Annotated in this window: 41 protein-coding genes (1 of these 41 only partly in view); 16 read left to right on the forward strand and 25 right to left on the reverse strand. The window is 42.4% G+C overall.

Translation table 11 applies throughout. The features are described 5' to 3' along the window. Positions 1-389 carry the 5' portion of a GntR family transcriptional regulator gene (locus H5164_RS12990; RefSeq protein WP_371698450.1) on the reverse strand. 256 nt of this gene lie to the left of the window's left edge, so 389 of the gene's 645 nt are visible here — the first part of the coding sequence; its start codon is at positions 387-389; the stop codon falls past the left edge of the window. 301 nt (positions 390-690) lie between these two features. Here H5164_RS12990 and H5164_RS12995 point away from each other — a divergent pair, with 301 nt between their 5' ends. Continuing rightward, the gene (locus tag H5164_RS12995; RefSeq protein ID WP_124015012.1) at positions 691-1,590 is read left to right on the forward strand and encodes a LysR family transcriptional regulator; all 900 of its coding nucleotides are present in this window, start codon (positions 691-693) and stop codon (positions 1,588-1,590) included. Positions 1,591-1,820: 230 nt separating this feature from the next. Here H5164_RS12995 and H5164_RS13000 read toward each other — a convergent pair whose 3' ends face one another. From H5164_RS13000 to H5164_RS13025, 6 genes are all read right to left on the reverse strand, one after another. After that, the gene (locus tag H5164_RS13000) at positions 1,821-2,384 is read right to left on the reverse strand and encodes an LUD domain-containing protein (RefSeq protein WP_182697221.1); all 564 of its coding nucleotides are present in this window, start codon (positions 2,382-2,384) and stop codon (positions 1,821-1,823) included. Position 2,385: 1 nt separating this feature from the next. Further along, positions 2,386-3,774: a lactate utilization protein B gene (locus tag H5164_RS13005; protein WP_182756526.1), complete on the reverse strand. Its 1,389-nt coding sequence runs from the start codon at positions 3,772-3,774 to the stop codon at positions 2,386-2,388. A gap of 8 nt (positions 3,775-3,782) precedes the next feature. Beyond that, positions 3,783-4,529, reverse strand: coding sequence for a (Fe-S)-binding protein (locus H5164_RS13010; RefSeq protein ID WP_182756528.1), 747 nt, complete (start codon positions 4,527-4,529; stop codon positions 3,783-3,785). Between the two features lie 787 nt (positions 4,530-5,316). Further along, on the reverse strand, positions 5,317-7,080 hold the full coding sequence (locus H5164_RS13015; protein WP_182756530.1) for a YdiU family protein: 1,764 nt from the start codon (positions 7,078-7,080) through the stop codon (positions 5,317-5,319). 1,209 nt (positions 7,081-8,289) lie between these two features. Then, positions 8,290-9,708: a UvrD-helicase domain-containing protein gene (locus tag H5164_RS13020; RefSeq protein WP_182756532.1), complete on the reverse strand. Its 1,419-nt coding sequence runs from the start codon at positions 9,706-9,708 to the stop codon at positions 8,290-8,292. Continuing rightward, positions 9,705-11,429 carry an ATP-dependent endonuclease gene (locus H5164_RS13025; RefSeq protein ID WP_182756534.1) on the reverse strand — a complete coding sequence of 575 codons (1,725 nt, stop codon included), beginning with the start codon at positions 11,427-11,429 and terminating at the stop codon, positions 9,705-9,707. The genes H5164_RS13020 and H5164_RS13025 overlap by 4 nt, the downstream gene beginning before the upstream one ends. Positions 11,430-11,658: 229 nt before the next feature. Between H5164_RS13025 and H5164_RS13030 the strand changes: the two genes are divergently transcribed. Further along, the gene (locus H5164_RS13030) at positions 11,659-12,591 is read left to right on the forward strand and encodes a DUF4238 domain-containing protein (RefSeq protein WP_182756536.1); all 933 of its coding nucleotides are present in this window, start codon (positions 11,659-11,661) and stop codon (positions 12,589-12,591) included. Positions 12,592-13,072: 481 nt separating this feature from the next. On the opposite strand, the gene H5164_RS13035 is transcribed toward H5164_RS13030, so the two are convergent. From H5164_RS13035 to H5164_RS13045, 3 genes are all read right to left on the reverse strand, one after another. After that, complete coding sequence (locus H5164_RS13035) at positions 13,073-14,083, reverse strand: substrate-binding domain-containing protein (protein WP_124015019.1); 1,011 nt, start codon at positions 14,081-14,083, stop codon at positions 13,073-13,075. Between the two features lie 861 nt (positions 14,084-14,944). After that, positions 14,945-15,484 carry a response regulator transcription factor gene (locus H5164_RS13040; RefSeq protein WP_182756538.1) on the reverse strand — a complete coding sequence of 180 codons (540 nt, stop codon included), beginning with the start codon at positions 15,482-15,484 and terminating at the stop codon, positions 14,945-14,947. 73 nt (positions 15,485-15,557) lie between these two features. Further along, complete coding sequence (locus H5164_RS13045; RefSeq protein WP_182722822.1) at positions 15,558-16,892, reverse strand: sensor histidine kinase KdpD; 1,335 nt, start codon at positions 16,890-16,892, stop codon at positions 15,558-15,560. A 455-nt stretch (positions 16,893-17,347) separates the two neighbouring features. Here H5164_RS13045 and H5164_RS13050 point away from each other — a divergent pair, with 455 nt between their 5' ends. Next, positions 17,348-17,932: a TetR/AcrR family transcriptional regulator gene (locus H5164_RS13050; RefSeq protein WP_182697214.1), complete on the forward strand. Its 585-nt coding sequence runs from the start codon at positions 17,348-17,350 to the stop codon at positions 17,930-17,932. Positions 17,933-18,026: 94 nt separating this feature from the next. Here the strand turns inward: H5164_RS13050 and H5164_RS13055 are convergent, their stop codons facing one another. The 6 genes from H5164_RS13055 to H5164_RS13080 all read right to left on the reverse strand — a co-directional run bounded on the left by H5164_RS13055 (position 18,027) and on the right by H5164_RS13080 (position 23,867). Beyond that, a complete protein-coding gene (locus H5164_RS13055) occupies positions 18,027-18,809 on the reverse strand; it encodes a hypothetical protein (RefSeq protein WP_182756540.1) in 783 nt (260 codons plus the stop codon). Between the two features lie 187 nt (positions 18,810-18,996). Then, positions 18,997-19,467, reverse strand: a complete 471-nt coding sequence (locus H5164_RS13060; RefSeq protein WP_124015988.1) for a Dps family protein — start codon at positions 19,465-19,467, stop codon at positions 18,997-18,999. Positions 19,468-19,934: 467 nt separating this feature from the next. Further along, positions 19,935-20,393 carry a DUF2127 domain-containing protein gene (locus H5164_RS13065; RefSeq protein WP_182756542.1) on the reverse strand — a complete coding sequence of 153 codons (459 nt, stop codon included), beginning with the start codon at positions 20,391-20,393 and terminating at the stop codon, positions 19,935-19,937. Positions 20,394-20,516: 123 nt separating this feature from the next. Further along, positions 20,517-21,572: an acyl-CoA desaturase gene (locus tag H5164_RS13070; RefSeq protein WP_182722819.1), complete on the reverse strand. Its 1,056-nt coding sequence runs from the start codon at positions 21,570-21,572 to the stop codon at positions 20,517-20,519. 4 nt (positions 21,573-21,576) lie between these two features. Then, positions 21,577-22,680, reverse strand: coding sequence for a flavin reductase family protein (locus H5164_RS13075; RefSeq protein ID WP_182756544.1), 1,104 nt, complete (start codon positions 22,678-22,680; stop codon positions 21,577-21,579). A 761-nt stretch (positions 22,681-23,441) separates the two neighbouring features. Beyond that, on the reverse strand, positions 23,442-23,867 hold the full coding sequence (locus tag H5164_RS13080) for a PACE efflux transporter (protein ID WP_124015984.1): 426 nt from the start codon (positions 23,865-23,867) through the stop codon (positions 23,442-23,444). An 85-nt stretch (positions 23,868-23,952) separates the two neighbouring features. Between H5164_RS13080 and H5164_RS13085 the strand changes: the two genes are divergently transcribed. From H5164_RS13085 to H5164_RS13095, 3 genes are all read left to right on the forward strand, one after another. Beyond that, entirely contained in the window at positions 23,953-24,834 is an 882-nt protein-coding gene (locus tag H5164_RS13085; RefSeq protein WP_182697210.1) for a LysR family transcriptional regulator, read from the forward strand. Positions 24,835-25,393: 559 nt separating this feature from the next. Beyond that, positions 25,394-26,611, forward strand: coding sequence for an HD-GYP domain-containing protein (locus tag H5164_RS13090; protein WP_182756546.1), 1,218 nt, complete (start codon positions 25,394-25,396; stop codon positions 26,609-26,611). Between the two features lie 218 nt (positions 26,612-26,829). Next, entirely contained in the window at positions 26,830-27,924 is a 1,095-nt protein-coding gene (locus H5164_RS13095; RefSeq protein WP_182756548.1) for an NAD(P)H-hydrate dehydratase, read from the forward strand. Between the two features lie 103 nt (positions 27,925-28,027). On the opposite strand, the gene proX is transcribed toward H5164_RS13095, so the two are convergent. The 4 genes from proX to H5164_RS13115 form a co-directional block, all read right to left on the reverse strand. Beyond that, the gene (gene proX, locus H5164_RS13100) at positions 28,028-29,062 is read right to left on the reverse strand and encodes a glycine betaine/L-proline ABC transporter substrate-binding protein ProX (protein ID WP_182756550.1); all 1,035 of its coding nucleotides are present in this window, start codon (positions 29,060-29,062) and stop codon (positions 28,028-28,030) included. Beyond that, on the reverse strand, positions 29,059-29,910 hold the full coding sequence (locus H5164_RS13105; RefSeq protein WP_182756552.1) for a proline/glycine betaine ABC transporter permease: 852 nt from the start codon (positions 29,908-29,910) through the stop codon (positions 29,059-29,061). Before H5164_RS13105 ends, proX begins: the two co-directional genes overlap by 4 nt. Before the next feature lie 26 nt (positions 29,911-29,936). Beyond that, positions 29,937-31,163, reverse strand: coding sequence for a glycine betaine/L-proline ABC transporter ATP-binding protein ProV (gene proV / locus H5164_RS13110; protein WP_182756554.1), 1,227 nt, complete (start codon positions 31,161-31,163; stop codon positions 29,937-29,939). 754 nt (positions 31,164-31,917) lie between these two features. Beyond that, on the reverse strand, positions 31,918-33,651 hold the full coding sequence (locus H5164_RS13115; RefSeq protein ID WP_182756556.1) for a cyanophycinase: 1,734 nt from the start codon (positions 33,649-33,651) through the stop codon (positions 31,918-31,920). A gap of 344 nt (positions 33,652-33,995) precedes the next feature. Here H5164_RS13115 and H5164_RS13120 point away from each other — a divergent pair, with 344 nt between their 5' ends. The 5 genes from H5164_RS13120 (at position 33,996) to H5164_RS13140 (ending at position 42,410) form a co-directional block, all read left to right on the forward strand. Continuing rightward, positions 33,996-36,590, forward strand: a complete 2,595-nt coding sequence (locus H5164_RS13120) for a TonB-dependent receptor (protein ID WP_182756558.1) — start codon at positions 33,996-33,998, stop codon at positions 36,588-36,590. 70 nt (positions 36,591-36,660) lie between these two features. Then, positions 36,661-38,133 (forward strand): putative basic amino acid antiporter YfcC, encoded by a 1,473-nt coding sequence (gene yfcC / locus H5164_RS13125; protein ID WP_182756560.1) that lies wholly within the window; start codon positions 36,661-36,663, stop codon positions 38,131-38,133. A gap of 8 nt (positions 38,134-38,141) precedes the next feature. Next, positions 38,142-39,305 carry a beta-aspartyl-peptidase gene (iadA, locus tag H5164_RS13130; protein ID WP_182756562.1) on the forward strand — a complete coding sequence of 388 codons (1,164 nt, stop codon included), beginning with the start codon at positions 38,142-38,144 and terminating at the stop codon, positions 39,303-39,305. A 504-nt stretch (positions 39,306-39,809) separates the two neighbouring features. Beyond that, entirely contained in the window at positions 39,810-41,684 is a 1,875-nt protein-coding gene (locus H5164_RS13135) for a putative nucleotidyltransferase substrate binding domain-containing protein (protein ID WP_182756564.1), read from the forward strand. Between the two features lie 9 nt (positions 41,685-41,693). Beyond that, positions 41,694-42,410, forward strand: a complete 717-nt coding sequence (locus H5164_RS13140) for a 3'-5' exonuclease (protein WP_182697200.1) — start codon at positions 41,694-41,696, stop codon at positions 42,408-42,410. 70 nt (positions 42,411-42,480) lie between these two features. Here the strand turns inward: H5164_RS13140 and H5164_RS13145 are convergent, their stop codons facing one another. Further along, positions 42,481-44,061 carry a BCCT family transporter gene (locus H5164_RS13145; RefSeq protein WP_182697199.1) on the reverse strand — a complete coding sequence of 527 codons (1,581 nt, stop codon included), beginning with the start codon at positions 44,059-44,061 and terminating at the stop codon, positions 42,481-42,483. Between the two features lie 613 nt (positions 44,062-44,674). Between H5164_RS13145 and H5164_RS13150 the strand changes: the two genes are divergently transcribed. From H5164_RS13150 to H5164_RS13165, 4 genes are read left to right on the forward strand one after another with little or no spacing between them, the layout of a single operon-like run. Further along, positions 44,675-45,331 carry a TetR/AcrR family transcriptional regulator gene (locus tag H5164_RS13150; protein WP_124015970.1) on the forward strand — a complete coding sequence of 219 codons (657 nt, stop codon included), beginning with the start codon at positions 44,675-44,677 and terminating at the stop codon, positions 45,329-45,331. Continuing rightward, positions 45,328-46,269, forward strand: a complete 942-nt coding sequence (locus tag H5164_RS13155; RefSeq protein WP_182756566.1) for an HlyD family secretion protein — start codon at positions 45,328-45,330, stop codon at positions 46,267-46,269. The genes H5164_RS13150 and H5164_RS13155 overlap by 4 nt, the downstream gene beginning before the upstream one ends. Then, the gene (locus tag H5164_RS13160) at positions 46,266-47,183 is read left to right on the forward strand and encodes an ABC transporter ATP-binding protein (RefSeq protein ID WP_182756569.1); all 918 of its coding nucleotides are present in this window, start codon (positions 46,266-46,268) and stop codon (positions 47,181-47,183) included. The genes H5164_RS13155 and H5164_RS13160 overlap by 4 nt, the downstream gene beginning before the upstream one ends. Continuing rightward, entirely contained in the window at positions 47,173-48,300 is a 1,128-nt protein-coding gene (locus H5164_RS13165; protein WP_182756571.1) for an ABC transporter permease, read from the forward strand. Before H5164_RS13160 ends, H5164_RS13165 begins: the two co-directional genes overlap by 11 nt. 106 nt (positions 48,301-48,406) lie before the next feature. Here the strand turns inward: H5164_RS13165 and H5164_RS13170 are convergent, their stop codons facing one another. From H5164_RS13170 to H5164_RS13180, 3 genes are all read right to left on the reverse strand, one after another. Then, on the reverse strand, positions 48,407-48,724 hold the full coding sequence (locus tag H5164_RS13170) for a chaperone modulator CbpM (RefSeq protein ID WP_124015966.1): 318 nt from the start codon (positions 48,722-48,724) through the stop codon (positions 48,407-48,409). 2 nt (positions 48,725-48,726) lie between these two features. Further along, positions 48,727-49,689, reverse strand: a complete 963-nt coding sequence (locus tag H5164_RS13175; RefSeq protein WP_182756573.1) for a DnaJ C-terminal domain-containing protein — start codon at positions 49,687-49,689, stop codon at positions 48,727-48,729. A gap of 268 nt (positions 49,690-49,957) precedes the next feature. After that, a complete protein-coding gene (locus H5164_RS13180; RefSeq protein WP_182756575.1) occupies positions 49,958-52,111 on the reverse strand; it encodes a M3 family metallopeptidase in 2,154 nt (717 codons plus the stop codon). A gap of 506 nt (positions 52,112-52,617) precedes the next feature. Between H5164_RS13180 and H5164_RS13185 the strand changes: the two genes are divergently transcribed. Continuing rightward, positions 52,618-53,694, forward strand: a complete 1,077-nt coding sequence (locus H5164_RS13185) for a PotD/PotF family extracellular solute-binding protein (protein ID WP_182756577.1) — start codon at positions 52,618-52,620, stop codon at positions 53,692-53,694. Positions 53,695-54,196: 502 nt separating this feature from the next. Here the strand turns inward: H5164_RS13185 and H5164_RS13190 are convergent. Further along, on the reverse strand, positions 54,197-56,755 hold the full coding sequence (locus tag H5164_RS13190; protein WP_182756579.1) for an excinuclease ABC subunit UvrA: 2,559 nt from the start codon (positions 56,753-56,755) through the stop codon (positions 54,197-54,199). Between the last annotated feature and the right edge of the window lie 916 nt (positions 56,756-57,671).

Consider the following 57,671-nt stretch of genomic DNA (forward strand, 5'->3'; position numbering starts at 1 on the left):
TCGCCAGCTTCTTGATAATAAGACTCGCCACCTTTGACCTCGTCAAAGTGAGATTGCAATAACTGGTTTAAATCGGCTATTTCATCGTCGGTCATGTTCTTTGCCGCTAACCGTGCTGCCATTCCTTCAAGTGATTCACGCACTTGGTATAATTCGATAAGTCCCTGAGGTGACAAGGCTACGACTCTGGCACCGACGTTCGCTTTACGCTCAACAATATGGCACGACTCTAAGCGGTTAATGGCTTCACGGATCACCGCACGGCTGACGGCATACTTTGTCGACAATTCAGTTTCACTCAACTTAGAACCCGCTGCAATACGACCTTCGACGATATCGTCTCTTAGGGCTATAAAGGTCTTATCTGCTGAAGTAATCGGCTGGATCATGCTCATACCTTGAATATAAAATGGGATAACTCAAAACAAGTTGTCGACAATATAGCACCTTTAAGGCGTATAACAACCCCAAAATAGACTTTTTGTCGACAATAAATAAAATCCCTCCTAAAGTGTTACCTATCACTAATTTATGCAATCAGTCGGTAATGCCTTAAGTCAGCCCATGCTAATATTAGCCAAAATGGCATTACTGATATCAATATGATGCCCAGATGCTCACCCAACTGTCCGTTTTACTCAGTGCTGAGCAAACAATGGATAAGTCGAATAATAAAATAAGGGTTTCTTAATGAGCCAACATTTAGCCTGTCATCTTGAATTGATCCATCTATTTGTTCACGTGGTCAATGCCGGAGGGTTTTCGTCTGCTGCGCAAGAATTACAGTTACCTATTGCCACCGTTAGTCGCAAAATCAGTAAACTAGAACAGAGCCTCAATACTCAGTTAATTATGCGCAGCACACGTAAGCTGCGATTAACAGAAGAAGGCGGAGCGTTATTCGACCGTTATCATCATGTGGTGGCACAGTTCGATACGATTTGTGGCCAAGCGCTCAATGAACCCCAAAGCACTTTGCGGATATCAACACCCGTCTCTATTACCTCGATGATCTTAATTGAAGCGATTAATGACTTTTCAAAACAACATCCGCACATTCAACTGCATATCACCCAAAATAACAGCACCATTGATTTAATCGATGAAGGTGTCGACGTCGCGATAGTAGGTGGTGCGCAACCAGACTCATCTTGGGTGTCAACATCATTAGGGGTGTTGAACTACGGACTCTACGCATCGCCAACTTATGCCAAGCAACTGATTGAACTACAGCACCCGCAGCAGCTGGTTGATTACCAATTAATTAAAGTATGGCCACTGTTTAACTGGAGCTTAAAACATTGCGACGGTGAGCAATATTATTACGATGGACCAGCAAAGTTAACTTTAGGTGATTTACACGGCGCAGTGCGGGCAGCCGTCGGTGATGGCGGGATTTTATACGGACCTGAGTTATTCGTTAAACAACAGCTTTTACACGGTGAGCTTATAACAGTATTACCACAATGGGCCGGCGAGCATCGCCGTATCAGCATCTTGTATCATCAACGCCGACAACAACCATTAAAGGTAAAATTGTTTATTGAGTTTCTGCAGCAGCGAGCAGCGAGTATTTTCGACTATTTTTAAGCTGTACTTGGGTTTAACTACTTGGAATGATTGAACGCTTTTATAAAGGCAGTGGATGGCTATTTTTACTGATTTGAGTTGCTGTTTTTGCTGTTGCAATAGCTTGATGATATCGATTCAATCTGACAAACAGTTACAGTGATGCCACTGACTTAGTCAATGGCATCACGGCAAGCTAGTGTTAATGAGTCATGAGTTAAACATTACTCACGACTCTTGGCTCATTTAAATTAATACAAATACACATTTAAGCTACAGGCACCATGGGCGCCCACCACTAATGCTTGCTCAATATCAGCCGTTTTAGACGGACCCGATATAAATAATCCTAAATCACCTTGTTGCAGCGACACCTGTTTAACGGCTTGATGCATATTGGCGACAATATTGTCTTTGGATAATGCCAAGATCAGGTTTTCGCAAATAAACGGCGTCACTCTATGACTCGGTTGATTAACCCAAATCGCACCGTTTTCGGCCACACCGAGATCGCCTGGAATCACAGCATAATCAATATCCGCTAAAAGATGCGCAGTTGTTGGCACTGAACGATTACCTTTAATGCCCTCAATTAATGATATCACCTGCATATTTTGCTTTATCAGATCATCTACAGCTTGCTGGAGCGAGGCTAAACCGCCGTCAGTGTGAAGCGTAGCTGCAACAGACTGTAAACTGGCATTAAACTGGCCGACAAGATCATCATTATTTGCCACAACATCGATCTCAGGCATGGCATGATTATCCAATGCCGACTGTGATAATGCTGATAAAATAGTTTGTTTACTCGACATATTAACGTCTCCGATTCTTGTTATACCAGCTAGCAAAGCTTGATTCTGGTGCCACTGGTAATTCGCGATACTTACCCCATGCACCACTAAATGGCTTAAGTAAACTCCCCGGTAACACCCGTAAGGCTAACCTTGCTGCCGACATAGAGGTATTCATTAAGGTTTCACTGGCCATAAAGCGCCCCACTAACGGCATATAGCCACCTTTTCCGTAAGGCAAAGTCTTAGCCTCGGCTTTTAAACGACGATGATGAGCAATAATCTTATCTAATGGCACCATTGTTGGACACACATAGGTACAACTCCCGCACAAAGTACATGCCCAAGGGATAGAGTTGGTATCATCATGCTTAGCCCCCACAGCAATGCCAATAGGACCAGGAATCGTATAGTTATAGCTATACCCACCTGAACGGCGATATACCGGACAAGTATTTAAACAGCCGCCACAACGGATACACTTTAGCGATTCGGCTAAAATTTTATCCTTCATCATCTCAGTACGGCCATTATCAACAATAATCACATGCATCTCGCCGCCATCTTGCGGACCGCGATAAAATGAAGAATAAGTGGTGATCGGTTGCCCAGTTGCATTTCGGGCTAAGGTGCGCAATAACACCCCAGCAGAATCCATATCAGGCAGTACTTTATCAATGCCCATTGAGTGCAATTGCAGCTTAGGTAAGTTAGCGCCCATATCAGCGTTACCTTCGTTGGTGCACACCACAATAGCGCCTTGATCGGCAATCGCCATATTAACCCCCGTCATGGCCGCATCGGCACTGAGGAATTTCTCTCTCAAATGCGCACGAGCAGCACGGGTTAAATATAAGGGATCCGACTCACCAGCCTTAGTGCCTAATTGTTGGTGAAATAACTCACCCACTTCTTCTTTTTTCATGTGAATGGCCGGCACCACAATATGCGAAGGTGGCATATGTGCTAGCTGTATAATCCGTTCACCTAAATCGGTATCAACCACTTCAATGCCGTGACGTTCTAGATACGGATTCATATGGCATTCTTCAGTTAACATCGACTTAGACTTAACCAGCTTCTTAACCTGATGTTGAGCTAAAATACCGTGGACAATTTCATTATGTTGCTGGGCATCTATAGCCCAATGCACTTTAATGCCATTACTAATGCATTGTTGTTCAAATTGTTCAAGGTACTGCGCTAAATGGCTCAAGGTGTGCAGTTTAAGCTGTGAGCCTAGCAGCCTTAGTTGCTCCCATTCAGGTAAACTGCCCGCGGCACGATCACGTTTTTCACGTAATGCCCACAGGGCTTTAGAATGCCAATCAACTCTGGTTTCATCGCGACAGAAAATATCAGCTTTATGGGCATGCACCTTAGAACCCGATGCGGTATATAGTTCGGACATAGTGGCTCCTAAAGTGCGTCATTAATGATTTGGGCAATGTGACGGGTTTCTATCGGTAATTGTTGACGGCGGATCATGCCATCTAAATGCAATAAACATGAGGGATCAAACCCTACTGCATATTTAGCACCGGTTGCGGCGTGCGCTTGGGCTTTATCTTTACCCATTTTGGCTGACACAGCACCTTCATCAACCGCAAACGTACCACCAAAGCCGCAACACTCATCAATACGTGCTGGGTAGACAATTTCAAGCCCGGCAATGTTGCCCAGTACCGCTTCTACTTTGTTAAAGCGTTGTTTGCCCATTTCTTCCGTGGGCGTGGCTAAATTAAGCATACGGATACCATGACAGCTCATTTGCAGACTTATTTTAGCTGCCACTGGACGTTTAAAGGATTTAATCGGAGCAACGTCATGTAGAAATTCGGTCAACTCATAAAGCTTATTAATCACATCTTGAGCTTCTTTGCTGTCATCAAACTCATGGAAGTTTTCTTTCGCAGCGACTAAGCAACTGGCTGCAGGACAAACAATGGCGTCGCACTCAACCCCTTTGAAGGCATTGAGTAATTTAAGGGTAGTATTTTTAGCTTCGTCAAAACAACCTGAGTTTGTCATCGGTTGTCCACAACAGGTTTGTCCTGCAGGGAAAAAAACCTCATGACCCAATTTTTCTAATAATGTCAGGGTTGCGATGGCCACTTCTGGCATCATTTGGTTGACTAAACAAGGTATAAATAATGCTATTTTCATAAGCGATGTATCCCCAAAGCGTTATTAAACATGGCACTCAATCAACACTTATTGATTCAATGTCATGACTAACGACTCATAATCGTGCAACCAATGTATGCCAATATCCTTACAATATGTAGTGCTTATTTAGTAAATATCGCCGCAGACTTTTCCATTTTTGATAGCAAGATTATTTTGATGATTCTCAGAGGCATTGTTTCGATACTGAAGGATTAAATCGTGATGATAAATATCTTACATTTCATTGCATACACCAAGCTAATACCTATGCATAGGAGGATTAATAGGCAACGCCTGCGACAATGTGTCGCAGTTTGGACTTTATTGATTGCCACAATCGCAGCGATTAAGCACACTGAATTTACTGAATGACGTCAATGAGATCCCCTGTTAAGAATGAACCATTAACTCATGACGTTAATCCACTTTTGATACAACACGTTAGCATTGTTTGATTGCATACTTTGAGGTTTCAATCAAATGTCTACACAATGCATGTGTAACTTTACTCAGTGTTTATTTGCTATGGGAATGGGGATAAATACTGGGTAAAGGTATCACTTTTAATCTTATTAAGATTGTAGGGCCTCTATCAACAGAGGCCCTTTTTTTATGACCTGTGGCCACTAACCTAGTGACGCTTGATTTTGCCAGACAGAAATAGCCAACTGCCGAGCACCACCGAAAATGGGACCCACAACAAGCCCTGTTACTGCTCAAATCATTGCCAGCCAGCCTATGTAAACTGAATCATTTAGACAGGCGGTGACAATAGCCTAAAAAATCACGATGAACAGCTCAAATGCGAGCAACCACCAACACCAAAGAATTCAGATGCCTTGGTTCGATAGTATTTGTCGTCAACTTGCTGGGACTGCTCTGCGTAAGGCTGGGTCATAACAGCCTGCAATTCTCTAACCGGTGCATAATTACCGACGCTGGCTTGCTGATAAGCAGGCACTAGCAACCACTCGCGCAAGGTATATTTAGGGTTAACAGCCTTCATCTGTGCAGAAATCTCATCACGACTGCGCGCCTGCGTATTTGTGTCACCGGTACTGCCAACCTCAGAGCTGTCGACCACATTACTGTCGAGCAGAGATTGCCATTGTGTCAGCCAAGCAGACCAACGCTGCTCAAGTCCTGCGGGGGCTTGTGCTAAGTCTCGGTAGAAACTTTTTTTCAGTGGGCCAATATCATCCGGTAACGCCGAAAGCTCGCGGAAAAACAGAGTGTAATCCACAGGGGTTTGCAGCATGAGCGTTTCAAGTTCATCAAATAGCGCCGCGTTAAAAGTGCCAAGCCCAAGTTTGGCGGCCCACATCTGCTCCATTTTTGCTTGCATCTCGGCCGAAAAACCATTGACCAGCTGTTGCAGCTGGTCGACATAATCTGGCTCAGACGCCAGTAATGGGCTTAATGCGGTGCAAAACATCAAGAAATTGCGTTCCGCTGCCACACCTTGATTAAGAAATGCAAAGTGCTGTCCACCACCTGTCCAAGGCTGATATTGCGGGTTAAACACATCACAAAATCCGAACGGACCATAATCCAGTGTAAAGCCACCTGCGGCACAGTTATCGCTGTTGAAGTTGCCCTGACAGTAGCCGACACGGATCCAGTTCGCTATCAATGAAGTTAAACGACTTCGGAACTCGCCCGCCAGCACCAATACCTTTTCGGCATTGGTGAGTTGCGGGTCGATAACATCAGCGTATTCTCGATCAACTAAATGCAGCATCAGTTGTTCAAGCTCTGCCATCGCTTGTGGGTGTTCTTGCTTGCGAGCGCGGCGACCAAATAGCTCAAGCTGGCCGACCCGAATGAACGAGGGTGCCACACGAGTTGAAATAGCCACAGCCTCGGTGATCATTTGGTCAGGATCTTGTGAGTTAGAGCCCTCGGAATACCACGGCCGCTGGACCGTCTCAGTTTTAGACACATACAAACTTAGCGAACGTGACGTTGGCACACCAAGCGCGTGCATGTGTTCTTGTGCGAGGAACTCCCGCACACTGGATCGCAACACAGCACGGCCGTCAGCGCCGCGACAATATGGCGTACGACCTCCCCCTTTAAGCTGCATTTCCCAACGTTTACCTTTGATGACAGCCTCAAGCACCGAAACCGCACGACCATCGCCGTAGCCATTGCCAGTTCTGAACGGACATTGCTGGATGTATTCGGTGCCGAAGATTGACAGTGCATAGCCACACGCCCAACCGACCTTGCGCATCGGCTCTGGAACCTGCGAAATATCGCCAGAGAACAAGCTAATAAAATCGGCAGACTGCGCCATGCTGTCTGCAAAACCCAACTCACTAAAAAAGCGTTGGCTGTGTGCTACGTACTCAGGGTTTTCAATAGGCGTCGGCTTAACAGGGACATAGTGCCCCGAAAACACTTGTCGTGCTCTATGGTCGTCGCCATTTGTTGTTGCGTCAGGATCACTATTAAGCGTGTCCATCAAAGAGTAATTGGCCAATTTAGCAAGATCGTCAACTGTCTCGACAGTTGCGGATGTATGCTGGGACAGTTGCTTAGTCATAGGGATACCTTATTGATTAAGTAGAAGGGCTATTCCCCGCTGCGTGATATGTCGTATCGATGATTGTTCAATTTGTTCAATTTGTTCGATGTCTGGAGTCGAATCATTTCATCCTTTGATGTCGAAGGCCTGCGCAGGGTAATTTGAAAGATCCTGAGAGAAACGGAAACAACCCGCATCCATGGTAACTTCTGCTTATAATAATGGAAAGCTTAGCTTGCTGAATCTGTAAAATCGATAGCTTGTAATAGGTATCTATTCTGACTTATGGCCTGCGGCCACTAACGTCGGGCGCTTCGCCCATACCGAGTTATCAAACTTCGTTTGAATTAAGATCGCAAGGTTCCACCCTACGCCGACCAAAAGGGGATCAACAGCAATCCGCTCTTTGCTGTTTATAAAAGAATGGGCCCCTGCCGTTCCGGCAACATTTTAGCTATCTAAAAAACAACAGCTGCGAAAAAATTGCGACGGAAATAAGTTTGGCTTTTAACTTTGATTTGTAACCTTCTTAGGCCCATCTTGTCATAAAGAGTAAAAATGCTAACGCTTGCGATGGGAATCTGATGTGAATGGATTCACGAATGTCGTGGTGGCATGGAAGGCAAAGAACGACCTGTACAGCGAAAACTAGCCTGATGTCCTGTCAGGCTCACGCATTCTGTTATAAAGAGTCTTCAACGGCCTCAAGTTCAGAGTTGAATGTGTACTTTAAAAGCCAAAAATCTAACTCATCTTTGCCCCAAAATGATTTTGTAATATGGCCTGTGGCCACAAACGTCGTGGCGCTTCGCCCACACCAGACCAAGAGGAAATCAACGGCTATTCCCTCTTGGAACTCCCAGCCGCCCCGCAACATTTTCGCGATTTACAAAACAACAGCTGCGAAAAGGTCGCCATGGGGATTGATCCAGCTTTTAACTTCAAGTGTATGCAGCTTCGCACTTATTCGAAAATGCTAACGCTTCCGATAGGCCATCCCTGCCCAACGAAAGCTAGCCTGACATCCTGTCAGGCTCACGCTATTTTCTTCAACGTCCTCAAGTTCAGAGTTGAATCACGCCAATTGCAAGCAAGGTATGCAAATCATTTATGCCCCATTATCATTTAGAACAAAAAATTATTCACAATCTATAAACCAAATTTCGCCTCAAAATAACTTATTAATCAGGCACAGTTTCTGCGTTAAGTTACTCTGTACCTATCCCGTTATTTCTGGGCATCAGGCTGTGATATCACGGTAACACTTTGAGTGCCTCGCGTTAACGCGACATAAAACTCTTTTGCGCTCATCTTTGTGGGGTAAGCCACGATGCAGTGATTATACTCCAAGCCTTTGACCAGTAGTGTGGTTCCTATTTGATTACTCATACGAACAGGGCGCCCTAAATGTCTAAAATCTTGCCTATATCGTTTAATTGCTTCGTCTAAAGGTATTGTTTGGGCGTAACTCAAGACCGAAAGAAAACGGGAGAACAAATCTCGACGATACACCTTGGTTTCAGTGTGCTGGGCAAGCCCTTTAAGAAGCGCCATGAGATGAATTATTTGGCCGCTTTCCACATAACTATTGGCTGATTGAACCTCCAAGGGAAGCTTTGTCCGTACGTTTACTTTTGCTTTTCTACCATCGACTGTCGCATTGGGAAGTAAAGCACCAACAGAAGTCATGCATAACTTAGCGAAAGAGATTACTACTACTAGTTTTGCACTATTGCTCTTAGCTTTAACCAGCTTATCGACAGTACTTTTGAGAGCCTTGCCCTCAACTTCTTCGATGCTAGTGAATATTCCAGAAAGACTTTTAGCTAATAAATGCGTTTTGTTCTTATATTCCCCTGACCCTGGGTACACAACAATGCAACTCCCTTTTTCTTTTCCTTGTTTTCGAAACTCAGTAAGTCGTTTTTGGTCTTTCGCATTATCAAGGTCACAATGAATATGATTAAAACCCTGTAATTCTCGTGGTGCGTTAGGAAATTTGCCCTCTGCGATTTTATCCCTAATTTCGAATAACCATTTACCAAGGGCCTCAGCACCTGACAGTTTCCATCTCCATGGCACTGTCAATGTTCCCAACTTATCAAATCGTGGCTTGATACTTTTTTCCCAATCAACTACTCCATCGCCGAAATCGAAAATAGCTTGAAGCGGATCGCCAATTAATCTGGTCGGTTTCAATTCAAGTAGTTTGAGTACTAGTTCATGCTGAACTAATGAACAATCTTGATATTCATCCACGAACACACCTGTGTAAGTACTATTGAAAACCTTATGAACGAAGCTCTTAGTAAACAGCGATGTGCACTTCTGATAGAGAGACTCCCAATCTTGCGCTGTTTCGGGTTCATTTATAGCCCAGGCAGTACTTGCAGGATAAGCACGAACCCACTTAAGTGCAAACGAAGCTATCGTATCAATATGATATTGGCTTGATGGTACATTTTGATTCGCTAACTTAGTTTTAATAGAATCAATCCCAGCAAAGGTATGCGTTAAAATTAGCTGCCTACCTTCGCAGTATTTAATGCTTTCAGCAATGAGATATGTCTTACCAAAACCAGCGGGGGCGATGATATAGCCAGATTTTGGATTTTTCGCTAAAGATCTAGCCAATTGATCTGTCATCTTTCTATAAAACCTCTTAGTATTAAAAGCTTATTGTGAGTGTCTGTGTCATCCAAACCGCCATCAATGAAACATGCGGCAACTTTCTGGCCCAGTACCTCACCCAGCGACATATTCTTAAACCACCCCGACGATTTTGCAGCACTTCCGATCGCTTTTCGATACTCCGGAGTATCATTCCAATCACCAATTAATGGAGGTACTCGACCTTCATATTTGGAGTTAACATTCTGCACTACATCTACAGTAAGCTCTTCAACGGCATAAGTCAGAAAATCAACTACGAGTGACCATGGCAAATCCATAAACAGTCTTTGTTCAATTGCAATTCCACCTTTCCACATGACAACGTTGATGCCTTTTTTTTCTAACTCAGAGCTATCTTTATCACCAAATAGCTTTGGGGCATCGGAGTCGACGAATACTGCAACTTTATATCCTAATGCATGCATTGCTTCAGCTCGGCCTCGAACATTACCACCACCGGATGCGTTTAAATATGAGACGCCGAAATAACTCATAGATTCTTTGTGTTGGCTAACATAATAGTCATCAAGCCCTCGAATGAAGCCAACTTCTGTTGCACCTTCGCACACAATAACTTTGGGACAGAGAAATGAATCAGCATGCCCTCTAATTGTACCTTGAATATTGAATGCTCCCGCTGATTCTTCCGCAGTATTGCGAACGCTAACATGACCATCTGCGCTGTGGGTTACGTTTAGCTCACAAAAATCAAGTTCGCGCAAGACGGTAGGATTATGGGTTGTAAAAAGATAGGTTCCCTTGGTGTCTTCCTTAATGTGCTTTAGCAACCGAGATATGCGGTGGGGTTCTAATCCATGTTCAATTTCGTCTATTAATGTAATATGCTGACTTTCTAGGTTCTCGGTTTGAAGTCCGCAAGCCAACATTCTTCTAGATCCCAACCCTAATTGGCGTATAGGAATCTCACCATCGTGTAGTGCAATACCACCGGCTTTGACATTAACGGCACTTACATCAAGGTGACTACGAAATATCTCTCCAGTTTGCACACCGAGTTTTCTAGCGAGATCATGAACTTTTTTAGCTGCGTCATCCAAAGGTTTAAGCTCACCACGATTTGCATCGAACGAGGCTTTTGCCGCCCGCGTAACTTTAGCTAAACTGGATAGTAGATTGGTTTTGTCAGTAAGTTTAGACAAGGGACTGTGAGTATCCCAACTAAACAACTTATTACTATAAGCGCCGATGAACGTTGCATTAAGCCGTTTTCGATCTGATAGCGAGAAACTTGTACCATCGGGATTACGATCCGTTATGACATTCCAGTGGGGTTCGAGATCTGAATCAACTCTGAGCTCGACTGTAAGAACAGGTTCATCATCCACCAGAACACCATCGACTTCCTTCTGTTGTGGCTCATCTTGAAGACTAAGCTCCTTCTGGTTCCAACCCCGCAAATGAAGCCCATATTTACCAATATTTAGAAGCTCTTCAGGTAAGTCACCAATTGTAGCTCTGATAATAACTGGCTCATCGGTATTTGAGTTATAAAAGTCAGTATCACTAAGCTGTAACGACCAATGCGGATAGAATACAGATCTAACCGCTTCTAAAATGGTTGTTTTGCTTGAGTCCCCCTTTCCTATTAGGGCAATGACAGAGCTCTCAGGAAGGCTCCATGAAAGTGATTTTATTCCTTTGAAATTTGTGATTTTAAGATGGCGAATCTTCATTGCTGATACTCAACATGATGCTAATGACCATTATGAGCACCATGTATCGCCGATAGAGTCATTGCGAGATATCATGTACGAATAAATTATTCTGATGTTAGCTCTAAATTCTAGAGTGCTAGTTTTGCATACTCGGTTTAAGTATTTATGTCACAATGGTTTAGGTAGGCTGGTAGCGTTGCTCACCACTTAACTTAACGCGACGTTATGTCTCCGGAGGACGTTTGAAATGTTCGATCAAAAGAAAAAGAAACAACACTACGTATGGAGACGTTATCTCAAGTCTTGGTTGGTAGACAATAAGCTCGCATGCATGAGAAATAAGCAATATGTATTTTCTACAAGAGACTTAATGAATGTTGGCCAGAAAAGCTACTTTTACAAAGTAAATAGCCTTACTGAACAAGATTTTAGTTTTGTTCGAGATTTATTTTTAAGTGATGTAGGTGAATCGACAAATGCTATTTTTGACCGACTATTTTCTTTGTTCCGTCAGGTAGAGCAATTAGAAAGTTTTCAGTCTGATGGAAGCCATGCTGGAATAGAAAATCTAAAAAAGCATTATGCCACGAATCTTGAAGAAGAGATTCAATCTGAAATTGAGTCACAAGGTGACCCTTGTCTGGCACAACAACTGGTTGAAGATACAAGCTTTTTTGAAAATGATAAAAGTGCAGCACATTTTTTAAACTATATCTGCATGCAATACTTACGTACTAAAAAGCAACATGATGCATTGGTTTCATGTGTAACCGGGGAGAACCGTGATCAAATAATAAAGTGCGCAAACTTAATACGGGTTGTATTCTCATCGAAGCTAGCTGCCAACCTATATGCGAATAGAGCGGACTATAAATTAGTTGTTGCAAAAAACACTAGTGATGTTCCATTTATTACTTGTGATCAACCTGTGATAAATTACTTAGACACAAAAAGAGATCAAAGCGAGCAGACAGAAAATTTTGGTCTTTACTATCCACTATCCCCTAATTTGGCTGTGTTTTTAGTTGAAAATAAAATTTTTGGCTCTGTGACAGAAATGAGCTTTGACCAGTCATCTGTAGAAGAATTTAACCAAATTATACTCAATTCATCATATGAGCAGGTTTATTCTTCTTCCGAAAAACAATTAAGGGATCTGGCTTCACAAGCAGAGATATAACAAACGTTTAAAGTTCTAAGTTATTTTTTCTCATCTGAATGGAGAGTTTTAGAGTGATTTGTCTAACATGCTTTTGTCCATCTTCGTGTCGCGATACGGAGTATCTAGGCTGACACGAATCAGCCCCAAAGTAAGTCAGCTAATTAGATTTGAGCTTTTTCTATTTAGCTTTCATCTATAGACAACTATGCGGCTAAATCGAAGAGAGTTAAATTACAGGTGTAGATGAGTCAGCGAGTATCCAAAACAGGGATGTTTTGGTTAAGCCCACAGGGATGTGCTCGTGGCGTCTCGCTTAATCATCTGCACATTAGCATGCTGCAGGCAATAAGCTCAAATGAAGCTACATTATAAATCAAGCTAAACTAATACCAAGTAAGCTGAGTTAATTAATACCTTAAACAAAGTTTTGTTCAAAGATATTTGGGAAATATTATAAATAGTTATTCGTTAGCTTTTATACCATGCTGTTTAAATATGATTACAATCCCGTAATCTTGGTACATGTATCAACGTTCTCTGGTGTGCAAACTGTGATAGGTGTGTAAATTGTTTTCTCATATTTTTGTTCTGTTACAATTTTATACAGTGTCAAAATGGCTAGTCTTCCCATTTCATATGGGGCTTGACCAATATTGATATGAACAAGATTATCTTCCAACATAGCTAATTGTTCAGAGGATGTGTCAGTAATAACAATGATGACCTTGTTGTTATTAATTTTTGCCTGGTACGGGGCAATCATTTTACGATAAAGTGCTTGGTCATTTTGCGGCCAACCACCAACAGCAATAAAAGAGTCTGCTTTTACAGGCTTACCTTTCATTACAGACTCCATTTGATTAATAGATTGATCCAATTGATCAAAATTAAAGAAAGGTTCTCTAACTTCAGTCCATCCCGAATCGTTATTAAGCAATTCTCCAGGAGGTACATCGTATTTTTTTCCCGATAATGCGGAACGGACACCCATCAATCTTAAATTCAGATTGGGAGAATCTGGTCGCCCAGATTGCATTATTAGCGTTCCCCCATTGGGCCGAAGTTTTTTTAACTCTTCACCTAATGACTTACCCAATTCAAAATTGTCAGTGCCGATATAGGCTAGGCGTAAACTATTAGGATCTTCATTGATTGAAACATCAATATCAGAGTCATAGGTAATAACCGGAATACCTGCTTCTTTAGCTCTCTTAAGGCTATTTTTAACGAGATATTTAGATTGTGTAACGGCTACTGCGATACCGTCTATACCTTCATCAATAAGTTGATTTATTACCTGATCTTGCATCCTAACATTACTTATATCTGGTCCCCGATATATGCATTCCACGCCTTTTATTTGAGCCGCTGCATCTATACAGCCAGCTTTGCTTCGCTCAAAAAAAACACTATGAAATTTAGGTACCACGGCAAGTCTTAATTCTTTTCCATATACAGAAGATATGGGTATTAGACTAAAAGCAACAAACAATACAAGTGATCTCCCCATACTCCCTCCTTAAATAATCATATTGCGACTCAGCTTACAATAAAACATAGCAAAGAAACTCATTTAAAAATGTGAGCTGAAACGGTATTGCTGAACCTATCAGTGTGAGCTAATCGATATTGTTGTGTTTTGAACTCCCCCATGCGTCAGCATGGCAACACCATACAAGTAACCAATTGGTTCTAATTTTTGAATGCCTGTCATAATTTTATTGCTTGCTTGTTTTTGGCTCATTCCAAGCATCAAGCGCTTTCGCAGACATTCAAATGAAACTGGGTGGGGATATTAATAACTCAATCGAATCAGAGTAAACTTTTATAAAATTAAACTGAAACACTAGCTTCTCTAAAAATTCTGTCCAAAAATGAGTTAGTACCTGCAAATGGGTAAATTCAACTCTGAACTTGAGGCCATTGAAGACTCTTTATAAAAGAGTCAGTGAGCTGACCATAGCCTTTCACGTATTCCAAGGCATCCTGCCTATCAGATCCCCACTAGCTTTCGAGTTACAAGTCGTTCTTTGGCATACATGCCACCACGACATTCGTGAATCCATTCACCATAACAATCGTTAGCATTTTCACTCTTTATGACAAGATGGGCCAAAGCGGAATTCAAACGAAATTAAAAGCGGGATATCCTTCCGTCGCGACCTTGTAGATTTTTGAAAATGTTGCCGGAACGCTGAGGGTTTGCAAAGGCTGATTTATAAATAAGAATGCGCTTTACCCTTTTGCTCTGGTGTAAGCGAAGCGCCACGACGATAGCGGCCTTAGGCCATAAAGCACAAAACATAAAAGAACAACCCTAGATTCCGGCTCAAAAGCATTACCGGAATGACACTTGGTTTAGCCACCTTTCTTACCGATTATCAGCCGTAGGCTTTTTCAATAACTTCCGCTGTAAGGTTCTGCGGTGCATACCCAATTGTCGTGCGGTTTCTGATACATTGCCATTGTTGTTGGCGAGCACTTGTTGAATGTGTTCCCATTCAACGCGCTTGGGGTTAAGTGGCTGTTCTTCAATATCATCATAAGTGGTTGTGGTTTCAACCGAGACGGATAATGCATTTAATAACGTTTGGGTATCGACGGGTTTAGCGAGGTAATTGTCTGCTCCAAGGCGGATGGCTTCGACGGCGGTGGCGATGCTGGCAAAGCCAGTGAGCAATACCATGTGTACCTGGGGTAAAAGTTGTCTTAAGGGTTTAATTAACGACAAGCCATTATGTTCGGCTAATTTCATGTCTAACACGATATGGGTGGGCACAAATTGCCTTGCCATTAATAAGCTATCACTGGCGTGATGGCAGGTTTTACACTCAAACCCATGCTTGCCGAGGCGGCGGGCTAAAATGGCAGCTAGGGCCAAATCATCTTCAATAATCAATAGCTTGTTCATGGTGATCTCAATCCAGCTTATCTTTATTTCAACTTCTGTTTACTTCGATTCGCTTCTATTCGTTAAAATAGCTTCAACTCGCTTTTTGTACACTAAGCGGTAATGTCACTATGGCTTCGGTGCCACAGTCTGGGTGCGGTTTAAGGTATAACTTACCGCCTAAACGCTCAAAACTGGTGTGACTTAATAATACCGCGATGCCCATCCCTTTGGGGCTTTTTACCATATTATTACCTAAGGTATGAAGCAAATGAGTAGCAATGCCGACACCGTAATCGCGAATAGTGATGCTCAATTCTTGTGGCTGTGACAGGCTGATATTGATATCAACAACGGCTGAGTGCTGGTTATCTTGACTCGCCTGAGCGCCATTTTGGATCAGGGCCATTAACGCCGGTAATAAGCTCATGTCGGTATATAAGATCCCCTGCTCGACTTGTGGCGTTAAGGTGATGTTTAATTGAGTTTCTGGCATTAATAAATTCACTTGGTCAATCAACATATCAGCTAACTGATTAACCGGTTGGTGGGTTAATTTATGCTCGCGTATCGACTCTGTGGCGAGGCGTAAATCGCTTAAGGTAACTTCACATCGATTAAGCGCTTGTTGCATCTCACTAATCAATTCTGTTTGTTCAGCATCATTGGCCGATTCGAACAGTTCATCAACCAATAAGCGTAATGTTGCCAATGGTGTTGCCAGCTGATGAGCCATTTGTGCTGATGCGGTGCCTAACGCCAAAATCTTTTCTTGGCGTAACTGGGCTTCGCGTAAATAGCGTAGCTCTGCATTTTTTTGGCGTATCCGTTTGGCGATAAAACCTACGGTAACCGTTAACACCAATGCAGAAATCACAAAATTAAACCACATGCCTAAATAGTGCGAGCCCATATCCATACTGTGGCTTACAGGCATAGCCTGATTGGCTTGTATCGTATGGGTCATTGGCATTTGGCTCATGTCATGGGCCATAGCGGGATCGCGCATTTCATCTGAAATATCGACAATCATTAAGGTATAAAATGCGGTTGATACTATGGTTAAGTACCAAGGCGCCCAACGAGGCAAGGTAATGGCAGAAATAGCTATCGGTAATAATAGTAATGATACGAAAGCATTGGTCGCCCCGCCGGTAAAATATAACCAGGTTGCCCAAAACAAAGTGTCTAACAATAAGGTTAAAAACAACAAACCATTGTTGTTCATGCTCAGTCGATGAAAACGATAACTAAAGCCAACATAACAAGCTTCAATAATTAACACGTATGATAAAGCTATTGGAGGAGTTGTTAACCCAAATAAGTCTGTGGCAAACAAGATCAGCCCAATTTTTAAACCCCAATTAACCAGTCGTAGTAAGGCCAATTGTTGCTGACTTGCGTTAAAAGGCATGTTCACATTTGCCATACTATTGCGATCCTAATGTTGATGATATATTCAGCTCAATCCCCTGCTGCCACTACTCTGACGTTGCCATAATAGCAAATCACTTTATCAAACTATTTCACCATTGTGATGCCAATATTGACTATTTAATTCACAACAACACACTGACGTGATTATTGGCAAGCAGGTTTAACCTCACCTTTGAAATAAGTGAGCAGATAATGACGACAAAACATAATATTGAAGTCATTTATTATAAATGAATTACTGCTGTTTAACGTTAACTTGATCCATGCTAACGATAAAAACGCTAAATGATAACACGCATCAATGGCTGTATTGAGTCACTTATATGGTGTCTATTTTAGGGTTAACAATAGATAACTGTTACGCTTTATAATTAATATTTAGCACAATAGGCTGGCCTTAGGTTACCGGCTTGTCGTAAAATAGTGATCTAACTAAAAGAGGCACTAATGGCTAATATTTCCAAATTTAATCGTGAAGAAGTACTTGAAAAAGCAAAAAATCTATTTTGGCAAAAAGGTTTTTTGGCGACTTCGACCCGAGAAATTCAAACTACCATGGATATGCGGCCTGGCAGCATATATGCCGCATTCGGTAGTAAGGCCGATTTATTTCATCAAACGTTGATTCATTACGTGCAAACCTCCACGGGTGATTTAAATGAAAAAATAGCCCAAAGTGACAGTGCCTGGAATGGATTTAAGCAATATTTACGCAGTATTATCGTGCCTTGCTGTGCCGAAGTGCCAAGCGAATTATGCATGGTTGTGCGCACTTTAGCTGAACTCGATGAATCTCATCAAGAAACACTGAACATAGCTAAAGATCTGCTGACTCAAGTTGAGCATCGCTTTGCCAGTATCATAGAAAAAGCTCAGCATGATGGTGATTTACCAAGCAAATTAGATAAATCTCAAGTGGCGAAAAAGCTACAAGTGCACATTATTGGTTTACGATCTTATCTCAAAGCCACCGGCGATACAGACACAGTAAACAGAGAACTAGAAGAATTCTTTATTCAATTAGAAAGTTAAAAAAGCGCTTTGAGCGCTTTTTTAATTTTTAACAAATGATAACAAAAATATGTCGTATTATTTAACGACAGCTTTAAATCCGCCAGCAACTCCACTAGGTAAGTAAGTCATAAAACTTGATATTAAATTGACCGATACCTGTATATTCAATATTCACTTCTGTTGCCATGGGGACTTTGACAACACCGCAATATGAACCCGTGATAATGGCTTGACCAGCACTGAGCTTAATGCCCAATTTTGCTAAGTAATTAATTAACCAATACACAGGGTTTTGCGGTAATTCACAAGGGTGTACCCCAGAAAATTGCTGTAATCTTGCGGTGCGTTCACCGCCACTGACCACCACCTCAATATGGCTGGCTTGATAAGCAATAGAAGTGTCTATTTTTGGACCTATGTACAGACCTTGATTGCTCAAGCCATCGGCAAGTTTTTGATAAAAACTGGGTTGTATCTCACGACTAAAACGATTTTGAATCAATTCTAAAGCCATGTGTGTAGCACTAATAGCTTGGTCAATGTCATCATTACTGTAATGGCGATAAGGCTCAATGTCCTGACCTAAAATAAACGCAATTTCAGGCTCTATCAGCGCGGTTGGCTGCCCGTCTTTAATACTGGGTATAATGCCGCAATCAATAGTCTGGCTCACTGCTGTTGATAATATTGGCGCAACAATTAACTGACCATTAGCTTGCGGAACTAGGCATTTCCAACCTGCAATGGTGCCATGTTGAGTTATCATCAATTGTTGTACAGCAATAGCCTGTTCAATACTTTGGGGCACAAAGGCTAAATAGTTTGAGTCAGGATGAGGAATACCACGCTGAGCATATAAATGCTTAGCAAGTTTATTAAGGGCTTTATCGGTCACAATAGCATCATCAAAAAATCAAAACGCTAGATTATCGTTTTTGGCTATTGAGATCGATAAATTTCGTATCCGAAAGCCAAAAACAACAAACCGCTGTAGCAAAGACAGCGGTTTGATTTTACTGCAAGTTATTAGCCTTTATTAGCGATATAACGCCAATCAGAAGCGGTTGATCTCATACAGCAGCTTACTTGCGTGTAGCTCTTAACATCCATGCAGTTTTTTCATGTATGCGCATCCGATCTGACACTAATGCAGCGGTTGATTCATCATCAGCCGCTTGAGCTAATTTAAGCACTTGTCGCGATGTTTTAACCACTTGCTCATGGCCTTGGGTTAATAAATCAACCATATCTGCAGAACTTGGTACACCTTCAACTTCTTTTATTGAACTTAAACGAGCAAACTCTTTGTAAGTCCCCGGTGCTGCTACATCTAATGTACGAATGCGTTCAGCAATATCATCAACAGCCACCGCAAGCTCAGTATATTGCTCTTCAAACATCAGGTGTAACTCACGAAAGTGTACGCCTGTTACATTCCAGTGAAAATTATGAGTCTGTAAATAAAGTGTATATGAATCTGCTAATAAACTTTTTAAGCCTTCAGCAATTTTTAGTCGGTCGTCTTTTTTTATACCAATATCGATGTCTGTCATTTTATTCCTCTCAAAGTAGAATTAATTAGTCATAACATTACAGCATTTGTATAAATGGTGAATACACGTTATTCATAAGTCGCTTAATAAAATAAGCATAACATCGAATAACAATATATTGGCCTTAATGCATATACCAACTTAACTAATATAATATTACATCAGTGTATAGTATCAAACCTATGTGTTAAACCTATAAATAGAGTCTATATATTAACACTATTACTCAACTCATAGGTCTCTTTTAAAAGGTCTCATTTAAAAATAAACCAATAACATCTTAACAGATGCCTTAATAATATATTACACACCATATAGTTACTGTTGATGAATAGCGCTATGGCTAACTCATCGTTAACGTTACTAATGTATTTATACTAACATCATGATATAAAGGATCAACTCTCAACGATTAATTTATGTTAATAGTTCAACTTAATCGCTTTATAAAAAATTTGAAATACAGCTCATATTGAAACGCGACGAGGAAATAACACCAAATACATATATCCCACCACCAGTAGATTAATTATCAGCACCACCACACTCATTAAGTTAAAGTGATTAACCACTTCATAAAGCTCTAAAGGCAGATATATCGCGCCACTGACCAACGCGAACCATTGAGTCCAGCGTAAGTTATGCCATAAACCATAAGCTTCAATAAAACGAATTAAGGTATATGCTCCAGCACCTATTGCCATTAACGTTAAACTCGATGGTGATACTGCGCTAACGGCCGAAATAAAAATACCGGGATAGTGACTCGCAGGATTTAAGTGCAGATGAGTCATCCATTGTGTTGCCAGCGCCGACAGGTTTTGCCCAGCATATGCATGCAGGCCGATAGCAACCAATAAAGCCAACATTCCTTTACTGGCTTCTAATACCGCAACCGCACGTACACCTTTGCCTGACGCTATCATTTTCGCATATCCACTCTAAACCGATTAGCCTATATTAGCGGCTCACAACAATGACGCCAATGACTATTTTACTGATAAAAAAGCACTTCAGTTGAAGTGCTTAGCCGTTAACCTGAAGATAACTTAAGGTAGCGAATAACGCAGTATTCGTTTAACCACTTGACTATATTGACGTAAAAAAGGTCCCGTATGATAAGCAATACCGTGACGGGCAAAGATAGCTTGCACTTTTGGCGCCACTTGCTGATAGCGTGACGATGGCAGATCGGGAAACAAATGATGTTCAATTTGAAAGCTCAAATGACCAGTGAATATATGAAATAATTTGCCGCCGAGAATATTCGACGAACCTAATGCCTGGCGATAATACCACTGACCTTGAGTTTCATTTTCACACTCAGCTTGGCTAAAGGTATGAACATCTGAGGTAAAATGACCACAAAATATGATAGTCGATGTCCATAAATTACGAATTAAATTGGCGATTAAGTTACCACATAGCACCCACAAAAATAGCGGCCCCGCGAGCAAGGGAAATAGCAGATAATCTTTGAATAATTGTTTACCGCCTTTACTAAAAAAACGTCGTTTCAGTTCGCTTGGATCAATTTTTGATGGACGGTCTTGTTTCTTTTTGCCCATAAAAACACGTTCTGCAGCGAGTTCATGATAAGAAACACCCCACTGAAATAGCATGCTTAAATTTAGGTAAGTGAGAAATTGCCACAGGTTTTTAACCCGCCAGGAAAAGTCATTCGACAAACGCAACAAACCATAGCCAAAATCTCGGTCTTTACCAATCACATTGGTATAAGTGTGATGCTCATAATTGTGGATCCGTTGCCAACTTTTACCATCACAGGCTATGTCCCAATCAAACTGACGCGAGTTAATATGAGGATCGTTCATCCAATCGTATTGTCCATGCAACACATTATGACCGATTTCCATATTGTCGAGAATTTTGGCACTGGCTAAGCTCAACACACCCAAAATCCAACAGAGTGGATGAATAACCCCCAACATCAATAACACACGCCCGCCCCACTCTAAAGCTCGTTGCCACACAATGACGTTACGAATATAGGCCGCATCGGCTGTGCCAACTTCGGTTAACGTTTGACGTTTCAACTCATCTAACTCGTTAGCTAACAGATCAAAATTAATATTCTTATTCATCACTTTACAGTTCCAACTCAAGTGGCGTCACCGCCTGAGAAATACATAATTGAATTAATTGCTCACCTTGCTGTGATATCTCACCGGTACGCATATTCCTCACCACACCAGATTTTTTAATACACTGGCATTGATGGCACACACCAATACGGCAACCAAAATTAGCACTGATCCCCTGTTGCTCTAAGCCATTGAGTAAAGAGTTGTTAGTTGCTAATGTTAGCTGGGTTTGTTTACCACGCTGGGTTAACTGAATATGCTGCTCGCCGCTGTGTGTTTGCGACATAACCGGAGCTTGAAAATACTCCGCTTGCCGCTGCTTTAACGGGTGATTAATGGCATCTAATTGGCGATCAACATCCTGCTTAAACTGGCCTGGGCCACATACCAACACTTGGCTTTGCACGGTGCAGTCACTCAGAGCATCCGCTAAATTGTCGCCATTTTTACGAATAAGCAATTGCACTTTTAATTGGTTTAACTGCTGCTGTAACGCCATGAGTTCGTCAACATACAAATGCTCACCCGGCTTGGCAAAATAAACCAAATTAATGGGATTTTGTGGTTGTTGTGGTAGCAACGCCAGTTGGTTTAGCATCGCCATAAATGGCGTAATGCCACTGCCAGCCGCCACAAACCATAATGGTGTTGATGGTTGGACACGGTCACTTACTGCAAACTCACCTTGTGGCGCACTTAAATTGACATAAGTACCCGCGGTTATATTCGCCAATAATTTTGCCGTAAAAGCACCGTCAACATGGGTCTTAATGGTTAAACGAATCACGCGCTTTTTAGGGTATTGGCTATGGGACTGGTCGGGTGCAGACGAGATTGAAAAAGGTCGGGTCATTAAACGGCCATTAATTTCTACGGTCAATAACACGTGCTGGCCTGCTATGGCTTGCGGCCAGGCTTTATCTGCAGACAAGTCTAGTTGCACAACATCGGCACGAAGTAATTGATGCCCCAACACTTGGGCGCGAAACCAATGGGTGCGCCAAGCGGGCTTTATGCGCTGCATAATAGGTTCGAAATAACTGCCAAGAGAGTCAGTATGGAATAAGGTTTTTGCGGTGACTTGGTTAAGTCGGGTCAATAGATTCATTTTAGCGCACAAGTGTTAGCTCAATTTCAGCGCACAATTGTACTCTTAAATTATATTGTGGTGCAAGTAGTCATGTTAACGATATCGTTTAAGCCTAATATAGCGTGATGGATGGTACAACATCACTCATGACCGTGGATGAATTTAAGCGGACTTAGTTGATGATGATGGGTTTATAAAAGACATAGCATCAATTAAAAAACTGAAATAACCAGCTGAAAGTAATAAGCTGCAAAGCGTGAGTTAATCGGTCTGAAATGTTAACACTAGCCGATAAGTGATATTAAAAACCAGAGACATCTGAGTGGTTACGAAGAAAACAATCGCTCACTTTTTCTCAAGAAAACACAAATAGTGTTCGCGTGTAAGCTCAAAATGCAAATGTATCATTTTGGCTAGGTAGCCCCATATATTGCCCCCTCTTGAGTTGAACTAGAATGGTGATACTAATAAGGGTTGTGACAGTTGCTCAACTTGCTTAAGCTCATCGACAGTTAACGAGCCGTAATCTCTAGGATACGACCAGCCATAACCCCAGCAAAAGGGTTTGCGTAAATAAGATGTGCAACCTAGGCAGTCATGTTTCACATTCACATCCAGCTTATAATTATTGACGGGCTAAGATGGCACTGTGATCATGACAATAATCATGACAGTAATATAAACAAACTCCGCTTAGGCGTTAATAGACCACACAGGTAATCATTAGTTTATACAAGTAATATAAGTTAACGATTATTGAGCCAATTTAATAAACCAAATTATTGGGCAAAATTAGCAAACCATTTTTGATACGGTTGATATATATCGTAAAGCCAATTAAAGACCGCGGTATAAATTAAAATAAAAATCAACACTCCAGCTTCTAATATCAGGGTATCGATAAGGCTTAATGACAGATACCATGATACTAATGGAATAGTGACCAACAACATGCCGCCTTCAAAACACAATGCATGCACAATCCTGATCAGTAACGTTCTTTCAATCCTATTTGGACCAACTATTTTATCAAACCACACGTTATAAATGTAATTCCATAACATAGCAAATAACGACAAACCAATACTCACAACCAACATATCGCTGGCCTCTTGCTTCATCATTAACGCGCTTGTCGGCACAATGAGCGCCATTGCCAGCAGCTCAAACGTTATCGCCTGAAACACTCTTTCTTTACCTTGCATAATAGACTCAATATATCGTGACCTTTCAACTATTGTCATCCAGAATAGGGATACATAATAGCTGGATAACATCGGGAAAAGCGATATGTATAGTATTGAGCAACTTGAGGCCTTTGTGGCGACAGTAGAAACTGGGTCTTTCTCTTCTGCTGCAAGATCCTTACATAAAGCGCAGTCGGTGGTCAGCCAGCATGTGATAAACCTCGAAATAGACTGCAACGCTAGCTTATTTGATCGTAGAGGACGATATCCGCAGTTAACCTCGGCCGGTAAAAAGCTGTTGCCACATGCCCAAGTCTTATTAGCGCAGCATCAACGCTTACGCTATTGCGCCCAAACCTTAGAACAGCAAACACTTTCAGAGTTAACCATTGGCTTAGATGAAGGCATTCCACTGCAAAAACTGTCAAATATTATTAATGAGTTAGAAGCAAATTTCCCAAATGTCACCTTAGAATTTTTAACCGCTTCAAGCATTGATATTATCGATATGATTGACACTGACCGAGCCGTCACTGGAATTATTTTCAGTGAACTGGTTATTCCAACGCAAATTGATTTTGAATCCATTGGCTCAATTAAGTTTGATATGTATGTCGCCAGTAGCCATGCGCTAGCACAACAAGTATGTGATAACTTAGCCAGCTTAAAGCTGCACCGCCAATTATTAATGCGCTCACGCAATACCAAATCCAGTAGCTTTCAGTTAGCCATTAGTCCAGATGTTTGGTATGCCGACAATTATTATATTTTACTTGAACTGGCATTACAGGGACATGGTTGGTGCTTGCTGCCTAATCATATTGCCAACAGCTATGTAGATAATGGCCAATTAGTGCTGTTGCCCTCTGAATTCAAAGAAATTGGTTGGCAAGCAAATGTCGATGTCATTCAACATCATCGCTATAGCAGCGAACCAGTATTTAAACAGCTAAGGCACTCATTACGGCAATTACTAACGCCATAACATTAATAAAATGAGCAATATCGGCTGATGTATATGCTAAAGCATAAGCGAAAATATGCGATATATGGATGTATGCCCAAGGGTTAACGTACAGGTTTCACGCGACTCAAATCATTTATGATATTTAGCTAGGATTGTTAACTCTTAGCATAGCGTTATTTTCTCAATGACCAGAATCTCTATTGTTGAACATTACCAGTGTGTTAACTCAGACTAATGTACCATTAGCCAATATTCACACCTTTATTTAAAGGGTTGTATTAACGGTATAAACTCTATAAATCTGGCTAAAATAACACGATTAAATAATGATTGTTCAAAGCCATTGGATCTCACGGCTAATTAGGCATAATATCCAAATAGTACTCCTGTCACATTATTGATTAACTGCCCAAACATATTTGACAATATCATGCTAAAGATTGTGCTACAGGCTGATGTTCTTAGCATTTTTGCTTATATTACAATGTTAAATGAACTATCTTATGCAATGCTGTATGAATAAATACCGAGTAACTGATTTATCTTTGATGCAAATAAATACCCAAGGAACCGATATATGCTGATTGAACATAACATTACTGACGTTAATGTTGGAATGTATGTAGTTGAAATCACTGAACCTAAAGACATGTTTTCATTAACTAAGCCCGGTGTGATTAAAAGCAAGCGTGTTATCGAAGCATTAAAACAAAAGTCGGTTACTAAGCTGCTCATTGATACCAGTAAAAGTGAAGTTATTGTCGAAAAAGTTGATCTTAAGGTCAATGTGCCTAAGCCTCAAGCGCCTCGAAAAGTCACGCCTGCCCGCACCGATGTGACAGCAAATTTCTTTAATCAAGAAATAGTACGAGCGCGCCAAGTATTCAATGAGTCAAAAGACATTCAAAAAAAGCTGTTTCATAATGCGCAGCACGGTCTTCCGTTAGACATGGATCCGGTAGAAAAAATTACCACCGAATCAACAGATTTAATTTTTAATAATCCCAATGCCTTATCATGTGTGATTAATATTCGTAATAAAGATGAATATTTACTTGAGCATTCAGTGTCCGTGTCAGTACTCATGACGATGTTTGCCGTATACAAGAAAATCGACAAAGAGATTGTTAATCAACTGGCCATCGGGGCTTTTTTACATGATGTTGGTAAAATCATGATCCCCGATCGCATTCTCAACAAACCAGATAGACTGACTGAAGAAGAGTTTCATATTATGAAAACTCACGCCAGTTACTCTATTGAGATCATGAAAAATACTCCTGGGATCAGTGCGCTGAGCTTAGAAGTGGCGAGCCTACACCATGAAAAACTCAATGGTTTGGGTTACCCGTTCGGCGTAACGGCTGATAAAATTACCCTTTATGGCCGTATGATCAGCATTTGTGATATTTTCGATGCGCTCACTTCTCATCGTTGCTACAAACAAGGCTATGCTCAGGTAAAAGCCTTTAGTATTTTACGTGCGTTAGCAGACAACAATGAATTAGATAAAGATTTAGTCGACCAATTTATTCGCTGTATGGGAGTTTATCCTGTTGGCTCTGTGGTACAACTTGAATCAAATAGGCTGGCTATCGTTGAAGGCCATAATCCTCAAGATCCAATACGTCCTCTTGTGAAACCCTTTTATCATCTAAAACCGGATCATTTTGCATCTGATAAAAAAATTGATTTGGCAACCGTCACTGATGACTTAATTGTAAAGTGTGTGCGTGCTGATGATTTTAATCTGAACATGGAACAAATTATTGAATACCTGGCGCAAGAAGGCTAATCCCAACAAAGAAATTAACCGAAAAACTTAGCCACTATGTTAAAGATATATATGCATGTCATTGCTTAAAAAATATCATCACGATTAAATCCAGTTTTAGTATCACCATAAATAAAATGACAATACCTTCAGTATTGTCATTTTTTGTTGCAGGCATCAATCTTAGTGGTTGCTGTGATAAGTTATGATATAAACATTGATCATAATCGCTGGCCACTATGCAAAATCTCACCCATGACCATATCAACGCTCTATTACCGCCTCGGCCAGATAACAGCCATAAAATGACTTTTGGCCATGTATTGAATATTGCAGGTTCGATTCATTATCGCGGTGCGGCTTACCTGTCGAGTATATCGGCATTGCGGGTTGGCGCGGGTTACGTCACCTTAGCCAGCAGCCCATCGGTATGTGACAGTGTGAGTGCATTAACGCCAAATGTTGTTACCTTACCGCTGCTGACTCAGATGACAGCAAAATATGATAATAACGCCCCAAATACTGACTTATTAGCAACACAAATACAGACCGCTCGTTGGCAGACAATTGATCTACAAGCAATTGATAAAATGGCCGTGTTACAACTTGACGATAAACTTAACCAAGCCAGTGTGATTTCAATAGGCAGTGGATTAAGTATTGGCCAAAGTACTGACCAACTCAGCGTTAACTTTAGTCGTAGCCGTAATTATCTTGACAACAGCTCTCTGGGTAACAATAAGCATCACAATAGCGATTCAGATGACTTATCTGTCCCTAATGGTAATAGTGAGTTTTTTTACGCGCTCTTAACTCAGTTACAAGCTAATCCTAATCCGGTCATATTCGATGCTGACGCACTGAATTTTATCAGTCGCTTACTTCACCCAGGTAATATCGCAACCACATCGATAACCCTACCAAAACACAGCATTATCACGCCACACCCCAAAGAGTTATCACGATTATTGAATCTTGATGTTAGCGAAATCCAAGCCAAACGGGTGCACTATACCAATATGGCCGCTAAGCAATTAAACGCAGTCGTTGTACTTAAAGGCAAACATACTGTGATTAGTGATGGCGAGCAGGTATTTATCAACCCAACAGGAAACAGCGCGCTTGCCAAAGCCGGAACCGGCGATGTGTTAACCGGAATGATAGCTGGTTTTTGTGCTCAAGGTGTCAGCCCTATAGATGCCGCATGTTTAGGTGTCTATTTACACGGTTTAGCAGGTGATATTGCTGCAGAGGACTTAAGTCAATATGGCATGTTAGCCAGTGACCTACTTAACTATATTCCTCGGGCTATCTTGCAAGTTCTATCGGTTTAACGGTTTAACGGTTTAACGGTTTAACGGTTTAATCATAAGTATAAAAAACAACCCGGAAGTACAATAGGTGTACGCCGGGTTACTTATATATTAAAGCTTGAGACTATTTAGCCGCATTTCGTGCTTCAGTAAGCCAACCGTTCCATTTTTCTTGGTTGTTAGTAATCCACCCATCTACATGATGTTGAATATCTTTCTTGCTCTTTTCGCCATCGTTCATACGAGTATTCTGCTCATTGATGTCAGCCAATGGCAGTGTAAATACCTCAAAGAACTTCCTTGCAGCAGGATTTTGTTTAGTGAATTTTTTGTTGGCAACAATCTGAATATCAGAAGCAACAAACCCCAGTTTTACCGGATCAGAAACCGCGCCTTCAAGCCCCTTTACTGTCATTCGTTCAACAGCTGAACTTTGAGCTTTAGTCGGATTAATTTCAGGCACGTTTATCCACACTACGTCCTTACCTGGCTTCATTTTAAAAATGGTCCAGTTAGGCGCCCAAGTATAGAAAAATATCGGACCACCATTTTTATAACCCGCCATAGCGGATGCCATCCCAGCTGCATAAGCTGCTTTCACCGGATTAATCGAATCTTTTAGACCGTAAACATCCATATGATGGGTGATGATTTTCTCGCATCCCCAACCAGGAGGACATGCAGTCAAATCCGCTTTACCGTCTCCATTAGTATCGAATGCTTTCTTCACTTCAGGGCGTTTAAAATCTGCAAGAGAGGTAATATTATATTTATCGGCTTCTTTTTTAGAGACTAAATATCCGCCTAATCCACCGGCTTTAATAACATAACCCACCTTTTCGGCTTTCTCGTCGAAATTGCTCGGTAGCTGATCGTTATGCATTGGAAACCAACCATTGGTCCAGTAATCAATATCACCGAGTGTGACGGTTTTGTAAAAAATAGGGTTAACCAGCGTTTTAGGCTTTTCGACATCATACCCAAGCGTTTCAAGACCGCGTCGAACAAGTGCTTCCTGAAAAAAACCTGTGTCCCATGTCGCCCGAGCGGGTTTAACGGTTATCCCTTCTCCTGGCTTGAGAGTATCTGCAAGCGCTGCTGATCCCGTCACTGTCATTGCAGCTAACGCTGCACCCAGTATTACTTTTTTAAGTATCATTTTACGTCCTTATTTTTTTTGGTTGCCATTGATTGGGTGATCCTATCGAGAATGATTGCTAATAAAACAATCGCTAGACCGCCCACCGTGGCCAAACCAATATCAAGTGTATTTAAGCCCAGAACGACAGGTGCCCCAAGGCCACCAGCGCCAATCATTGCGGCGATTACCACCATGGAGAGCGACATCATGATGGTCTGATTCAGGCCCGCCATGATGGTCGGTAAAGCAAGTGGTATCTGAACTTTAAGTAAAACCTGCGAGCTTGTTGCCCCAAAGGCGAGCGCAGCCTCGACTAACTCTGGGTGTACCTGCCTAATACCGAGACTGGTTAATCTCACCAAGGGTGGCAGGGCAAAAATGATGGTCGCCAGAACGCCCGCTGTGTTGCCAATAGAAAAAAGCATCACAATGGGGACCAAATAGACAAAGGCTGGCGTCGTTTGCATCGCGTCCAAAATGGGTCGTAGAATGTTGTTAACACGATCACTGCGTCCAGCCCATATCCCAAATGGCACACCAACAAGGGTGCAGAACACCACGGATGAAAAGACCATGGCGAGGGTTATCATGGTTTCTGACCAGAAACCGAGTAGACCGATGAGCACCAATGATAACAGCGTAAAGGCTGCCAGCTTTAGACCAGACACTCGCCAAGCAATGACACCAAACAGGGCAATAACAAGCAGAGGTGAAGTTGCCAGTAAACCATCTGACACACCAGATAAAATAAAGTCGACGGGCCATTTGATCAGTTGAAAAAACCATCGATAGCCTTCAACCAACCAGTTAACTAAATTGGTGATCCAAACATCTAAAGGAATCACTCTTTCATCAAAACTGAACATGATTTAAAACTCCTGAAGCTAATATTCTAAGATGTTGACTGCTCAAAATAAGTCCCCTTCTCTGCACGGTTTAAGGTACGAAGAAACAGATTTTTAGAAACAACGCCGCGATATCTACTTTCTGAGTTTACAACTGGAATAGGCCAAGAATGAGAGGCGACCAGGGATAAGATATCCTGAAGACTATCTGTTTCTTGAACTGATTTAGCATCGGTTAGAAAAGCATGCTCAAGTTTGCTGGCACCATTTCCTTGGTCAACAGCGTCGCGCAAGGAGTCTGAAGAGACCACACCTAAAAAGCGGTGCTCTGAGTCAAGTACATAGGCAAACTCGCGATCTTTAATACTCAACATTTCTAGGGTGGCGCGTGGGCTACCTGCTTTAGTATGCCAAACAACGGTTGGTTGACTGTCGCGGGCAATGTCCCCAGCGGAGATAACACCAGTTGGATCCACACCTCGGAAAAACGCGCGCACATAATCATCTGCGGGATTTTGCAGAATTTCTTCTGGCGTCCCCACCTGAATCACTCGGCCGCCCTGCATAATGGCAATTCGGTCGCCAATACGTAATGCTTCGTCTAAATCATGGGAGATAAAAATGATGGTGCGTTCATGACGATCTTGCAGTTTCAGCAGTTCATCTTGCATCTCTGTCTTGATAAGCGGATCAAGCGCCGAAAATGCCTCATCCATGAGCAAGATATCAGGATCTACCGCTAAGCCTCGCGCTAATCCTACTCGCTGCTGCATACCGCCACTTAACTCATTGGGATAGGCCTTCTCCAAGCCTTCGAGTCCGACTTGTTTTAAAGCATCTAGGGCTCGTTCTTCACGCTGTTTTTTATCCATGCCATCGAGTTCGAGGCCAAACGCGGCGTTCTCTAACACTGTTTGATGGGGCATAAGCGCGAAGGACTGAAACACCATACTGGTTTTACTTCTGCGAAACTTGACCAGTTCATCCTTATTCATGTTGAGGATATTTTGGCCATCAACCAACACCTCTCCCGATGTGGGTTCAATAAGCCTGTTTAACATTCTTACTAGGGTTGATTTTCCTGAGCCGGATAGCCCCATAACCACAAAAATCTCACCTTTATTGACAACAAAACTGGCACCTTGTACGGCAACCGTTAGTCCTGTTTGTTCGTAAATCTCTTCTTTGCTTTTCCCTTGTTCAAGTAATTTAACCCCCTTGCGAGGCTCAGAACCAAAAACCTTATAAAGGTTTTTTATCTCTATTTTTTCCATACCAATTTCCATGACGCTTTTTTACGCCGTTCGGCTTTTTTGCACTAACGCTACATAAAAAGCACATGAATAGATCCTGCGCTGTTAAATATTTACCACACACTTTCGTGGTATATTTTATACAGTAGTCCCTAAGCGATCGCCCTGTCAACGTTAGCGTTTTTAAAAGTAGACATAAATCATTGAATTTAATTGTAAAAATTCCGAGCAGATTGACAACGTTTTAACTTAGGATCATTGCTACTGATTTACTCACCGGTATCACTTTCTTCATGGGCGTTATTTGTCACTATTGTGTTAAGCATTTTGGCTTAGTGTTGACTGGTTAACCGCTAGGCAGATAACGCTGTAAAATTGAATGCAGTCGGTGCTTATTTTTGTTTGCAAGAGCAAGTGTCTTATGCGGTGATGACGAATCGATTTGATCCAATAATTGGTAAGGTCTCTACTGCGACAATGGGGATGCAAGCTTATTTATCAGTAAGTTAAAACAACGTGATTCATTGTCGCAATTTCACTTTGATAGCAGCATTAAAAATGGATTAACTTAAATATCAGCCAATAAAATCATAATTTTGTCTAAAAAAAATCCCCAACACAATACTGCTAGGGATTCACATCGACAGATGAGGTTAGCTAACCTACAAGGGGATAAAAACCTTGATAGATTATATGTAGAAATTTAGTTATCAGTCTCGCTAACATAACCCAATAAAGTCCAAAATATGGCTTAAATAAAGGGCATAAAAACAGATTAATGATTAACTAAATTGAGCTGTATATTTATATTTTGATAATGTTGACCATTACGCTTAATTTGGTCACATTCTTGTTGTGATTGGGGTTTAATAATCAATTTAGCTTGGCCAAGATCAATATCATTTTGGCCATCTACACAGGCTTTATCAACCCAAGCATTAAACTCTCGCTTAACATCGGCTTGCTTATTGATCGTCTTATCAGCGCTTAATAATTGAATATGGTTTAACGATTGCGTGACTACATCTACTTTTGCGTTATCGCCCGCGGTTAAGTAATGCATGACTCCTGAATAAGATAGTGGTGTTTGAGTTACATGAGATTGTTCCACTACCCAAACACCATGCTCGCCAACAACAGATACTGTGTGATTGCGAAGATCAACTAATAGAGCGGTATTTTCATCAACTCCAAAGCCTAATTTATTTTCAGACAAGGCACTTAGCATGAATAACCTCACTTGCCGCTCACGCTGTGAGAAATGGGTATCAGTGACTCCAAATGGAAAAAAACCTAATCCTCCCGCGGTGGAATATGTAACCGCAGTAGCCGGAATGTCTGACTGACAATGACTCTCCTCACATCGCTCACTTGGCGCCTCGGCAGCCAACACGCCATAGGTTAATGCACCATGACTTGTGCCGCCTGTGACCATATATTGAGCTGTCATAACTGCCGTTCCTGCACTCGTGCCACCAATCACAATTTGATGTTGTTGTAATCTTTTCTTAATAATATCAAGCGCTTTACTTGGCTTTTTCTGTGGTGTTAACCAAGCTGATAATGTTAAACGTTGATCACCACCATTAAGAAATAAGCCGTCAATATTAAGCAGTTGCTGGTAAAGAGAATCAGGAGATACACACATGGATTGTTGTAATGCGGTAGCAACCGGATACAATCGCGCGCGATCGACATTACCTTGAATTTTTTCGCGCAATGCAGGTAACTGATCACATTGTTGTTGTGCTATAGCGGCTTGCAATGCGCTATCTAAAGGCAACCAGATAACATCCGCACCGGCTTGCTCAAAAACTTGAGTATAGAAATCAATTGATTCAAAAGGATCTCTTGCAGATGCGGTAACTACGGCGATTAATGGCCGCTTAGCTTGCGGCTGCCGTTGTTGTTTTTTTAACAATGCTTGCTGAGTAAACAAAGAGAATATCTGCGCGCCATATTGGTTCTGGGTCGCACTCAGCATCACATGTTCTTGGCGATTGATTCCCGAGGTAATGGCTTGTTCATCTTCAAGTAAATCCAATAAAGCATAATAAACTTGATCGTTTAAATCCGTTAAAAAATCTTTTTCAACAGCAGAGATGGCATCATAAAATGCTTGATAGCTCAAACTAGAACCCGCAACACCCTGCTGCTGACTGGCATGGAGCAATATAGCTTTTTGAGGTGCTGTTAACCCAGATAAACTCGGATGTTTAAAGGCTCGCTCGAGTGCAGAATGCGTTAATCGATAAACAGAGGTTTGTTTTGCATCAGCAGTAAATTGACTGCCAGGCACACAGTTTTGTCTAGATAAAGAACTGCAAGTGACCAACCCACCGCCAACCATCATTAAATCGAAAGTTTGAACCGGCGGAGTAGCATCGGTATTGACAGCAGTACTAGCCAGCGCCATTGAACTGTATAACGACAGCAACAAAGTACAAATTAACAAGCTAAATAATAGACAAGACAAGGCATTGAAATTAGGTTTAATCGAAATTTTCATGGTAGTACTCAAAAAAAGTTTCTGCCATGTATTGACTCAGTACCTATCTTACGGATAGCCTCTTAACAGGTCAACAACAATAGCTCATAGTTTATAACATGATTCTAATTGCAACAATTTTCCAAAGATACCATTACCGCACATGGTATTTGTCTGAATGGTGGGACGAATAAACCACTGAATACAATAGTGTTCGGTGGAGTCTTGTCTTGCTGTCATTACTCCCCTCTCAAAACTTAATTGATGTAGTGCATCTGCATATTCTTACATGCCACGCGTATTGACTCACGCGCAGTTTGTCTGCATCTAAAAAAATACAATAAGAGATATCTCGGGAGCTTATCATGAGAAGTTCAGTATTATTATGCGCTGCATTTGGCGTAGCGTTATCACCTGTTGCAAGTGCTGTTAGCAATGAATTAAATGACACTCAAACAGAGGTCAAAAAAGTAGAACGGGTCAGTGTTACCGGATCAAGGTTAAAAGGCGTTGATATGGAAGGCGCTAATCCATTACAAAGCTTTACTCACGATGACATCACTAAAAAAGGCTATGGATCGGTCAGCGAATTTCTCCGAGATTTACCACAAGCCTCCAGCGCTGGGACCTTTTCAGAAACCGGTGGCGTTGCCGGTGCAGATGGTGCCCCAGCAGGCTCGTCTGGTGTCAGCTTACGTGGTCTTGGATCCAGTTCTACCCTAGTATTAATTAATGGCCGCCGTGTTGCGGTTGATTCGTTCTCCAATGGTTCTGATTCATTTGTGAATGTTAATGCCATTCCACTGTCTGCCATTGAACGTATTGATGTGCTAACAGATGGCGCATCATCCATTTACGGATCTGACGCTATAGCTGGGGTGATTAACTTTATCTTACGTAAAGATTTTGTCGGTCATGAATTTAGCGCTCAGTATGGAGACGACACATCAAGCCACGATGCAAGTCGCACCAACCTTACCTATGCTGGAGGCTTTGAAACAACCAATAGCAACACCACAGTAGTGGTAGATTATGCTACTCGTAATGCCATATTTAATAGCGACAGAGCGGTTAATGTTACCTATGAATCAAGTACACGAGTGTCGATAGATGGTAATGATTATGCTGAATCATGGTGTGGTGACGATACTCAACAAGATGGTAGTCGATGTAATTATGACTATGTTATCCGACGAGCAATTCAACCAGATTATGAGAATATAGGCACCACGTTAAATCACCTTTATCGATTAGATAATGGGATGACATTGTTTGCCGAAGCAATGTATCAGAAAAATACCGGATCATCTTATGAAGCCCCCGCTGGCTATACTACTTATATCGATGGTAATTCTACTAATGTTCCACAGTATCTGCGCGATATGGACTTACTTGATGGCACAGTAAGTGATTCTATTACCGTAAGAACCCGCTTCCCTGAACGTCGAATTCAGCAATATGATACTCAAAGTTATCGTGTGTTATCTGGTCTTCGCGGAGAATGGGACGATTGGAGCTGGGAAACGGCGTTGAGTTACGGAAAGTCGATTAACGAGATTAGCAATACTTCTGGTTATATGAATGGCGACTTACTCGATGCAGCAATCGCAAATGGCAGTTTTAATCCGTTTAATCTTGGGCTTGATAATACACAACAACAAATTGCTGCATTAAGGGATCCTGGCGTGCGCAAAGGTGAGTCAGAGGTATTATCTGTCGACTTTAACTTTTCAGGCGATTTATTCGAATTACCCGCGGGCGTAATAAGCTCTGTTTTTGGTGGCGAATTTAGAAAAGAAGATATCTCAGACACACCGTCACTCAATGCGGTTAATAACAACATTATTGGTCTTGGAGCCAGTGATGCTGCAGCAGACAGAACACAATATGCAGCATACGGTGAATTTAACTTCCCGATTTTCGATTCTCTGGATGTCATCGCGGCTTTGCGTTATGACCATTACAGTGATTTTGGCGGCGATATTAATCCTAAAGTGTCACTGAGATACAATCCTTTTGATGACCTTGTCTTGCGCGCGTCATGGAGTACAGGTTTTCGGGCACCATCTCTATCGCAGTTAGGTGCGGGAACATCTTTGGGTAGCCAATATATTAATTGTGGTGCAGGCGAGCCATATAATGCACTTTGTGGTGTTGCGGGGGCTGATTACGGCGAGTTAGAATTTGATCAAGAAACCATAGGCAATAAAAATCTGCAGGCTGAAAAATCACAGGCGATGAATGTAGGATTGTCTTGGAATACCACAGATGATTTACAATTCACTCTTGATTATTGGCGCTATGAACACGATGACATTGTTGATATTGATGCCAATACTACCTTAGATTCGTGTATTAAAAACCCAGCTAATGTGGTGAACAATATCGGTGACTTAGGTGATAATTTTGGTTGTGTTGTCGATGGTCAAGGCGACATTAGCTTTTTACGCACTGGTTACTTTAACGTTGGTAACCAAAGTACCGATGGCATAGATTATAAAATTAACTATCGTCTTAAAACGAGCAATATGGGTGATTTTTCATTCTATTTCACGGGTACTGAAACTTTCTCATTTGAACGACAAGTGTCTCCGACAACTCCTGTTGAAGATTTACTGGGTAAACTCAGTGGTGCATCTGAAATAGCCAGACCAGAAAGCGTACTTGATTTTGGCGCTGATTGGCAGCTAGATGATTGGAATGCCAGTGTGTCGAGCCACTATATTAGTTCACTTGGTGATGGTGACTTTAAATTTGATAACGAAACCGTGGATGATTGGTTAACCTTTAGTGCCAGCTTGGGATATGATTTCTCGCCACAGCATGCACTGTTGTTTTCGGTTCGTAATCTCACCGATGAACAACCACCCTATGCATCGTCACCGACTAACGGTTACGCCAGTTCAATTCATGATTGGCTCGGCCGTCGTTGGAATGTCCGATATACTTTTAAATTCTAAGTAAACCTGCGTTGGTCGTTGTCCATAAACGACCAACGTTTCTCTCTTTTCGGTGAAAAAGTATAACAATATGAAGCCACAAACTGTTCGAGAAATGCCTGATGCATTTATCATTTTATTTTTTGTTGTGATGTTTGCAGCAATCGCAACTCACTTTATACCAGCCGGTTTTTTTGAAGTTACGATCAATCCACACACAAACAAATCTGAATTAGTTGCCGGGAGTTTTCAATTTGCAAGCCAGTACCAAGGTGTGCCTTTATTTGCTGAACACGGCGAAATTGGATTTCTCAATTTTGCCTTTGAAGGCATGGTTTCTGGAGATAAGTGGGGATCGTCTATTGGCGTAATGATGTTTATCATTATTACCGGGGGAGCCTTTGGCATCATCATGCAAACACAGGCCATAGACAATGGTATTTTAGCGCTCATCGCTAAAACGCAAAAGTTTGAATTAGCCTTTATCCCTATTTTATTTGTGTTGTTTTCTGCTGGTGGCGCTATTTTTGGTATGGGTGAAGAAGCCATAGCATTTTGTATCGTTTTGCTGCCATTAATGCGGGCTATTGGTTACAACGGTATTGTGACCGTGTTAGTCACTTATGTCGCGACACAAATTGGTTTTGCCGCCTCGTGGATGAACCCATTTAGTGTTGCCATAGCACAGGGTATCGCTGATTTACCTTTAATGTCTGGCTTGCAGTTTAGAGTCGTCATGTGGTGTATCTTCACACTTGTTGGTGTGGTGTTTACGATGCGGTATGCCAAACAGGTAAAGCACAATAGTGGCTTATTAGATGATCATCTTGATAGTCATCTAACAATCCATAGCGACACTGACTCCAGCGCTGAAAATACCTTAAAAGCAAATATCACTCTAACCGATATCCTTATCTTAACCACCTTTGCACTCGGTATTGTTTGGGTTATTTGGGGGGTTATCGCCCGTGGATACTATATTCCTGAACTGGCAAGCCAGTTTTTTACTCTTGGTTGCTTAGTTGGCATTATTGCTATTTTTAGCGGCCGACTTAAGGTCAATGCTGTTGCTGATGCATTTAAAAAAGGCGCAATGGAATTATTGCCAGCAGCAATGATTGTAGGGATGGCAAAAGGCATTGTCATTATATTAGGTGGCGATCAAGCCAATACGCCCTCAGTGTTAAACACCCTGCTTTACTATACCGGCTTGTTTTTAGGCGATTTGCCAAAAACAATCTCCGCCGTTTGTATGTACTTATTTCAATCGGTATTTAATTTCTTCATCGCTTCGGGGTCAGGCCAAGCTGCGTTAACCATGCCCATTATGGCACCGTTATCAGATATTTTAGGTTTACCAAGGCAAATTGCAGTATTAGCTTTTCAACTCGGTGACGGTCTCACTAATATTATTATCCCCACATCCGCTGCATTAATTGGTTGTCTAGGTGTTGCAAAAGTAGACTGGTTTGTGTGGGCTAAATTTATATGGCGATTTATGTTGTTACTGGCAGTGATATCAATCTCATTCATCGTGATTGCCGTAAGCATTAATCTCAGTTAAGGAATTTCATGAAATTATTTAAATCTGCTCACGTTTATGCACCCCAATATCTTGGTCAAAAAGATGTGCTGATTGCTGGTGATAAAATTATTGCCGTTGAAGACAACATCAACTTAATCGCCAGCTCATTTGTTGAAGTGATCCAAACTGATGGACTTATTTTAACTCCAGGCTTTGTTGATTCACTCGTGCATATTACCGGTGGTGGTGGTGAAGGTGGTTATACCACTCGCACCCCGGAGATGCATATTAATGAAGCCATAAAAGGCGGCGTGACGACTGTAATTGGAGTGCTGGGAACAGATGCACAAACCCGAAGTTTAGAGAACTTACTCGCCAAAGCCTATGCCTTAGAAGAGCAAGGCATATCGGTTTACTGTTATACAGGTTCTTACCATTATCCTATGGTGACAGTCACTCAATCCATGAAACACGATATCATGCTTATTGAGAAGTTTATTGGTGTTGGAGAGGTGGCCATTGCTGATCACAGAAGTTCTCAATTAACCGCTCATGAAATGGCAAGGTTGACATCTGAAGCAAGAGTCGCCGGCATGTTAGCGGGAAAAGCAGGAATTGTAAGTGTGCATTTAGGCGATGAAAACAGTCGCCTAGATTTGCTTCATGATGTTATTGCACAATTTGATATTCCCATCACCCAGTACTATCCAACCCATATTAATCGCAGTCGCGCCTTGTTTGAAGCTGGGATTGAATTTACCACCAAAGGGGGTTATATCGACTTTACTACCAGTACAACAGCGCAAATTATTGAGCAAGGCGAAATACCGGCCGCACAAGCATTAGCCTTAGCGTTAAAACAGGGAGTACCTGTGCACCAAATCACCATGAGCTCCGATGGTAATGCGAGTTTGCCGGTATTTGATCACTTAGGTAAATTAATCGATTTACAAGTGGGTCAAGTCTGCAGTCTTCATCAAGCTATGGTTGACGCAGTAAAACAGTTTGACGTGTCAATTGAAGATGCTTTGACGTCGATAACTCTGTCCCCTGCGAGCATTTTGCAGCTTAAGACTAAAGGCTGTATCGCAGCTGGGTTGGATGCCGATATTAATCTACTTAATGCACATACATTGGCAATAGAGGCGGTATACAGTAAAGGCGAACGAGTCTATTTTGACGGCGTATCTCAATTGAAAATACCGTTTTAAGCGATTATAAATATCTCTCTCAATAACACAGTGCCTGTTAACCCGGGCACAGTAAGTATAAGAGTCGCGTGATTCATCTTATGTTTTTAGTGATCTCATGTTTTAGTGATCTCATATTTTAGTATTCTCATATTTTAGAGAACTTATATTTTAGTGATCTTTTTGTCCCATCATGTTAACTCAACAAGCAGCAACCTAGGTATCAATCACCACAAAGGTGCTTAAAATACAATCAAGCAAACCCAGTACGGTTAGCTATATCGGTATTGTTCAACAGCAGGTAGCAGCTTTTGTTACAACACAAGCACAGCAGTGATAGAATGAGACTTCCAAATTGACTATCGTTTGTCTTTACCTATTGTTTACTTATTATCTGCAATAACATCACCACTAAGCAGACTCAATATTCATCAACAACGATAGACGCCACTATTTTCGCGTTGATAGATTTGCATTTAAATACTATCAACGAAGCTCAGTCATCACATATTAGCAGGCCTATTTATGTCAGCCGAACTACTCGAAATTCAAAGCTTCATTGCCCAGTACGCTCCCTTTGATCAGCTTCCTGAACAAGTCATCATTGAAGTTGCCAAAAACGTTGAAATTTCTTATTACCGTACCGATAGCATGATAGTTAATTTCACCGATAACATTACCGAACTGTATATGATCCGCAGCGGAGTGGTTGAGCTATATCGCCGTAAAGGTGAATTGTATAATCGCCTCGATCAAGGGCAATTATTTGGCCAAATGGGTTTACTGACTAATAATAAAGTTCGTTTCCCAGCCAAAGCGGTAAAAGATACCCTGCTATATTGTATTCCAGAGTCAGTATTTACTGATTTGTGCGAACATTACGACGATTTCGCCGATTTTGTAGAGGTTGAAGATACCACGCGTTTAAAACAGGCGGTAAAAGGTAAAACCAGTGACAATGCGCTGACCACATCTAAGGTGAAAACCTTACTGACCCGAGAGGCTCTAGTGCTTCCCTGTAATACGACAATCCAAGCCGTGGCCAAAATTATGGCCGACGAGAATATTTCTGCAGTATTAATTAATGATCCGACGATAGAAAATCAACAAGACAGCAGTTTCGTTGGCATTATTACTGAGCACGATTTGTGTGCAAATGTAATTGCTGCAGGCATCAATGTTGACAATCCTATCTCACAAGTCATGACGACTCAGTTGTTTTCACTGGATCATAACGCATATATCTTTGAAGCCATGCTGCTTATGTTGCGTAATAACATTCACCATCTGCCTATTTTAAAGAATAAAAAACCCATTGGACTGATCGAAGTTGCGGATATTATCCGTTACGAATCACAAAATAGTTTGTTATTTGTCAGCAGTATTTTTCAGCAAAAAAGTAGCGAAGATTTAGTGTTTCTTTCTGCACAGCTGAAAAATTGTTTTGTGCGTATGGTTAATGAAGATGCCAACTCCCACATGGTTGGTCGGGCAATGTCAGAAATTGGCCGTAACTTTAAACAGCGTTTGTTAGAACTGGCGGAAGAAAAATTTGGCCCGCCACCAGTGCCCTACTGCTTTTTAGCACTGGGGTCGATGGCCCGTGATGAACAGCTGATGGTCACCGACCAAGACAATGCCATTATTCTCGACAATAGTTATCAAGTCGCCTTGCATGGTGCCTACTTTGAACAGCTAGCAAACTTTGTCTGTGATGGTTTAGCCGCCTGCGGCTACAGCTATTGCACCGGTGATATTATGGCCAGCAACCCAGAGAACCGCAAAACACGTGCGCAGTGGGAAGAATGTTTCGGTGACTGGATAGACAATCCTAATCCACAAGCGTTATTAAATTGTTCAATTTTCTTTGACCTTACCGGTGTCTATGGCCGCATCAAATGGGCTGAGCAGTTAAATGCATTTATTCTTAGAAAAGCAAAGAAAAACAACCGCTTCTTAGCCTGCTTGGCGCACAATGCTCTTAACCGTAAACCTCCGCTGGGATTTTTTAAAGATTTTGTAATGGAAAAAGATGGTCGCCACAATAACTCGATTAATTTAAAACGTCGTGGTACTGCACCATTGGCGGATTTAATTCGAGTACATGCCTTAGCCATCGGTTCGCAATCACAAAACTCATTTGAACGCTTAGAAGATATTATCGAAGCGGGTATTCTGCCCACCTCAAAAGGTGAGGATTTACAACATGCCATGGAGCTTATCTCTCTGGTTCGCTTGCGCCATCAGTCGTCAGATATCGAATCTGGTATCGAGCCTGATAATAATATTGAACCAGAAAGTATGTCTGATTTTGAGCGACGCAACCTTAAAGATGCTTTTTTAGTGTTAAGTAATGCGCAAAACTTTTTAAAATATCGTTATACAGCCAACAAACTTTAAGGCTAACTCATGACCAATTTCAGCGATAACGAAATTTTAAACTGGGCAGCGTTGCTTAAATTAAAAGCAAAAAATAGTAAAGATCGACGCCTATATGATTTTTATCAAGCGGGTACCTACTGCAATGAAACTCCATTGAGCGACATTGAATTTGTCGCGCTTGATTTTGAAACTACTGGCCTAGATTCGCAGCAAAATAGTATTATTAGTATTGGTCTAGTGCCGTTTAATTTACGGCGAATTTTTTGCCGTAAAGCCAAAAAATGGTATCTAAATCCACAAGATAAACTCCAAGAAAACTCGATTATTATCCATGGTATTACCCACTCCGATTTACAAGGAGCACCTGATCTGTTACTGATTTTAGAGCAGCTTTTAGATGAACTGGCAGGTAAAGTGGTCGTGGTACATTATCGCCATATTGAACGTGACTTTCTGGATCACGCTTTACGACTGTTGATTAATGAAGGCATTGTCTTCCCAGTGATTGATACCATGCAAATTGAAGCTAATTTACAACGGGCTAAATCTCAGGGAATATTGAGTTTTTTTAAACCCAAACACAAGGTGTCAATTCGACTGGCTAATACTCGAGAGCGTTACAACTTACCCGCTTATGCACCTCATGATGCCCTAACCGACGCGATTGCCACTGCCGAGTTACTACAGGCACAAATTAACTATCATTTTAGCTCTGATACTGAAATTAGAAAATTGTGGCTATAGTCCCACCGATAACCATTAACCCATAAAAAAGCCGATGAATTAATCATCGGCTTTTTGTTACAGATTAAGACTAGCCTTTATTATGTTTCTCGGTGCGCATGCCTAACAGCAAGCTGACACACATGATTAACAGAATAATGGTAAACGGTAATCCTGTTGATATCGCGCCGGCCTGCAATGCTTCAATCGCTTCAGTACCACCAACCCACAATAATACCGCAGCGATAGCACCTTCGATGACAGCCCAAAAAATACGCTGTGGGATCGGAGCATCTATTTTGCCACCAGCAGTAATACTGTCGATAACAAGTGAACCTGAATCAGAAGAGGTAATAAAGAACACCAACACTAAAAGTACCGCCAGCATTGATAACAGATTACCTAATGGCAACGAATCAAACATTTGGAACATAGCTAATGGCACTTCTGTTAGCCCTTTGCTACCCAATGTACCGACATTATTGATCACTTGATCGATAGCGATACCACCAAATACAGACATCCATAAAATGGTTACTACAGTTGGAACAATCAATACAGTGGCCAGAAATTCACGAACGGTTCTGCCGCGTGAAATACGAGCAATAAACATACCCACAAACGGAGACCAAGAAATCCACCAAGCCCAATAAAACACAGTCCAACCATGCATCCAAGCTTCATCTTCACGACCGATAGGATTGCTCAATGGAATAATATTTTTCACATAGCCCATTACCGTGGTCGGAATCGTCCCCATGGAAACGGCAAAAGTAACAAGTGCAACAAACACAAGTAAAGCAACCGCAAGTAACATATTGATGTTACTGATCACTTTAACACCACCTTCAAGACCACGTACCACAGAAATAACGGCAAGTAATGTGACAACCACAATAATCGTGATTTGTAAGGTTAAGTCAGCTTCGATACCAAAAACATGTTGGAATCCGCCAGCGGCTTGTTGAGCACCTAAACCTAATGACGTTGCAAGACCAAATAATGTGGCTAATACCGCTAAGATATCAATAATGTGCCCAGGCCAACCCCAAGTACGGTCACCCAAGATAGGATAAAAAGCAGAGCGTATTGAAAGTGGCAAACCTTTGTTATAAGCAAAGAAAGCCATTGACAAAGCAACAACGCCATAAATTGACCATGGGTGTAATCCCCAATGGAACATAGTTGCACCAAGAGCAAGCTCTGCCGCTTCAGGTGTATTAGCAACCACATTCAGTGGCGTTTCATACCAACCAGTGTAATACGCTAAGGGCTCAGCAACCCCCCAAAACATCAAACCAATCCCCATACCAGCAGCAAAGAGCATTGCTATCCAAGAAAGCCTAGAATAGTCCGCTTTGGCATCATCGCCACCTAAACGAATTTTACCGTAAGGAGATAAAATTAATCCGATACAGAAGAGTACGAAAAAATTCGCAGACCACATAAATAGACTGTCAAAAGCGCCTATAATCTGCCATTTCAAACCGTCCAAAAATTCTTTTGATGTTGCCGGATCAATAATTAAAATTGCAATTAAAAAGGTCGCTATTAGACCTGCACTAATACCAAAAACGGAATTGTGAATATCAAAGCCCCATTTTTGGATATTATCCTGCCCCACAGTATAATCGGTATTATCTATACTGTATTTGTCCTTATTTATCTTCATAAATCCTCTGTTAGAGCCGCCAGCCCTGTAAATTTGACACTCAATTCAGTTCTTGGTGGGGATTTTAACAAAATAAGCTCATCATTTCAGGATTATTTAGAAATCAAGCATATTTACAAAAATAATCCTCTTTAAAAACAACTGACTAAATCAAAAATAATTATAAATAAACTGCTGTATATTAAATATATTTCCCAATAAATTATCTTTATTCAATATTGTAATAGTTGATCTTATGAGGATATAAGAGTTGATTTATCCTCAGTAGACTATTATTAGATTTTTGCCTGCTAAAAACTCAACAAGATTAATTTTTACACACAGCAAGATACGCGAAAAATATATTCATTTCTTGCGCCATTAGAGAGTTAGCTTTTAATCATATTCATTATTATTCAGGCCATTTTTTTACGCTAATATAATTACTTAAACCATATTATAGCTTAGTTCATAAAATGAATTATTGAGCTTGCTGCGCGATAATTATTGGTCTTACCAAAATACGGCTTATTAATATAATTCCGCACGAGATCCTATATTGGGGAATTAATATCCTATTCTCTTAGTCAGTATTTGTTATTATTCATCAATAGATGAATTAACGGAGTTTGATATGGCTGATAAACCGGGAAGACCCAAAGGGGAGACACAAACTCGCGCGGCGCTGATAGAGGCGGCAAAAGGATGCTTTCTTCATAACAGCTACGATCGTGTGTCTATTCGCGAACTCGCTCGGCGTGCTGGCGTAGATGCAGCAATGATCCGTTATTACTTTGATTCTAAAGCTGGTTTGTTTGAAACCATGGTGAGAGAAACCATTGCTCCTGTCGCCAGTGTATTCAAGCATGATTTAAAAAAACAACAGAACTCACCAGAAGCATTAATGCGCGCTTATTATCGCATAATGGAACATGTCCCCGCCCTGCCTCGGCTAATTTTCCAATCATTAAATCAACAGGCCAGTGATGAGGCATTCATCATAGTATCGAATGTTATTCATGAAATGCTCGGTTATGCAGGCGACTGGATTAAAGAATTATCCGACCAACAAAAAATCAACCCACAGCTCGATCCCAAATGGGTCCGCTTAAGCTTTATTAGCTTAATGGTCTTTCCATTAATTGCTCCCAAAGTATTACTCAAACAAATGAATCTCCCCCTGAGCGAGTCTATGTTAGACCAACTGATTGCCCACAATATGCTGGTGATGAATCAAGGACTGTTTCAAGTTCCACCTCTAGAATCTTCAGGACCAGGAGTCCAAAAATGAAACCTCATCTAATTTACTTGCCGATTATTTTGCTCTTCGCGGGCTGTACCGCTGAAGAAGGTAACCGCGCAATGGGTTTAATTGAACGGGATCGGATTATGCTTTCAGCGCCGGTAACAGAGCAGATTAGCTCGATACAGGTAAAAGAAGGACAACAAGTCAACGCAGGAGACTTGTTACTTCAACTTGATCCTCGGCACGCGCAATGGCTTATTAACCAACGACAAGCGACGCTGACTCAAGCCCAAGCAAAACTTAAGCAATTGCAAACCGGAACTCGTTTAGAGCAACTTGCCGCCGCTAATGCAGCAATGCTTGCAGTACAAGCTCAAGCCCAAGAAGCAGACCGAAACTATGTGCGCATGAAAGACCTTTGGTTTAAAAAAATTGTCGCCAAAGCCGATTTTGATTCAGCCAAAGCAATAAAAGATCAAACAGCTGCACAATTAACCCAAGCAAAACAGCAATGGTTAGAGCTTAAAAATGGTACCCGCAGCGAAGAAGTCGTTCAAGCACAAGCTCAAGCTGATGCGGCGCAAGCATCATTGGCCGATGCCCAGCAATCTCTAGCCGAATTAAGCATTCGAGCCCCTAAAGCTGGAGTGGTAGATGTTTTACCTTGGAAACTTGGAGATCGAGTCGCAGCGAACGTGCAATTAGTGACATTGCTAGCCAGTGATCGACTTTACGCGCGAGTATATTTGCCCGCAACGGCTCTGGGTAAAATTAACCGCGGTGACACTGTAGCTGTGTGGATTGATGGTTATGAACACCCAGTAACCGGGACGGTTCGCAATATCAGAAGTAGCCCAGCGTTTACACCTTACTTTGCTCTAAATGAGCGAGATAGAGCAAGGTTAATGTATTTAACCGAAATAGACTTACCTATTGATGCAAACTTGCCTAATGGTCTGGGTGTTGAGGTTCGTTTACCATGAATGACTTATCAAATGTGATCGAAACACAAGGCTTAACCCGTCAGTTTGGCGATTTAGTCGCGGTAGATAAACTCTATTTACAGGTACCTAAAGGCAGCATTTACGGTTTTCTTGGCCCCAATGGCTGTGGTAAATCAACCTTAATTAGAATGTTAACTGGGTTATTAAAGCCTACTGCGGGCGAAGCCACCATTTTAGGTTTACCGTTGCAAGGAAATGAAGAATTACTTAAAAGCCGAATCGGCTATATGACGCAGAAATTTTCCTTATACGACAATTTAACGGTATTGGAAAATATGCGTTTCGTGGCGGCTATCTACAGTGTTAAAGACAAAAAACGCATAACCGACTTACTGGGCCAATATGGTCTCGAGCAGCAACAAAAGCAGCTAGCAGGCACCATGAGCGGTGGACAAAAACAACGTTTGGCGCTGGCCTGTGCCACTATGCACCGCCCTGAACTGCTGTTTCTTGACGAACCAACATCAGCCGTTGATCCGCAAAACCGACGTGATTTTTGGGAGCATTTATTTGATCTGAGTAACAGTGGCACAACGATTTTGGTATCGACGCACTATATGGATGAAGCTGAGCGCTGTCATCACTTAGCCATTCTTGAAAATGGTATCAGACGAGCAAATGGCACGCCGCGTGACTTAATGCAATCAATGGGAGCCACGGTTATTGAAGTCAGTGGCGATAATATAAGAGAGTTAAAACAGAAACTGTCGGCTGTTGATGCAATAATTTCTGCGTCTCAATCTGGTACGCGCTTAAGGGTCCTGGTGAATGAGTCGATATCGGAGCCTCTGCAGTACCTGAGTTCTATTTGTCAGCAATATCAGCTTGAAATTGTTCGTCCGAGTCTTGAAGACGTATTTGTCACCAGCACCGGAGGTCGCAATGTGGGATAGATTAGTGGCGATTGTTGTCAAAGAAATGAAGCAACTCTCTCGAGATCGGATGACATTTGGCATGATAGTGATGATCCCATTGTTGCAATTAATGCTATTTGGGTATGCCATTAACACCGACATTCGTCATGTGCCCGCAGGCATCATCGATATGAGTCAAACCACCTATAGCCGAGCCGTCACTCAGACGATAATCGCAACCCAAGCAGTGGATTTTCAATATCAATATTATTCTATCGAGCAAGCTGAGAAAGCGATTACCAATGGTGAAGTCAAAGCCGTACTTTATTTACCCTTTGATTTGCCTCAACGTTTACTCATCCATCCTGCATTTGATGCCAAACAAGGTTCATCGCAAATCACTCGTCCGGTAGGTCAATGGCTTTTGGACGGTTCCGATACTATGGTAGCCGCAACAATTCGCTCATTGAGGAATTTACCGTTGGACGAAGTGGCTAACCGCTCAGCCAGCATGAGTGTGCCGACATTTGAAGTGGTCGAATACTTTAATCCTGAGCAGCGATCTGTGGTCAATATTGTGCCTGGATTACTGGCAGTTATCCTAACAATGACAATGATTATGTTTACATCTGCGGCCATTGTACGTGAGCAAGAACTGGGAAATATGGAGTTTTTAATTGCGACTCCGGTTCGGCCACTGGAACTGATGCTGGGTAAAATCATTCCGTACATTTTGGTAGGACTCATCCAAGTCGCCATTATTCTTAGCGCTGGGCACTGGATCTTTGCTGTTCCGGTTCGCGGTGGATTAGACTCTTTGTTACTGGCGTCTTTCTTGTTTATCTGTGCCAGTTTGTCACTAGGCTTAGTGATAAGTACTATTGCGAAAACTCAACTTCAAGCCATGCAATTAACCATTTTTGTGTTGATGCCCTCAATTTTACTATCTGGATTTATGTTTCCTTATGAAGCCATGCCGATTGGAGCACAATGGGTATCGGAAGCTTTACCTGCAACCCATTTTATTCGTATGGTACGAGGCATTGTGCTTAGAGAAGCGGAAGTCATGTCATTAAGCCAGGATGCACTGTGGCTACTGGGCTTTACCTGTCTTGGGGTACTATTAGCGGCAAAACGGTTTAATAAGCATCTATAAATACTCAAAATAAGCGTTGGGCATTACATAGCCTGCGCTTATTTTGCATCTACAAATAAATGCACAAAGCGCGTTAACCTTGCTAAGGCTGCGGCATAAGGTATGGCTATACCTTAAAACGGTTAAGTTGCTGTTTTAGCGTATACACTTCATGTTCTAATCTGTCTCTTTCATCGAGTAATTGTAAAATTAAACCGACGCCACCCCAGTCAAGTGCAAAATCACGTTGTATACGAGTGGCTTTTTTAACTTGATGTAAATTCTCGACACTAAATTGCCATTGCTCTATCACCTCCCCCTGCTGTGGAATGGCAATACTATGCTCCACAAGCTCCAGTAGTAGTGCCAGGCTAATATCACTGCATTCACACAATTCATCACTGCTCAACCAACTATCTTGTTCACTTATATTAATCTGCAGCATGATTATTTACTCCAACTGGCACGAGGGTCGAATGTATTTTTTTCGGCTAATTCAGTCCATAAACTTTTGCTGGTATCATCTGATACCGTCGGCACCACAATTTTTAGCAACGCAAATAAATCGCCTTGATGTTTTTTACTCAGTAACCCTTTACCTTTTATGCGTAATCGCTGTCCAGATTGACTATTAGCAGGAATACTTAATTGGATGTGACCTGTTAATGTTGGTAATTTAACCTTAGTGCCGAGCACGGCTTCCCAAGGTGCTACAGGCACTACAATAGTTAAATCTCGCCCGTCGACATCAAATAAAGGATGAGGCGCAAAACGAATTTTCAAATACAAATCACCGTTGTCGGCTTTGGTTTGCCCCGGTCCACCTTGGCCTTTAAGACGAATACGTTCACCATTGGCTACACCGGCAGGAATGTTAACTTTTAACGATTTGGGGTGTTCAACAATATGACCATCTGCATCGCGTTGTTGAAGAGTAAACGAGACAGGCTTAAGCGTGTCGGCCAATGTTTCTTCAAGAAACATCGGGAACTCCATTTCAATGTCTTGGCCTTTTGCAGGTTGAGTCTGTCGACCTTGATATTGGCCGCGAGGATCAAAGCCTGTATGCCTGCCACCAAAAATTGAATTGAAAAAATCAGAGAATTCTTGATCCGTTTGAGGATCGCTTTGCTGTTGGCCCCAATCTTGGCCGCCAGCTGCGTGATTTGCATATTGATTTTGGCTTCGATTTAAATGATGCTGACGCACTTCATCGTATTCAGCACGCTTTTTAGCGTTATGTAATATCGCGTAAGCTTCACCAATTTCTTTGAATTTTGCCTCTGCATCATCATGCTTGCTCACATCGGGATGATACTTGACCGCGAGTTTTTTATAAGCGGCTTTTACCACCTTATCATCCGCTTGAGGATCTATGCCTAATACCGTGTAATAGTCTTTAAAATTCATGTTATCCCCTAACAAAAACACGTTTGCAACGGAGTGTCGGACTGCTTTAAACACAGCTACATTAATGAGTGTAGACTCACAGAGCAACAATATGCTTGATCTTGATCAACACTAACACACTATGCTTAGGTTACTTAATCAGCATTAGTTGATTAAAAAAACAAAGGCTTACTGAGGTTTGATGTACAAAACACAAACAGAATATTTAATTGATTTAATTAAAAATGCCGCTAAATTAGCGGCATTTTTGTCGATGCAATGTGAATGCTTAGTCCAAACCGCGTCGCTTGAGGAGAGCCTCAGTTGTCGGCTCTTGTCCACGGAAGGCTTTATAAGCTTCCATCGGTGGCACACTGTTACCCACTTCACGAATGGTCTTGCGGTATTTCATGCCAATCTCACGGTTTAATCCACCTTGAGTTTGTACATAAGCAAATGCATCAGCAGCTAAGATCTCACTCCACATGTAGGCGTAGTAACTTGCTGAGTATCCACCAGGGAATGCGTGAGCAAAGTAAGTCGATTTATAACGTGGCGGCACTGCAGCGATATCAACACCATGCTTTTTCAACGCAGCGGCTTCAAACTGCGCGACATCTTGAAGCGGCGCATCTGCCGGCAACGAATGCCACTCTAAATCTACCAGTGCGGCCGCCATATACTCAAGAGTGTCGAAACCTTGATTAAAGCTTCGCGACTTAAGTAACTTTTGGAGTAGCTCATCGGGGATCATCTCGCCGGTTTGATAGTGTTTAGCGTAATTTGCCAGTACTTCAGGGTGCGCGGCCCAATCTTCTTCGAAGGTTGATGGGAACTCAACAAAGTCGCGGGTAACAGCCGTGCCAGAAAGACTTGGATAAGTGACTTTTGAAAACATTCCATGGGTGCCATGGCCCATTTCATGGAACATGGTGGTCACTTCATCATAGCTAACATACGTCGGCTGACCTTCAGGTGCCTTTTTGATATTCATGACATTAACAACGACAGGTTTGCTGTTAAGTAATGTCGATTGAGTGACAAATGCACTCATCCATGCTCCGCCGCGCTTACCTTCTCGGGCAAAGTGATCGGCATAGAAGATGGCCATCGAACTGCCATCGACATCAAACATTTCATAGGCTTTTACATCTTTATGGTAAACCGGTAAATCTGGACGTGGCTTGAAGGTGACGCCGTAGAGTTTTTCAAGGGTAAAGAAAACACCATCTTCCAATACACGGTTAAATTCAAAGTAAGGCTTGATTGAAGCAGCGTCGAGATCGTACTTCTCTTTACGTACTTTTTCAGCGTAGAAAGCCCAGTCCCATGGTGCTAGGGTAAAATCAGCGCCAGTCTTGTTGATCATCATTTGAATATCAGCGGCTTCTTTTTCGGTATTAGCGACAACAGCGGGCACCATAGAGCCAAACATTTCATATACCGCCTCTGGCGTCTTAGCCATTTGCGGTGCCAGAGTATAATCCGCCCAGCTATCGTACCCTAATAGCGCTGCACGCTCAGCACGAAGCTGGGCTAAACGTGACACCAATGATGCGGTTTCGTTATCACCACTCATTCCGCGAGTCGATGAAGCCTGCCAAACACGTTGGCGCAATTCGCGATTTTCAAGCTTGGCTAATACAGGTTGGCGGGTGGTATTAGTAATACTTAGCAGATATTTACCTTCAAGACCTTGTGCACTCGCATCTGCTTTCGCTGCTCGGAGCTCATTTACAGATAATCCTGAAAGCTCTTCTTCAGAATCAACAACAACTGCAATCTCTTTCGTCAGCCTGAGTAGGCGTTGGCTAAATTCATTGGTGAGTGTTGATTGCTCTTCATTGAGTAATCTAATTTGGGCTTTTTGCTCATCGGTTAGCTTAGCGCCAGCCATGATAAAGCGCTGATGATAAACCTCAATCAGACGGATCTCTTCGGCGCTCAAGCCTAACTGCTGGCGTTGTTGATAAAGTGAGTCAATACGAGAGAACAATGCCGAGTTGAGTTGGATATTATCCGAGTGAACCGCCATTTTTGGTGCCATTTCACCCTGAATTTTCCGCAGTGTTGGGTTACTGTCTGTGCTCGCTAAATTATAAAACACATTCGCTGCTCTATTGAGTAGTTCACCGCTAGTTTCCAGTGCAACTATGGTGTTGGCAAAAGTGGCTTTATCATTATTATTAGCAATCATCAGTACTTGTTGATAATGCTCTTTAATACCTTGCTCAAGTGCTGGCTGAAAATGCTCATCTTTAATAATGTTAAAATCGGGGGCTTGATATTGTAATGTGCTAGCAACAAATAAAGGATTTGCGGATAGTGGACTAACCTGTAATTGTTGCTTGTTGTCCGCTTCTGATGCTGATTGGCATCCCGTGAGAAACAGGGTGGTTGAAAGTGTACCTGCAACGGCTAGCGCGATAAGATTGATTTTCATATAACAACGACTTCCTTCTTTTAATATTTGTTATTTTTCATAGTAAACAACTCATTGAATACGTTATCGACTAGTTTATTATTTGTGGCTTAAGTCAGGCTGAAATAATCAACATTGGTGGGTAAAACATAAAAAACCTAACAAAAGTCTGTAAATTTAGCCAGTTTGGTCTGTAAAACTTCACTTTTTGTAAGCGGGAAATTGAATAAAAATATGATGTTATTTGAAAATATCATATTGATGTTTTTTAGACTTAATTAAGTTAACACCGGATAAAAACCTGTTACTTGTATCGGCGTGCAACCAACTGAAGCGGGTTTATTTTAGTTTGCCGTAGTTGGTTTATGAGATTATTAACACAAAGTATCAAATAAAAACGCTATGCCAAACTGGCTAAACTCCTTGTTATGAACAATCCTTATAACACATGAGATGCATGGTTAGATGAACTCACCGCTTTACTGATTCGATAAATCAAAGCTCGTGACTAAATAAGGATACACATAGTGAAAATAGGTAAATACTTAAGAGTAAACAACCTGTTTTTAACTGGTATATTGATGTCGACAAATACCCTAGCCGTGACATTGAACATACTAGAATGGGAAGGCTATATCAGCCCATTTAAAGAAGATTTTAAGGTCTATGCTAAATCTAAGGGGATGGAAGTTGAGCTAAATATTATGGATCCCTATATCACAGATCCTGAACTTATCTTCAACAAACTGCGAGCCAGAGCCGCTGATGTGACTACCCCAACACACAATTACTACAAGATGAATAAAAACAGGTTACTTCTGGTATTACAACCCATAGATTTTAGTCGCCTGAGTCATTACCCCAAAGTACTAAATTCATTAAGAAACAGTCAATACGATGAATTTAAAGGCAAAAAATATTCAGTTCCTTTACTTGGAGGCTCCTATGGCCTGGCTTACAATGCAGCAAAGCGAGATGAGCCAAAATCCTGGGAAGAACTGTGGCAACCGGAAAATAAAGCTAAATTTGCTATCACAGGCGATCAATTTGAAGCCAACATCTATACCACGCTACTGGTTTTAGGTTACCCACCAGAATCTTTCTACGACATAGATGCTACAGAGTTTGATAAGCCTAAAGTGCAAGCTAAACTGACGAGCCTAGTCCAAAATGCAGACTCATTTTGGAACGGTATGGCTGATGTAGAGCGCATGAAAGATCTAGAATTGGCCACCACATATTGGTTTGGGGTAGCAGCTGCCAATAAAAGCGGACAAAACTGGAAACTAGCAACCCCTAAGGAAGGCCAAACGGTGTGGCTAGATACTTTAGCTATAGGAAGGCATGTTAAAGGTGAAAAGCTAGATGCGGCCTATTTACTAATCGACTTTATGATCAGCGAACCAGTGCAAAAACGCATATTAGAAATGTATGGTTCTATTATCGTGAATGGCGCTACGGCTAAGTTACTCGACCCACAATTAGTTAAAGATGCCAGAGTCGGAGATGAGACATTTTTCTCTGAGCAATATTTATGGCGCCCTCTAAGCTCAAGAACCCGTAATACCTATAAGCAAATGTGGAATAAGGCCATGGATAAATAAAGCCTCCGCAATGCTCCCAAAAGAGTTTACACCCAAGACTCTCGCGTTAAATATTAAATTAATCATTCTGTTTCAATTGGTTAGTTTCACAAGCTAAAATCAACCCTGCAATTACTAACTGAAACAGGCTTTATTCCTGAATTAAAAAGTCAATTTTTTAACCATCAAAATATGAGTTAACCATTACAACCGCTTAAAAACGCTTATCAGATTTAACTTCCATGATAACAATACGCTTTTGGATCAGTAAAATAACGGTAGTTTGTGAGACAGTGCTATTTCGCACTGCCTCTCTATTTGCTGTCGCGGTTAAAATGTAATCAGTTTAAATACTGAAGTGATAGTTTAGTGTGTTACTACAGATAGATTTATGCTGCCTACTTTGCTACTCGTTGTGCTGCACTGTCGAACCCGTGTAGGAACTATTGTGGCTTATGAACTGACGCTGAGGTTGGGCCCCAGCGCGTCAGGTTTACTCAATTTGCCACGGCAAACAGTAAACTCAGTTGGTAGAGACGCACTGGGCCAAGTAAGGCGCCGTTCGGCTCGCCGGATGAGCGGCCACAGCATGGGGCGTGCCGGCGACCACTATGCAGCCGCCCTTGTCACCGCCTTCAGGGCCAATGTCGATAACCCAGTCGGCGGCGGCAACTACGTCCATATTGTGTTCCACCACGATCACGGTATTGCCAGCATCGACGAGCCGGTTGAGCTGAGCGAGCAGCAATAGCACGTCGGCAGGATGCAGCCCGGTTGTGGGCTCGTCGAGAATGTACAGCGTATGGCCGCGGCGTGCCCGCTGCAGCTCGGTCGCGAGCTTGATGCGCTGCGCCTCGCCTCCGGAAAGCTCGGTGGCGGGTTGGCCGAGTCGCAGGTAGCCGAGCCCAACCTCACTAAGGGTCTTAAGACTGCGCAATGCCGAGGGCACATCGGCGAGAAACACCATTGCCGCATCCACGGTAAGCCCAAGCACCTCGGCTATATTCTTCTTACAGTACGTCACCTCGAGGGTCTCAGGATTATATCGAGTGCCGCCGCAGTCGGAACAGGGCATATAACTACCTGGTAAAAAAAGCAGACCGACCGCCACAAATCCCTCGCCAAGGCAGGTCTCGCAGCGGCCGCCCGCCACGTTGAACGAGAACCGGCTGGCGCCGAAGTTTCGGCTTCGAGCCTCGGGGGTCGCGGCGAATGTGGTACGCACGGCATCGAACAGGCCTGTATAGGTGGCGAGGTTGGATCGCGGTGTGCGACCGATCGGTTTCTGGTCAACGCGCACCAGTCGATCGATCAGATCCGCCCCGGTGATCGTCTCAACCGTGGTGATTTCGACGGGTTTTGGCTCGGGTTGATCATCCTTCTCGCCATTCATCGAGGCTGTGGATGCGATCTCGGCACTGGGATCTAGATCTGGATGAAGGTACAAGCCTACGGTCTCGGCGAGCACCTGACTCACTAGGGTGGACTTGCCAGAACCCGATACACCCGTAACCGCGGTCAGTATGCCGAGCGGAAACTCAGCATCAAGGCCGCGTAGGTTATGGCGGGTGATCCCCGTCAGGCCAAGCCATCCGAGCGGATGTCGTAGCTCGCGTGCCGCCGGAACGGGGCGCTCGCTTGCAAAGAGAAATTTTCGCGTGATCGAGGCGGGTACATCTTTGAGTCCCGCCGTCGGTCCGCTGTAGAGGACAACTCCGCCCTGCTCTCCCGCATGTGGGCCGACGTCGATGACCCAGTCAGCGCGGCGCACCACGTCCATATTGTGTTCCACGATAAAAACTGAGTTACCGCTAGATTTGAGCTCCTCGAGTACGGCAAGGAGCGGCTCGGCATCTGCCGGGTGCAGCCCAGCGGAGGGTTCGTCGAGTACGTAGATTACACCGAAAAGCCCAGAGCGCAGCTGGGTGGCAATGCGCAGCCGCTGCATTTCACCAGGAGAGAGCGTGGGTGTTGCGCGGCCTAGACTGAGGTATCCGAGGCCCAGATCGAGCAGCACATCGAGGCGGCGAGTAAGATCCTTGGTGATAGTTTCACCTGGGGTATTGCTGGCCGCCGGACGGTCAAGCACACGGCGGAGCTCGGTGAGCGACAAGCTGTTAAGCTCGGCTATGGTGCGGCCGTTGAAGGTAACCGCGAGAGCTTCGCTGCGCAGTCCGCTGCCCGCGCATGTTAGGCATGGCCCTGATTCAACATATTTCAATACACGGTTACGCACAGAGGTGCTTTTTGAATCGGCGAGCGTGTGCATCACATAACTCTGCGCGCTCCAGAATTTTCCCTTGTAAGGTCGGGGCCTTTCCCGCTCCGGCATGATGTCGACCACGGGTTGTTCCTCGGTGAACAAGATCCAATCGCGATCGGCGCGGGACAGCTGTTCCCAAGGTTTATCTACGTCATAACCGAGCGCTGTAAGAATGTCACGCAGGTTCTTACCCTGCCACGCCCCAGGCCAAGCCGTGACGGCACCTTCGCGAATACTCAGTGAAGGGTCGAGCACCAGCGATGCCTCGGTGACTGTGTGCGCGGTTCCAAGTCCCTGACATTTAGGGCATGCGCCCATGGCGGTGTTGGGTGAGAAGGAGTCTGACTCGAGGCGCAAAGCCCCATCAGGATAGACACCTGTTCGAGAATAAAGCATCCTCAGGGAATTCGAGAGGGTGGTAACTGTGCCTACACTTGAGCGTGAGTTGGGTGTTCCTCGGCGCTGTTGCAGTGCGACGGCTGGCGGTAATCCAGTAATTTCATCCACCTGAGGCGAATGGCCTTGCTGGATCAGGCGCCGGGCGTACGGCGCGACGGACTCGAAGAAACGTCGCTGGGCCTCAGCGAAAATGGTGCCAAAGGCGAGCGAGGATTTGCCGGAGCCGGACACCCCAGTAAAGGCGACTATCGAGTCCCTGGGTAGATCCACGTCGACGTTCTGCAGGTTATTCTCTCGGGCGCCGCGCACGCGCACAAACCCCGTGGGTATGGGGTGAGAAACGGGTGTTGCTGTCGGGGTGTGGCTACTGAAAGTGTCAACTGGCAAATGATGGCTGCCGCTATTCTTTGCTTTATTCATGCTTAAAGACCCCTTAGGTTAATTCTTGTCTATATATGCAGGATATGATGGGACGTGCAGAATATGATTGCCTCTACTGGCATTAATGTGAAATTCTCAGCCTAAATTGCTATTTATTTCGTGGCTCAACAATAACAATAATCAAGCCATAAATGGCCTAGTTTACTCAGTCAGGATGAACAGAGTTCATGGTATGTTCTTAACCAAGAGCTTAAGATCACTATCTCCATCAAAATATTCCAATTAAAATATGCCACCCGTTTTTAAGGTAACACATAACGCCTTTCGTTTTTGAGTTGCCAACACCTGCTATGATTTTATTAACGCACAGATTCAACCGAGTGATTTGAAAAATGTTTACTCAATAGCCACAAAATGACTCATTAGTTAAAACCAAGGCAACAGAAAAGCTTGATATCAATCAAGTAGAAAATAGTTTGTGGGATTCAGAAGTGATTGTTTACGCACACAACCCGCGCTGGCAATTTTACAACGCCTTGTCGTCGTTTTCGGTCTAAATGCTGGTAATGTCTTTTAATATGGGCAAAGCCCCCTACTTCTTCTTTGAATAACGCGTCAGAATCTATTGTGATTTTTAAGCAACTTTCAGCAGCAATATTCAATCTATTAAAAATAAATGGCGCCATGGTTATCAGCCAGTATTTCGGGTTATCAGCATCAACTCTAATTACTACATCTAGAAATAATTGACTATGCCAGCCATTTTCAAGATAACAACATAGATGGATGACCATGTTTATAACAAACAAGAATTAGTGGGTTTAAAGTCCTATCTATTTATTTATTCAATATGGCAAAGATATAGCAATCTTAAAACTATGAATCTTGGATTTAAATGTTATAAATACAAAAAAGCCCCATCATTGCTGATGAGGCTTCCCCGTTAAATGTGGCG

It is taken from the genome of Shewanella sp. SG41-3 (assembly GCF_014164545.1).
GTDB lineage: Bacteria > Pseudomonadota > Gammaproteobacteria > Enterobacterales > Shewanellaceae > Shewanella > Shewanella vesiculosa.

Bases quoted from the DNA above. Each gene is read 5' to 3' on its own strand.
- H5164_RS13005 (WP_182756526.1), bottom strand. From the start codon at position 3,774: ATGTCCGAACTATATACCGCATCGGGTTCTAAGGTGCATGCCCATAAA.
- H5164_RS13190 (WP_182756579.1), bottom strand. From the start codon at position 56,755: ATGAATAAAGCAAAGAATAGCGGCAGCCATCATTTGCCAGTTGACACT.
- H5164_RS13065 (WP_182756542.1), bottom strand. From the start codon at position 20,393: ATGATAGCGTCAGGCAAAGGTGTACGTGCGGTTGCGGTATTAGAAGCC.
- H5164_RS13155 (WP_182756566.1), top strand. From the start codon at position 45,328: ATGAAACCTCATCTAATTTACTTGCCGATTATTTTGCTCTTCGCGGGC.
- H5164_RS13160 (WP_182756569.1), top strand. From the start codon at position 46,266: ATGAATGACTTATCAAATGTGATCGAAACACAAGGCTTAACCCGTCAG.
- proX (WP_182756550.1), bottom strand. From the start codon at position 29,062: ATGATACTTAAAAAAGTAATACTGGGTGCAGCGTTAGCTGCAATGACA.
- H5164_RS13040 (WP_182756538.1), bottom strand. From the start codon at position 15,484: ATGAACAAGCTATTGATTATTGAAGATGATTTGGCCCTAGCTGCCATT.
- H5164_RS13120 (WP_182756558.1), top strand. From the start codon at position 33,996: ATGAGAAGTTCAGTATTATTATGCGCTGCATTTGGCGTAGCGTTATCA.
- H5164_RS13060 (WP_124015988.1), bottom strand. From the start codon at position 19,467: ATGACAGACATCGATATTGGTATAAAAAAAGACGACCGACTAAAAATT.
- H5164_RS13025 (WP_182756534.1), bottom strand. From the start codon at position 11,429: ATGAAGATTCGCCATCTTAAAATCACAAATTTCAAAGGAATAAAATCA.
- H5164_RS13105 (WP_182756552.1), bottom strand. From the start codon at position 29,910: ATGTTCAGTTTTGATGAAAGAGTGATTCCTTTAGATGTTTGGATCACC.
- H5164_RS13050 (WP_182697214.1), top strand. From the start codon at position 17,348: ATGGCTAATATTTCCAAATTTAATCGTGAAGAAGTACTTGAAAAAGCA.
- H5164_RS13080 (WP_124015984.1), bottom strand. From the start codon at position 23,867: ATGCAAGGTAAAGAAAGAGTGTTTCAGGCGATAACGTTTGAGCTGCTG.
- H5164_RS13010 (WP_182756528.1), bottom strand. From the start codon at position 4,529: ATGAAAATAGCATTATTTATACCTTGTTTAGTCAACCAAATGATGCCA.
- H5164_RS13095 (WP_182756548.1), top strand. From the start codon at position 26,830: ATGCAAAATCTCACCCATGACCATATCAACGCTCTATTACCGCCTCGG.
- H5164_RS13090 (WP_182756546.1), top strand. From the start codon at position 25,394: ATGCTGATTGAACATAACATTACTGACGTTAATGTTGGAATGTATGTA.
- H5164_RS13000 (WP_182697221.1), bottom strand. From the start codon at position 2,384: ATGTCGAGTAAACAAACTATTTTATCAGCATTATCACAGTCGGCATTG.
- iadA (WP_182756562.1), top strand. From the start codon at position 38,142: ATGAAATTATTTAAATCTGCTCACGTTTATGCACCCCAATATCTTGGT.
- yfcC (WP_182756560.1), top strand. From the start codon at position 36,661: ATGAAGCCACAAACTGTTCGAGAAATGCCTGATGCATTTATCATTTTA.
- H5164_RS13115 (WP_182756556.1), bottom strand. From the start codon at position 33,651: ATGAAAATTTCGATTAAACCTAATTTCAATGCCTTGTCTTGTCTATTA.
- H5164_RS13140 (WP_182697200.1), top strand. From the start codon at position 41,694: ATGACCAATTTCAGCGATAACGAAATTTTAAACTGGGCAGCGTTGCTT.
- H5164_RS12995 (WP_124015012.1), top strand. From the start codon at position 691: ATGAGCCAACATTTAGCCTGTCATCTTGAATTGATCCATCTATTTGTT.
- H5164_RS13035 (WP_124015019.1), bottom strand. From the start codon at position 14,083: ATGGGGAGATCACTTGTATTGTTTGTTGCTTTTAGTCTAATACCCATA.
- H5164_RS13180 (WP_182756575.1), bottom strand. From the start codon at position 52,111: ATGAAAATCAATCTTATCGCGCTAGCCGTTGCAGGTACACTTTCAACC.
- H5164_RS13075 (WP_182756544.1), bottom strand. From the start codon at position 22,680: ATGAATCTATTGACCCGACTTAACCAAGTCACCGCAAAAACCTTATTC.
- H5164_RS13045 (WP_182722822.1), bottom strand. From the start codon at position 16,892: ATGGCAAATGTGAACATGCCTTTTAACGCAAGTCAGCAACAATTGGCC.
- H5164_RS13150 (WP_124015970.1), top strand. From the start codon at position 44,675: ATGGCTGATAAACCGGGAAGACCCAAAGGGGAGACACAAACTCGCGCG.
- proV (WP_182756554.1), bottom strand. From the start codon at position 31,163: ATGGAAAAAATAGAGATAAAAAACCTTTATAAGGTTTTTGGTTCTGAG.
- H5164_RS13015 (WP_182756530.1), bottom strand. From the start codon at position 7,080: ATGACTAAGCAACTGTCCCAGCATACATCCGCAACTGTCGAGACAGTT.
- H5164_RS13165 (WP_182756571.1), top strand. From the start codon at position 47,173: ATGTGGGATAGATTAGTGGCGATTGTTGTCAAAGAAATGAAGCAACTC.
- H5164_RS13070 (WP_182722819.1), bottom strand. From the start codon at position 21,572: ATGAATAAGAATATTAATTTTGATCTGTTAGCTAACGAGTTAGATGAG.
- H5164_RS13020 (WP_182756532.1), bottom strand. From the start codon at position 9,708: ATGACAGATCAATTGGCTAGATCTTTAGCGAAAAATCCAAAATCTGGC.
- H5164_RS13145 (WP_182697199.1), bottom strand. From the start codon at position 44,061: ATGAAGATAAATAAGGACAAATACAGTATAGATAATACCGATTATACT.
- H5164_RS13030 (WP_182756536.1), top strand. From the start codon at position 11,659: ATGTTCGATCAAAAGAAAAAGAAACAACACTACGTATGGAGACGTTAT.
- H5164_RS13175 (WP_182756573.1), bottom strand. From the start codon at position 49,689: ATGAATTTTAAAGACTATTACACGGTATTAGGCATAGATCCTCAAGCG.
- H5164_RS13085 (WP_182697210.1), top strand. From the start codon at position 23,953: ATGTATAGTATTGAGCAACTTGAGGCCTTTGTGGCGACAGTAGAAACT.
- H5164_RS13170 (WP_124015966.1), bottom strand. From the start codon at position 48,724: ATGCTGCAGATTAATATAAGTGAACAAGATAGTTGGTTGAGCAGTGAT.
- H5164_RS13135 (WP_182756564.1), top strand. From the start codon at position 39,810: ATGTCAGCCGAACTACTCGAAATTCAAAGCTTCATTGCCCAGTACGCT.